At 47.0% G+C, this 53,398-nt stretch carries 43 protein-coding genes (1 of these 43 running past the window's edge); 19 read left to right on the forward strand and 24 right to left on the reverse strand.

Annotation, left to right across the window (positions count from 1 at the left end):
- The 15 genes from AC1RR2_RS16590 to queA all read right to left on the reverse strand — a co-directional run.
- Window positions 1–212, reverse strand: the start of a protein-coding gene (locus tag AC1RR2_RS16590) for a hypothetical protein (protein ID WP_493223384.1). It extends 268 nt beyond the left edge of the window; the window shows 212 of its 480 coding nt (coding positions 1–212); its start codon is at window positions 210–212; its stop codon lies off the left edge, out of view.
- 28 nt (window positions 213–240) lie between these two features.
- Window positions 241–801 (reverse strand): P-loop nucleotide/nucleoside kinase family protein, encoded by a 561-nt coding sequence (locus AC1RR2_RS16595; protein ID WP_493223385.1) that lies wholly within the window; start codon window positions 799–801, stop codon window positions 241–243.
- A gap of 198 nt (window positions 802–999) precedes the next feature.
- Complete coding sequence (locus AC1RR2_RS16600) at window positions 1,000–2,553, reverse strand: transposase (RefSeq protein ID WP_493223386.1); 1,554 nt, start codon at window positions 2,551–2,553, stop codon at window positions 1,000–1,002.
- Window positions 2,554–2,710: 157 nt separating this feature from the next.
- On the reverse strand, window positions 2,711–3,643 hold the full coding sequence (locus AC1RR2_RS16605; RefSeq protein ID WP_493223387.1) for a DUF2971 domain-containing protein: 933 nt from the start codon (window positions 3,641–3,643) through the stop codon (window positions 2,711–2,713).
- Between the two features lie 141 nt (window positions 3,644–3,784).
- On the reverse strand, window positions 3,785–4,039 hold the full coding sequence (locus tag AC1RR2_RS16610; RefSeq protein ID WP_493223388.1) for a hypothetical protein: 255 nt from the start codon (window positions 4,037–4,039) through the stop codon (window positions 3,785–3,787).
- A 149-nt stretch (window positions 4,040–4,188) separates the two neighbouring features.
- Window positions 4,189–4,497 (reverse strand): hypothetical protein, encoded by a 309-nt coding sequence (locus AC1RR2_RS16615; protein WP_493223389.1) that lies wholly within the window; start codon window positions 4,495–4,497, stop codon window positions 4,189–4,191.
- Between the two features lie 504 nt (window positions 4,498–5,001).
- Entirely contained in the window at window positions 5,002–5,427 is a 426-nt protein-coding gene (locus tag AC1RR2_RS16620) for a hypothetical protein (RefSeq protein ID WP_493223390.1), read from the reverse strand.
- Window positions 5,428–5,512: 85 nt separating this feature from the next.
- Complete coding sequence (locus tag AC1RR2_RS16625) at window positions 5,513–8,599, reverse strand: efflux RND transporter permease subunit (protein WP_493223391.1); 3,087 nt, start codon at window positions 8,597–8,599, stop codon at window positions 5,513–5,515.
- Complete coding sequence (locus AC1RR2_RS16630; protein ID WP_493223392.1) at window positions 8,596–9,924, reverse strand: efflux RND transporter periplasmic adaptor subunit; 1,329 nt, start codon at window positions 9,922–9,924, stop codon at window positions 8,596–8,598. Before AC1RR2_RS16630 ends, AC1RR2_RS16625 begins: the two co-directional genes overlap by 4 nt.
- A 258-nt stretch (window positions 9,925–10,182) precedes the next feature.
- A complete protein-coding gene (locus tag AC1RR2_RS16635; RefSeq protein ID WP_493223393.1) occupies window positions 10,183–10,734 on the reverse strand; it encodes an NUDIX hydrolase in 552 nt (183 codons plus the stop codon).
- Window positions 10,735–11,019: 285 nt separating this feature from the next.
- A complete protein-coding gene (gene secF / locus AC1RR2_RS16640) occupies window positions 11,020–11,997 on the reverse strand; it encodes a protein translocase subunit SecF (RefSeq protein WP_493223394.1) in 978 nt (325 codons plus the stop codon).
- A 65-nt stretch (window positions 11,998–12,062) separates the two neighbouring features.
- Window positions 12,063–13,931 (reverse strand): protein translocase subunit SecD, encoded by a 1,869-nt coding sequence (gene secD / locus AC1RR2_RS16645; protein WP_493223395.1) that lies wholly within the window; start codon window positions 13,929–13,931, stop codon window positions 12,063–12,065.
- A gap of 97 nt (window positions 13,932–14,028) precedes the next feature.
- Entirely contained in the window at window positions 14,029–14,352 is a 324-nt protein-coding gene (gene yajC / locus AC1RR2_RS16650) for a preprotein translocase subunit YajC (protein WP_493223425.1), read from the reverse strand.
- A gap of 372 nt (window positions 14,353–14,724) precedes the next feature.
- Entirely contained in the window at window positions 14,725–15,858 is a 1,134-nt protein-coding gene (tgt, locus tag AC1RR2_RS16655; protein WP_493223396.1) for a tRNA guanosine(34) transglycosylase Tgt, read from the reverse strand.
- Window positions 15,859–16,012: 154 nt separating this feature from the next.
- On the reverse strand, window positions 16,013–17,047 hold the full coding sequence (gene queA, locus AC1RR2_RS16660; protein WP_493223397.1) for a tRNA preQ1(34) S-adenosylmethionine ribosyltransferase-isomerase QueA: 1,035 nt from the start codon (window positions 17,045–17,047) through the stop codon (window positions 16,013–16,015).
- 388 nt (window positions 17,048–17,435) lie between these two features.
- On the opposite strand from queA, the gene recG reads away from it, so the two are divergent.
- Window positions 17,436–19,514 (forward strand): ATP-dependent DNA helicase RecG, encoded by a 2,079-nt coding sequence (gene recG / locus AC1RR2_RS16665; RefSeq protein WP_493223398.1) that lies wholly within the window; start codon window positions 17,436–17,438, stop codon window positions 19,512–19,514.
- A gap of 19 nt (window positions 19,515–19,533) precedes the next feature.
- Here the strand turns inward: recG and AC1RR2_RS16670 are convergent, their stop codons facing one another.
- Together AC1RR2_RS16670 and AC1RR2_RS16675 are read right to left on the reverse strand one after the other, a co-directional pair.
- Complete coding sequence (locus tag AC1RR2_RS16670; RefSeq protein WP_493223399.1) at window positions 19,534–21,546, reverse strand: EAL domain-containing protein; 2,013 nt, start codon at window positions 21,544–21,546, stop codon at window positions 19,534–19,536.
- Window positions 21,533–25,249, reverse strand: a complete 3,717-nt coding sequence (locus tag AC1RR2_RS16675) for a PAS domain S-box protein (RefSeq protein ID WP_493223400.1) — start codon at window positions 25,247–25,249, stop codon at window positions 21,533–21,535. The genes AC1RR2_RS16670 and AC1RR2_RS16675 overlap by 14 nt, the downstream gene beginning before the upstream one ends.
- Before the next feature lie 535 nt (window positions 25,250–25,784).
- Here AC1RR2_RS16675 and AC1RR2_RS16680 point away from each other — a divergent pair.
- Window positions 25,785–26,693: an SDR family NAD(P)-dependent oxidoreductase gene (locus tag AC1RR2_RS16680; protein WP_493223401.1), complete on the forward strand. Its 909-nt coding sequence runs from the start codon at window positions 25,785–25,787 to the stop codon at window positions 26,691–26,693.
- 268 nt (window positions 26,694–26,961) lie between these two features.
- Here the strand turns inward: AC1RR2_RS16680 and AC1RR2_RS16685 are convergent, their stop codons facing one another.
- Window positions 26,962–28,527: a flavin monoamine oxidase family protein gene (locus AC1RR2_RS16685; RefSeq protein WP_493223402.1), complete on the reverse strand. Its 1,566-nt coding sequence runs from the start codon at window positions 28,525–28,527 to the stop codon at window positions 26,962–26,964.
- Between the two features lie 249 nt (window positions 28,528–28,776).
- Between AC1RR2_RS16685 and AC1RR2_RS16690 the strand changes: the two genes are divergently transcribed.
- The 6 genes from AC1RR2_RS16690 to AC1RR2_RS16715 all read left to right on the forward strand — a co-directional run bounded on the left by AC1RR2_RS16690 (window position 28,777) and on the right by AC1RR2_RS16715 (window position 36,103).
- Window positions 28,777–29,502, forward strand: a complete 726-nt coding sequence (locus AC1RR2_RS16690) for an ABC transporter ATP-binding protein (protein ID WP_493223403.1) — start codon at window positions 28,777–28,779, stop codon at window positions 29,500–29,502.
- The gene (locus AC1RR2_RS16695; RefSeq protein WP_493223404.1) at window positions 29,474–31,963 is read left to right on the forward strand and encodes an ABC transporter permease; all 2,490 of its coding nucleotides are present in this window, start codon (window positions 29,474–29,476) and stop codon (window positions 31,961–31,963) included. The genes AC1RR2_RS16690 and AC1RR2_RS16695 overlap by 29 nt, the downstream gene beginning before the upstream one ends.
- Window positions 31,960–32,625, forward strand: a complete 666-nt coding sequence (locus AC1RR2_RS16700; RefSeq protein ID WP_493223405.1) for an arylesterase — start codon at window positions 31,960–31,962, stop codon at window positions 32,623–32,625. Before AC1RR2_RS16695 ends, AC1RR2_RS16700 begins: the two co-directional genes overlap by 4 nt.
- A 227-nt stretch (window positions 32,626–32,852) precedes the next feature.
- Complete coding sequence (locus tag AC1RR2_RS16705) at window positions 32,853–33,641, forward strand: hypothetical protein (RefSeq protein ID WP_493223406.1); 789 nt, start codon at window positions 32,853–32,855, stop codon at window positions 33,639–33,641.
- A gap of 391 nt (window positions 33,642–34,032) precedes the next feature.
- Complete coding sequence (locus AC1RR2_RS16710) at window positions 34,033–34,785, forward strand: response regulator (RefSeq protein ID WP_493223407.1); 753 nt, start codon at window positions 34,033–34,035, stop codon at window positions 34,783–34,785.
- A complete protein-coding gene (locus AC1RR2_RS16715) occupies window positions 34,778–36,103 on the forward strand; it encodes a sensor histidine kinase (RefSeq protein ID WP_493223408.1) in 1,326 nt (441 codons plus the stop codon). The genes AC1RR2_RS16710 and AC1RR2_RS16715 overlap by 8 nt, the downstream gene beginning before the upstream one ends.
- 134 nt (window positions 36,104–36,237) lie before the next feature.
- Here the strand turns inward: AC1RR2_RS16715 and AC1RR2_RS16720 are convergent, their stop codons facing one another.
- Together AC1RR2_RS16720 and AC1RR2_RS16725 are read right to left on the reverse strand one after the other, a co-directional pair.
- On the reverse strand, window positions 36,238–39,828 hold the full coding sequence (locus AC1RR2_RS16720; RefSeq protein WP_493223409.1) for an ABC transporter permease/M1 family aminopeptidase: 3,591 nt from the start codon (window positions 39,826–39,828) through the stop codon (window positions 36,238–36,240).
- A gap of 10 nt (window positions 39,829–39,838) precedes the next feature.
- A complete protein-coding gene (locus AC1RR2_RS16725; RefSeq protein WP_493223410.1) occupies window positions 39,839–40,732 on the reverse strand; it encodes an ABC transporter ATP-binding protein in 894 nt (297 codons plus the stop codon).
- A gap of 443 nt (window positions 40,733–41,175) precedes the next feature.
- Between AC1RR2_RS16725 and AC1RR2_RS16730 the strand changes: the two genes are divergently transcribed.
- The 7 genes from AC1RR2_RS16730 (at window position 41,176) to AC1RR2_RS16760 (ending at window position 46,743) form a co-directional block, all read left to right on the forward strand.
- The gene (locus AC1RR2_RS16730) at window positions 41,176–42,504 is read left to right on the forward strand and encodes a sensor histidine kinase (RefSeq protein WP_493223411.1); all 1,329 of its coding nucleotides are present in this window, start codon (window positions 41,176–41,178) and stop codon (window positions 42,502–42,504) included.
- Between the two features lie 2 nt (window positions 42,505–42,506).
- On the forward strand, window positions 42,507–43,277 hold the full coding sequence (locus AC1RR2_RS16735) for a LytR/AlgR family response regulator transcription factor (RefSeq protein WP_493223412.1): 771 nt from the start codon (window positions 42,507–42,509) through the stop codon (window positions 43,275–43,277).
- 275 nt (window positions 43,278–43,552) lie between these two features.
- On the forward strand, window positions 43,553–44,497 hold the full coding sequence (locus AC1RR2_RS16740; protein ID WP_493223413.1) for a hydrogen peroxide-inducible genes activator: 945 nt from the start codon (window positions 43,553–43,555) through the stop codon (window positions 44,495–44,497).
- Between the two features lie 77 nt (window positions 44,498–44,574).
- The gene (gene ubiA, locus AC1RR2_RS16745; RefSeq protein ID WP_493223414.1) at window positions 44,575–45,465 is read left to right on the forward strand and encodes a 4-hydroxybenzoate octaprenyltransferase; all 891 of its coding nucleotides are present in this window, start codon (window positions 44,575–44,577) and stop codon (window positions 45,463–45,465) included.
- Window positions 45,466–45,595: 130 nt separating this feature from the next.
- Window positions 45,596–45,907 (forward strand): ElaB/YgaM/YqjD family protein, encoded by a 312-nt coding sequence (locus tag AC1RR2_RS16750; RefSeq protein WP_493223415.1) that lies wholly within the window; start codon window positions 45,596–45,598, stop codon window positions 45,905–45,907.
- 5 nt (window positions 45,908–45,912) lie between these two features.
- Window positions 45,913–46,362 carry a phage holin family protein gene (locus tag AC1RR2_RS16755; protein ID WP_493223416.1) on the forward strand — a complete coding sequence of 150 codons (450 nt, stop codon included), beginning with the start codon at window positions 45,913–45,915 and terminating at the stop codon, window positions 46,360–46,362.
- The gene (locus AC1RR2_RS16760) at window positions 46,363–46,743 is read left to right on the forward strand and encodes a YqjK family protein (RefSeq protein WP_493223417.1); all 381 of its coding nucleotides are present in this window, start codon (window positions 46,363–46,365) and stop codon (window positions 46,741–46,743) included. It begins immediately after the preceding gene.
- A gap of 13 nt (window positions 46,744–46,756) precedes the next feature.
- Here the strand turns inward: AC1RR2_RS16760 and AC1RR2_RS16765 are convergent, their stop codons facing one another.
- From AC1RR2_RS16765 to AC1RR2_RS16780, 4 genes are all read right to left on the reverse strand, one after another.
- Window positions 46,757–47,380, reverse strand: coding sequence for a TMEM175 family protein (locus AC1RR2_RS16765; protein WP_493223418.1), 624 nt, complete (start codon window positions 47,378–47,380; stop codon window positions 46,757–46,759).
- Window positions 47,381–47,487: 107 nt separating this feature from the next.
- A complete protein-coding gene (locus tag AC1RR2_RS16770) occupies window positions 47,488–48,342 on the reverse strand; it encodes a PA4780 family RIO1-like protein kinase (RefSeq protein WP_493223419.1) in 855 nt (284 codons plus the stop codon).
- Between the two features lie 51 nt (window positions 48,343–48,393).
- Window positions 48,394–49,218 (reverse strand): pyrroline-5-carboxylate reductase, encoded by an 825-nt coding sequence (proC, locus tag AC1RR2_RS16775; RefSeq protein WP_493223420.1) that lies wholly within the window; start codon window positions 49,216–49,218, stop codon window positions 48,394–48,396.
- A complete protein-coding gene (locus AC1RR2_RS16780) occupies window positions 49,208–49,924 on the reverse strand; it encodes a YggS family pyridoxal phosphate-dependent enzyme (RefSeq protein ID WP_493223421.1) in 717 nt (238 codons plus the stop codon). Before AC1RR2_RS16780 ends, proC begins: the two co-directional genes overlap by 11 nt.
- A gap of 71 nt (window positions 49,925–49,995) precedes the next feature.
- On the opposite strand from AC1RR2_RS16780, the gene AC1RR2_RS16785 reads away from it, so the two are divergent.
- From AC1RR2_RS16785 to AC1RR2_RS16800, 4 genes are all read left to right on the forward strand, one after another.
- Complete coding sequence (locus tag AC1RR2_RS16785; RefSeq protein ID WP_422995641.1) at window positions 49,996–51,039, forward strand: type IV pilus twitching motility protein PilT; 1,044 nt, start codon at window positions 49,996–49,998, stop codon at window positions 51,037–51,039.
- 41 nt (window positions 51,040–51,080) lie between these two features.
- Window positions 51,081–52,217 (forward strand): PilT/PilU family type 4a pilus ATPase, encoded by a 1,137-nt coding sequence (locus AC1RR2_RS16790; RefSeq protein ID WP_493223422.1) that lies wholly within the window; start codon window positions 51,081–51,083, stop codon window positions 52,215–52,217.
- Window positions 52,214–52,696 (forward strand): glutathione peroxidase, encoded by a 483-nt coding sequence (locus tag AC1RR2_RS16795; protein WP_493223423.1) that lies wholly within the window; start codon window positions 52,214–52,216, stop codon window positions 52,694–52,696. Before AC1RR2_RS16790 ends, AC1RR2_RS16795 begins: the two co-directional genes overlap by 4 nt.
- Before the next feature lie 129 nt (window positions 52,697–52,825).
- Window positions 52,826–53,326 (forward strand): DUF4124 domain-containing protein, encoded by a 501-nt coding sequence (locus tag AC1RR2_RS16800; RefSeq protein WP_493223424.1) that lies wholly within the window; start codon window positions 52,826–52,828, stop codon window positions 53,324–53,326.
- Window positions 53,327–53,398 lie beyond the last annotated feature (72 nt).

The following is a 53,398-nucleotide window of genomic DNA, read 5'->3' on the forward strand; positions in this document are numbered from 1 at the left end:
TAGTAGTCACAATTTGAATCCATGCCACCTTCAATTATTGCCTTAAAACCCTCACTGAAATTAATTTCAAGTTCCAAGTACTGTTTATATGGAATGGATTCATGTGACCAGATAACACTTGAGGTTTCATCAGGCGAAACAAAAGCCAGTTCAGCACCAATACCGTTATAAATCGTTTTACCTACTAATTGCTCTGGGCTTGTGATAAACATCTTTACATGCTCAAATTTAACGTTTGAATTAACGGGCGCCGCTAGGCGTCCCGTTGAATGAATGGCTAGCCATCGGTTCATCGCTGAAAGTAGACGGTACGTATTCAATCTTGTACTCATCGCGTTCAAGTTCGTCCGATGGCTCCCACATATTGCTAGCTATCTCAAAGATGTGATCTGGGACGATCATGGAAAACGTAGGCCCGCGATTTGAATTACGATGGTGGACACGGGCACGTCGTATTTCTCTTGGTGCATCAAGTTCATACATTACTAGGCTATAGCCTTCGTCAATGACCTTACGACAGAAGTCAATTCGCGGCTGCCGCTGTATGAGACCAAGCTCGAGAATTACGTCTGATCCAGAAGCTAGAACGATTTTGCTGTGGGCCCAGATGAGCCCCAAAAGGCGCTCTTTTCGACCGATGTACCAAGGGATGAAGTCACTCTCCGGTCGATCTGGACTAAACAGTTTTGCGAACCATTCATCAAGAGCAATATGCACGCCGCCAGTGCGGGCGGCGAGCGAACCGGAAAACGTCGACTTTCCCGCTCCCACGGGGCCTTCAACTATTCGAACTATGGGCATGTTGGAAATCTCGGGTGATGGCTAACGAAGCTGTATAAAAACCCCATTCGCCAGCAACAAAGCCAGCAAGCAATGGGAGTTTTCAGCAAATAAATTGGAGTGAAATTTCATTCAGCGAGTGTGCCGCACAATTGGTTTAAATGGCAAGCTTTTTATGCTTCTCTTCGCGGTTTAAAGCATCTTCAAGACTAGTTATACTTATCGCCTCACCCCGTAACCACAATGCGCCAGTTTTTCGATGTTATGTACCAAGCAGAATAGATTCCACTGCGTGTCAACTTTGATTTGGCTACGTAAAGTGAATCGGTCTAGCCCTTTGTTGTATCGCAGATTGCCAAACACCGGCTCGACAGTACCCATCCGTTCGCTATACTTTCGTCGGCCTTCGGGGCTATCGATCTCACGTTTCATCTTCTCGATCAAGGTCACCGGAAGCGCTTGTTCTTTGATCAGAAACGAGACTTGTCTCACCTCGGTTTTATCAGGTGTACGTAGACATCTTTCGCGTTGTGTGCAGCTCGTGCAGTTGGCTTTGTTACCTGTGAATCTGTGATATATCCTGCCGCCGATAGTGCATCGACTACCGTTGCTGTATAGCGCTTTTCCGGCAGGACAAATGCACCTGTTATGGTTCGCATCAAGGATAAAATCTTTAGGTAGATAGCGATGTTTTGCTGGCGCAGCTTTGAGTTGTTCTGCAGCCTTGGTCTTATCGGCAATGGGATCGGGCAATGATTTGTATTTGTGTTGTCCTTTAAATTTCTCATCACGTTTGCGCATCAATCCATCGGCAATTAATGCGGGTATGTTGGCTTCGTGCAGCGCGCGCACATTGTCTTCGCTGTGGTACCCAGCGTCGGCAGTGATCAGTGTTTCGCTGTTCCGAATGGCATCGGTGGCGCGGACCATCGGCAATAAGGTGCTTTGTTCACTACCCGATCCATGCGCTTTGGCGGCGACAATAATTTGATGTTGACTATCAACCGCTGCTACTGCGGTATAGCCTTGGATCACTCCTTTGGCAGTGGCCATTTTAGCGCTGTCATTGTCCGTGACATTGCTTTTGAGTTCTTTGCCTTTCGCGTTCTTGCGCTCTGCGTTGGCGGCAATAAAATCGCGAATTCGTTTGGCTTCTTTTTGATATTTGTCGATGCGGCGTTGATCTGCTTGACGTTCTTGCTGCGCATTCACGGTATTACTTTGCAGGTCACGAGCTTGGTGAGCTTTGAGCAAAGTCGAGACTGCTTTCTCCATCCGCGCGGCATCATGGGCTAGTTCAGCGTGGGTGCCACTGCGATGTTTGGAAGCGTTGCTCGGCAACTTCACACCGTCAATGGCGAACATCTGACGGCCTATCAAACCCTGTGCATCACAGGTAAGTAAGACTTGGGTAAATACATCGTGAATCTCTGCGGCGAGCTCACGCACAAATTTGGCGATGGTTGTAAATTGCGGTGCGCTGTCGCCCGATATCGCCATGAATAACACATTCTCACGGCAAGCTCTTTCGATGGCGCGACTGGAAACCATGCCGCGACTGTAGGCGAGCAAGGCGATCTTGATTAGAAGCGACGATGCATACGCAGGTGCGCCAGTGTCATCATTTTTGTATTGGACATCAAAGCGGGTGAGATCAAGTTCATGATCAATCAGATAGTCAAGTGCATATTCAAAACTACCTGCCATCAATTGTGCGTCGAGCACGACGGGAATGAACTTAGGATTACGATCAATGTGTTTGTAACGTGCCATCTGCATCTCCGAATTGGGTGACTAGAGATGGAACGTTTACCTGCTTAATTCGTTTACCTGTTTTTGGATTTGTTTGGACTTTTTATACAGCCTCAACGTTGGAAATCAGACGTCCGCTTTAGCGGGTCGGCTGCATTGACTTGTTAGATGGTGGCGGCTATCTATATGGCGCATCTGACGATGTGATAGTAAGGTTAGAGTAGCCCAATCCACCCAAATACAGCATCAGATTACCGGGGTTGCTATGATTCTTTGGTCCCATCACGATTTCTGCTATTGGATTATCATTGTCCTTTCTTCGAAATGGCATATCCAAGTAGGCGCACAAGTGATTGTCTCGTACTTGGAAACCAACAGGCTCGCCTTCAACGTTGTCTCCATGCTCAGTTACACCGCCAGAATCAATAAAGCGCATGCCCGCTTCACTGGTCTCAATGTTTACAGCGTGAATGCATCGAACCTCCTTCTCTTTATGAAAGGCTTGATGCTTTAGTGCGACCATGTAATTTCCAAGAAGAACGCAATCATCAAAGAACGTGCCTTTGTCGTTTTCTGGATTTCCATCGCAGTGCATAAATATTACAACTAAAGCGGCCATCATTTCCTTTATTTGCTTCTCTCTTTCATATTCCACAAGGAGAAGGCTTACGGGCATTCCTTTAAGCTTCTTTGCTTTAAAGCCGATCGCAAAGCCACGACCATCATCTGCGTACGCTCTCCACTGGCTAAGGCTATCTCTGTCAAGGGAAAAGCAGGAAATGAATGGGTGAGTAATTAGCTGAACCCTTGAGAGAATTTCATCAACGCTATCAAAAAATGACCTCCCCATTAATGGGATTTCTTCTGGCAAGTTTTTTCTGTTAATAAGGCGGGTCGCTGCCTCTTCGAATGCAGAATAACCCCATCTTGCTTCTTGTGAGTCATTCATCATATTAATGTCTGAAAATCTAATTGTTTTGGACTCCAATATTGCTCGGAGTGTTCCTGCAGAGCAGTAGTGATACAGGATTTGATCTTCATTTGGGTCTATGATTCGACTCAATAGCATTTTTTCAAACTCCTTTGCAATGTCATGTAGATATTTAGCCATCTAACGCAGAGGTAAACGGAATTGCGCAATAAGCACACAACTCGAAGCGAAAATGTTTAACAAAATGTTGACCATCGAGACGGCTATATGCGCAAATTCCGACTTGATCGCCATGTTAAATAAACGCCATAAGTAAGTTATTCAATCTAAGAAGTATGGCAACCAAAAACCAAAATGAGCAACAGTTTTATCTTCCATCGAAAGACCGCACCAAATTTTTATCACCCCACTAATTGATACTACTGCGGCAAGAAAAACTTGATCATTTTGCTTTTCATACAAAAACCAACCGCCCACTCCAAGCATTATGAGCCCAACAAAGAGAAACATAAAGCGTCCACACCTTACCGCTAACGGACTTGGTTTTTCAGCGTCAGTAATTTTGATCTCGCTCATTTATGTACCCAACATTATTTGGTACTCCATCGCTTTCAATTGCGCACGAAATTTGCACTGAAAATATTTAACGCTGAGCTGACAAGATCGCCGCCAGGGGATTAAATAAGAAAGCTATCGTCATTTGCGATTCGCAGTCGAGCGTCGAGTTAAATTGGATTGTGCTCATTGAACCAACCTCGTTTATGTAGAAGAGAAATCGCAGTGCGCATCGCCGCTTCAGTGATCTCGGGAACCACGATCATGAACGGTTCCGCGACAAATGGCAAACCTTGTGCTACTTCCGCCTCTAGATCCTGCGCCAACCGAATTGGATCGTAAAAGAAAAGCGCGTATTTCCGTCCATCTTCTAATTCAATAGTCACACCGTTGTACCACCCCTTACACGGCACTTCAAACGCAACGAGATCCTCGAAAGGTTCGCGAAAGTGGAGCTTAGGAAATATCTTCGAGGTCATTTTTAAATTTAACTAGATATAGAAGGTGAAATGACGGGCGAAAAAGTAGTTTGTCGCATAACACTTCTCATAAAACCTCTCCAAAGCCTGATGAATACTTACTTCATACGAAACACCAACAATTTCAGTAATACTAAAATTCTGCGAAATGCGTCACGAATCAAAGCGACGATTCTATCAAGCTTACTCTACGAGTCAAGAAAACAATATACTTGGAAATGATGACAGCGACGCAGCTCCAAACAAGAACCAGGTGCATAGAAGAGTTGGAGACTAGGAAAAAAAAGCTTGTAGGAGCGATTAGTGCGACGTAGTCGCAGGTGTTTTTGAAGTCTTTATTTATCAGCGGAATCCTCAGAAACATCCGTGTTCGGCGATCGACAAAGTGCAACAATCATCATGCATTTTTCGTTTCGTTTTTAAAGACTCATGCGTGCGAGTACTTTGCACTAATCGCGCCTACGGCCGTGTACTCTGGATCGAATTATTTGGCATCATCGCCCCCTACCTAAAGAGACTTAAAAATAGATCATGGTCAAGAGGCGAACCAAAAGGCCCTTCTTTCTGCAGGTTTACACTGAAGCCTCGACGATTATTACTTGCGATGAATCCAATTAATTCCTGTTCGATATAGATGGCGACTGCCTCGCCATCCTCCGACCATTGAAACCTTACCGCTTCAGCCGCTGGTAATGCACGTTGAGCGGTTTCAGTCACAAAAAACCGAGTAGCTGGCGGAGCGGATTTTTCTTGCGCAAACGCATCCAGATTATCTGGTGCTTCAATCGTATTCAGAAGCCAGCAATCAGCCATCGGACGACTTCCGCCAGACTCCGTAAGGTAACACCAAACGGACGTGCCTTCATCAACCAGCACAACCGCTTTCTTTGAGCTGGCATGGCGCTCGGACAAAAACAGTGACTCAGTCATCGTGATGATTTGAAGTTAGCGAAAAAGACAAAAATCAACACACAGCGAATAAAACTCCACCATGTGTTGACCCAAAAAATAAGCCCTAAATCGCATTCCCAACGATAGGACCTTTACCGCTGTATTTATCCAGTGCCAAATAAATGACAGGCGTGATAAACAAGGTAATCGCTTGTGAGAAAATCAGGCCACCGACCACTGCTAAGCCCAGAGGTTGGCGCAGTTCTGCACCGGCGCCTAAGCCTAAAGCAATCGGCAAAGCACCGACCAACGCCGCTAAGGTCGTCATCATAATCGGGCGGAAACGCTCGATACAGGCTTCGCGTATCGCTTCTGGTGGTGACATGCCACGGTGCCGTTGGGCGTCGAGTGCGAAGTCGATCATCATGATCGCGTTTTTCTTCACGATACCGATCAACAGCAAAATACCGATAGTCGCAATCAGGGTTAAGTCTTTGCCGAATAGCTCTAACATCAACAAGGCGCCGACTGCGGCTGAGGGTAAGCCTGCCAAGATGGTAATCGGGTGGATGAAGCTCTCGTACAAAACGCCTAGCAAAACATAAATCACCAGCAGTGCCGAGATAATCAAGATTAATTGACCGGACTGGGAATCTTTAAACACCGCTGCATCGCCACCGTAGGATGTGATCACTGTGGAAGGCAACTTGATCTCGTCCTTGAATTTATCGATCTTATTGGTCGCGTCACCCAAAGGCATATCAGCTGCCAAATTGAATGACACCGTGACCGCTTGTAATTGACCTACGTGATTAATCGCAGTAGGGCCGACGGTGCGTTTGACGGTCGCAAAGCTGGACATAGGCACCAAGCTACCAGTATTGCTACGCACATAAATTGCACCTATCGCCGCTTCATCCTTTTTGTCCTTGGGGCCGACTTCTAACACCACCGCATAACTATCGACGCTGGTAAATAAAGTCGCGATCTGACGCTCACCAAATGCGCTGTACAACGCAGCACGAATCGCATCTATGCCCACGCCTAATGAATTTGCGCGATCTCTATCGATCTCTATCGAGGCTTGCAAACCTTTAAGTTGTGAATCGGTCGTCACATCTTTAAAGCCAGGATCAGCGCGCATCTTGTCTTGCATCTTAAACGCCCAGCTACTCAACTCGCTGGCGTCGACACTTTGCATAATGAATTGGTATTGGCTCTTACTTGGGCGTCCGCCTAATTGCAAGTTTTGCGTGGGACGTAAGAACACCGTAATACCTGGCACCGCTTTCAATTTATTGCGCAAACCCTCGACTACTTCTTTCATCGGCTTACGCTGGTTACGTGGTTTTAAATTGATAAAGCCGCGCCCCGTATTTTGCGAGCCACCGCCACCATGGAAAGACGATACCGTTAAGACATTGGGATCTTCACGCAATATCTTGGCGACTTTTTCCTGCAAGATGACCATCGCAGGGAAGGACGTATCTTCCGCCGCTTCGGTGGACACATTCAATTGACCAATATCTTCTTCAGGGAAAAAACCTTTAGGAATCGCATTGAACATATAGGCCGTTGCAATAAAAGTCAGCAGAGCCACAAACAAAACGAACTTGCGATGCGCCAGCGCCATATCCAAACCACGGGTATAAGCATTTAAAGAAGCATTAAAGCCGCGCTCAAAACTATTCGTTAGCGCCCCCACCCATTTGGATGGCGGTATATGTTCGCTCTCAGCTTTCAAGAAACGACTTGCCAACATTGGCACTAAAGTCAGAGACACAAAAGCGGACACAATAATCGCTAAACTAACGACCACAGCAAATTCGTGGAACAACTGACCGATCACGCCCGGCATAAAGAAGATAGGAATGAACACCGCGATCAGCGAGGTCGAGATAGAAATAATCGTAAACCCAACTTCACGTGAACCTTTGAGTGCGGCTTCAAACGGGGTCTCCCCCATCTCGACGTGACGGATAATATTCTCCAACATCACGATCGCATCGTCGACCACCAGCCCCACCGCTAAGGTTATACCCAACAAAGAAATATTATCGAGGGTATAGCCAAAGCACCACAGCAAGAACACCGCGCCGACCAAAGAGACTGGCAAGGACAAAGCGGGAATAATCGTTGCCACCATGTGGCGCAGGAATAAGAAGATGACGACAATGACGAGGAAAATCGTCAATAGCAAAGTCAAGTTGACGTCATGCAAAGCGTCCCGTACTGATACCGATCTGTCGTTGGCCAAAGTGATATTCACTGAGGCCGGCAATTGCGCCTTAAAGCCAGGAATCGCCGCTTTGATCGCATCCACCACTTTCACAGTATTGGCGTCGGTCTGGCGTTGTATCGCCAACATGATCGCTGGTTCGCCGTTGAAATTACCGACCGATTTGACGCTCTCATAACTGTCTTCAACGCTGGCAACATCGCGCAAACGCACGACTTGGCCGCCCTTATTACTGATGATAATACTGGCGAACTCGGCCGCGTTTTGCAATTGCTTATTCGCGACGATGGTGAGAGTTTGTTTATCACCATCAAGGGTACCGACTGGGGCAATCGAATTGGCGGCACGGATGCTGGTGGTGATTTCATCGAAGCCAATATTGCGACTGGCTAATGCACCCGGATCGACACGGATACGCACGGCATAACGACGGATACCAAAAATATTCACCTGCGCCACACCGGCTAAGGTTGAAAGATTGGGCGAAATTAAATGCTCAGCATAATTAGTCAGCTCGGCCAAACTTAAAGAAGGCGAAGTCAGTGCCAACACCAACACGGCAGAATCAGCCGGATTCACCTTACGATAAGATGGTAGCGATGTCATCTCTATCGGCAAGGAACGCTGAGCGCGTAGCAAGGCGGCCTGCACATCTACCGCTGCGTCATCGACATTGCGACTGGCGTCAAATTCCAGGGTCAATGAAGTTGAACCCAAAGTGCTGCTAGAACTGATCGTGGCTAAACCGGGAATCGTCGAGAACTGCTTCTCTAAAGGTAAAGCAACCGAAGTCGCCATGGTCTCAGGACTAGCGCCAGGCAAACCGGCACCGACGCTAATCACTGGGGTGTTATAACTTGGCAGCGCCGCAATCGGGATCATGCGATACGCCAAAATACCGGCCACCACCACAGAAATATTCAGCAGTATCGTCATCACAGGACGACGGATAAATAACTCCGATAAATTCATGATGCGCTCGCTGCGGAAGCCGTTGCTTTTGGAGCCGACGCTGCAGGTGAACTAGCGGCGGATGAGGCAGGAGCGGCAGGTAAACTAGCGCTTGCCTCGGGAGATTTCTTCTCGTCGCCCTCGCCTTTGAGTTTAGGGCCGCCTTTTTCATCGCCTTTGCCATTACCCTTATTATCACCTTCAGCGCGCTCCTTCACCGGCACGCCAGGACGTAAGTTTTGCTTACCTTCCAGTATGACTTTCATACCTGATTCCAAACCCGTCACAATCGCATCATTTTCAAAACTATACTGAACCTGAACTTTCTTTTGTTCCGCTTTGCCTTCGCCATCCACCACGAAGACCGTGACTGCATTCACGCCCATCACCAGCGCATCACGCGGGATCACGATGGCATCTTTCAAAGTGAGTACGCTCAACTCTACATTGGCATATGCGCCCGGCCACAATTTCATTTCTTTGTTATCGAATACCGCTTTAACTTTGACCGTGCCAGAAATGGCATCCACCACGTTATCAACGAATTGTAATTTGCCTTTAAAACTTGTTTTGTTATCGGGCAAGCTGGCAAAAGCCAGGCTGTCGCCACGCTTCATACTATCCAAAGCGTCCGATAAATTGCGTTGCGGCAGCGGGAAAGTAATGGCAATCGGATCCATTTGGGTGATCGTGACCAAAGCTGCACCTGAAGTGCTAGGCTGCACCAGTGAACCTGGAAATACATTGATGAGACCCGTGCGACCACTGACGGGTGCGGTGATTTTACTGTAGGCCAAATTAACTTTGACCGCGGCCACCGCCGCTTTAGCACCGTCCACCACGGATTGCTGTGCTTGCACGGTGGTTTGTGCTGCATCAACTACGCTCTGCGATTGAAATTTTTTCTCAAATAATTCTTTACTACGGGCTAATTGACGTTGATTCTCGGCCAAGCTGGCCAGTTCTTTGTCGAGTTGCGCCTGGGCTTTCGCTAAATTCACTGTATCGGCACGATTATCTAAGCTGAACAGCAAATCACCGGCGCGTACAAATTGACCTTCTTTAATATGAACTTTTTGAATCACACTGCTGACCTGCGGGCGCACGTCCACGATGTTCAGCGAGGAAACCACACCATTCGCCTTCAACTTCACTTCGTAATCGCGTTTCTGTGCAACTACGGTATTCACCGTGACCGGTCGGTTTTTGTCTGCTTTAGAACCTATGGTCTGGCCTGCCTGCAATTCGGTGCTGTCTGATGCGCTCTTTTTCCACATCCAATAAGCGCCGCCGGCAACGGCAATGGATAAAGCGATTATCGTGATTTTTGCATTTTTCATATTCATTTGATTTTTAGGTCGAAGTACTTTAGACAGTTAACACTGGGAAAGTTCTGTAACGCAATGTAAATCCGTGCCTGTTTCACGGTTCAAATCAGCACAACCCAGGGAAAATAGTGTCGTCAAGCGGCTACCATCGAAAAACAGGGGTTTTATTGGTGTATGGCATCTTAACAAAGAAAAAAGCCAGCACTCAGGCTGGCCTGGTTCTTTTATACTTTTTGTTACGAATCATTCACCTACATTCAGAAACTTATGCAAGTTTCAAAGCTTATTGAGGCTAATAGGGTAAAAATCCTCTATGAACTTCACACCAAAAATACCATTTTCTTGAGTCATTATTTGCGTACCACCCCATACCTCACCCGAGTGCAACATAATCTGCCTTATTTGCGTACTTATATGCGGAAATGTAATGATCTCGCTGACCTGTTGTAGATTAACCCAGCGAATCTCATCAATAGAATCTGGTGACTTCAATTTCCCGCCTTTTATTTTGACGACATATATTAACCTTGTGGAAAGTTCATTCTCTTTTGGACCTTTCAGGGTAAATACTCCGCGTAAAACCGGGCTTGTTATGCTAACGCCATAAGCACCTGCCAAGGCTTCAAGCCCTGTTTTAATCGACGAATGATCGTCCTGATACCAGCCCGGCGTTACCCAGCGATCTGAATTTTTAATTTTGACTACCATCAACTCCTTATTTTCATTAACAATGAGCAAACGGTGAAATGTTGATATTTTCTGGGTCTCTTGAGCAAAAAGCGATGCAGGCCATGACAGGGCAAGTAATAGCAATAATAAAATTCTCATTTTTTTTCCAATTTAAGATCGGTAAGTGTTCGTGCGTGTTGACCTGATTAAGCGCCAAAAAATCACGTTGAATGCGAAGATTTCTTCAGATGTAATGAAAAATCGCAGCATAGATTTAGTTTTTACAAAACAGCCTTTCAATAGTTAAAGATCACACTTTATCGATACCACCTGTCACTTTCGTTAAGTAATGATAATTCCGCTCTCCTAAATTATAAATTTGGAGTCAAAAAAAGAAAAAGCCAGCAACGAGGCTGGCTTTAGTATTTCCTTTTCAGTGCTAGATCAAACAACCGCTCCGTCGGTCTCGTCTTTTTCTTTCACTGGTTTGAGCAAGTCTTCACGTTTCACGCCCAACCACATGGCAATCGCTGCCGCAACAAACACTGATGAGTAGATACCGAACAAAATACCTATCGTCAATGCCTTAGCAAAACCTTCCAGAGTTGGGCCACCCAACAACAACATAGACAACACCATCATCTGAGTACAACCGTGAGTAATCACGGTACGAGAAATCGTGCTGGTGATCGCGTTATCGATGACTTCAGTGACCGTGGCTTTACGCAGTTTCAAAAAGTTTTCGCGGATACGGTCGAAGATAACCACAGATTCATTGACCGAGTAACCCAAGACCGCCAACACCGCGGCTAACACCGCTAAGTCAAATTCCCATTGGAAGAAGGCGAAGAAACCCAGAATAATCACGACGTCATGCAAGTTAGCGATAATCGCCGATACCGCATATTTCCATTCAAAGCGTATCGCCAGGTAGGCCATCACACCCACCACCACAAACAATAAAGCCATCAAACCATCGTGTGCCAACTCATCACCAACCTGCGCGCCAACCAAGGCTGTTCTTTGCAAAACCACGTCAGGATGATCGGCCTTTAATGCACTCATCACGCGCTCATTTTGCGCGGTAATCATGGCATTGAGTTCTTTCTCACTTGGCTTAGCGACTCCTGCAGCGACCTTAGGCAAAGGCATACGAATGACCACATCTTGTGCCTTACCAAAAGTTTGCACGACCACTTCATTGATACCAAGCGCTTTAATCCTGTCGCGTATCTTATTGTTATCAGCGGCTTGGCTGTAACTGACTTCCATCGAAGTACCGCCCGTGAACTCCACCGACAAATGCAAGCTCTTGGTCACAAGAAAATACACAGCAGCGACGAAAGTTAAAGCGGAGATGACATTAAAAATCAGCGCATTGCGCATGAAAGGTATGTCGCGTTTAATTCGGAATAATTCCATGATAAATCCCTAAATCTGTTCTGTAATTGACTAAGTAGCTGATAAAAAAATGCTATTAAGCAGAATTACTCAGCAGGTTTCCAAATCTGACCAATTGAAATGCTAGCCAATTTTTTCTTACGTCCGTACCAAAGATTAACCACACCACGCGACACGAATACCGCAGAGAAAATCGAAGTCAAAATACCGAGGCAATGCACAATCGCAAACGCTTTAATTGGACCGGAGCCAAATACCAACAAGGCCAGGCCAACAATTAAGGTGGTCACGTTGGAATCGAGAATCGTTGCCCAAGCGCGGTCGAAACCTTGCAAGATTGCGTTCTGAGGTGAATTTCCGCCACGCAGCTCTTCCCGGATACGTTCATTAATCAAGACGTTGGCGTCAATCGCCATACCCAGTGCCAAGGCAATCGCAGCCATACCCGGCAAGGTCAAAGTCGCTTGCATTACGGACAGAATACCGACCAGCAACAACAAGTTAACCGCCAAAGCAAACACGCTAAAGAAACCAAACATCATGTAATAGACAATCATGAATACAGCAATCGCCGCAAAACCGTACATGGTGGAATGAATACCTTTAGTAATATTTTCTGCACCGAGTTGCGCACCAATGGTACGTTCTTCGATGATTTCCATAGGTGCAGCCAATGCACCGGCGCGCAACAGCAAAGCCAATTCATTCGCATCGTTGGTCGAGCGCATACCGGTAGTTTGGAAAGTCTTGCCCAATACATCTTGTATCGTTGCCACTTGCAACAATTCGCCTTTGCCTTTTTCAAACAATACAAAGGCCATGCGCTTGCCAACGTTAGGACGAGTCGCCTCTGTCATGCGACGGCCGCCTTCACTATTTAAGTCCAGACTGACGGCTGGTTGTTGATTTTTATCGAAACTCGCTTGTGCGCCAGTGATCGAATCACCGGTAACGATAGGTTCTTTGTACAAAATCGCTGGGCCACCACGACCGACTTTAAACATCTCAGATCCAAAAGGTACTGGCGTGTTTTCATCCACAGGGCCAATCACACTTTCATCCACCAAACGTACTTCTAAAGTAGCGGTACGACCGATAATCTTTTTAGCACCTGCCACATCCTGCACACCCGGTAATTGCACCACGATGCGATCCGCACCTTGTTGCTGAATAATAGGTTCGGCCACGCCAATTTCGTTCACACGTTTGGACAGCGCTGCGATATTTTGCTTCACGCCTTCATTCATCAAATTCGTCAAAGCGTCCGGCTTTATCGTCACTTTAATCGACAGATCACTGTTTTCAGGTGTGGCGACACTATCTAACAAGGTAACGTCATTCATTTGGCGAGCAAGGATGTCGCGCGCTTTCGCACGTGTCTCTGCATCACGGAATTTGATCGTGACCGACGACGCATCGCGTGAGATGCCAGCATGGCGAACCTCTTTATCTTTTAAGTTACTACGAATACTGGTTTGCAAGGCATTCAAACGATTATTCAAAACAGCCGACGTATCGACTTTCATCAAGAAATGCACACCACCGCGCAAATCCAAGCCCAAATACATAGGGAAAGCACGCAGCTTTTGCATCCAATCCGGTGTCTTAGGCAGCAAATTCAAAGCAACGGTATAGACGGGATCGCTGGGATCAACATTCAAACCTTTTTCGAGAGCCGCTTTGGCTTTGAACTGTATGTCACTACTGGTAAATCTTGCGCGTATCGAGCCTTGCACGCCATTGTAATCATACGAGAATCCAGCGGAACTAATCCCGGCGTCCTTCAAAACCTGTTCTACCCGCGCAATCATAGTTTCATCCACTTTCACAGTGGCCTTGGCACTATTGATTTGCACAGCTTCCCAATCACCAAAGAAATTCGGCGCAGTATACAAAGCACCAAACACCAGTGAGATCACAATGATGATGTACTTCCAGAGAGGATAACGATTCATAGCGGGAGTCTAATTAAAAAATACATAAAACCAATAAACTGAAAATAACGAAGGGGCAAAGCTTGACGTTTTGCCCCTCGTGCCATGTCTGGCTTGCTTATTTCAGTGTGCCTTTTGGTAACAGAGTTGTCACGGCGCTTTTTTGGATTTGGATATCCACACCATTGCTCACTTCAACGGAAACAAAAGTATCGGATACCTTAGTCACTTTACCGGCGATACCACCTGCAGTGATCACTTCATCGCCTTTCGCTAATGCGTCGAGCATTGCTTTTTGTTCTTTTTGGCGTTTCATTTGTGGACGTATCATGACGAAATACAAAACCACAAACATCAAAATGATAGGCAAAAAGCTCATCAAGGAAGATTCAGTACTCGCTGCACCAGCAGCTTGCGCGTAAGCATTAGAAATAAACACGATAAAACTCCATTTAATAATTTTTTCAAAACAAATCAGACACTTGCACGCATCTTGGGGCGATGTTGAAGAATTAAAGCCCTACAACACATTTGCCAAAATGATCAGTATTTCCACGCCAAGCAACAAAGCGCAACATTCTAGCATTAGGCAGCTAAGTTTCTGATAAATCTGCCCAGAGTCGCAAAAACTTGTTGTGCAAACGATTCTTGCGGGCAAATTGCATGTCAATAATATGTAAATTCAAACCCCTCAACGCCGAGGCGCAGAGACGCTGAGAAGCGCCGAGAAAACCATTCCTACGCTTTGCTTGCTCTCTTTACGCTTTCCTCCGCGTCTCTGCGCCTCGGCGTTGAGAGGTTTTATTGTAGTCCACTACACCCCTCGCGCCCGATCTGCCTTAAATTGCACAACAAACTCAGGGAAGCGGTCTTCGTCCAAAGACAAACGAATTTGACGGAACAGATCAAGGTAGTAATGCAAATTGTGTATAGTATTCAATCGCGCCCCAAGAATTTCACCGGTGCGGTGTAAATGGTGCAAGTAAGCGCGCGAGAAGTTTTTGCAGGCATAGCAGCTGCAAGTTTCATCGAGTGGCGCTTTGTCTTCTTTGTAGCGAGCGTTCTTGATTTTGACGTCACCAAAGCGAGTAAAAATCCAACCGTTGCGCGCATTGCGAGTTGGCATTACGCAGTCGAACATGTCGATACCGTTGGCTACACCTGCAACTAAATCCTCTGGTGTGCCCACACCCATCAAATAGTGTGGTTTGTTTTCTGGCAGTTTTGGTCCGACATGCGACAGGATGCGTAGCATGTCTTCTTTAGGTTCACCGACTGACAAGCCGCCGATCGCCATGCCATCGAAACCCATTTCATTCAAGGCTGCTAGAGATTCGTCGCGTAGGTTTTCAAACATGCCGCCTTGTACGATGCCGAATAAGGCATTGGGATTTTCGCCGCCTTTAAATTCATTCATAGAACGTTGTGCCCAGCGCAAAGACATGCGCATGGATTTGCCGGCTTCTTCGCTCGTGGCTGGACGGCCATCGATTTCGTATGGTGTGCATTCATCGAATTGCATGACGATGTCAGAATTCAATGCACGTTGAATTTGCATGGAAATTTCTGGCGATAAGAACAAACGTTCGCCACTAATCGGTGACGCAAACTTCACGCCTTCCTCAGTAATCTTGCGCATCGCGCCTAGCGAAAAAACCTGGAAGCCACCAGAATCGGTCAGGATAGGCTTATCCCAACCCATGAAATCATGCAGGCCGCCAAACTTATTGATGACATCGAGACCTGGGCGCAACCACAAGTGAAAGGTGTTACCCAAAATGATGTGCGCATCGATTTCTTTGAGTTCTAACGGCGACATCGCCTTCACCGAACCGTAAGTGCCGACAGGCATAAAAATAGGGGTTTCTATCACGCCATGATTGACGGTAATACGACCACGACGCGCGGCTGTGGTTTTGTCTTTTTTGAGTAATTGAAATTGCAGCATAGGATTTACCGACCTAAATAAAAATTGAAATTTGGGGAAACTTTTTTAAACCTCTCAACACAGAGACACAGAGAAAATCAAGAGGGAAATTGTTTTTCTGCATTTGTTTTTCCTCTGTGCCTCCGTGTCTCTGTGTTGAGGGGTTTTAATGAATTTATCCTGAATGGTTCGTCAACAACATCGCATCACCATAACTAAAAAAACGATATTTCTGCCTAATCGCATGGGCATACGCCTCACGTATCGCATCGTAACCTGCAAATGCTGAGACTAGCATCATTAATGTTGATTTTGGCAGATGGAAATTCGTCACTAAGCGATCCACTGTTTTAAAGCGATAGCCCGGCGTGATGAATAAGCGCGTGTCACCGCTGCCTGCCAGCAATTCTCCAGTTTGTGAAGCAGACTCGATCGCTCGCATGCTCGTGGTACCGACGCAAATCACCTTGTTAGCTGTGGATTTGGTGGCACGAACTGCTGCTACGGTTTCTTCAGGTACGGTGTACCATTCACTGTGCATGTCGTGTTTGCTTAAATCTTCCGTGCGCACTGGCTGGAATGTGCCCGCACCCACATGCAAAGTCACGAAGGCGAGTTGTATGCCTTTGGCTTTACATTTTTCTAAAAGCGCTTCATCAAAATGCAAGCCCGCCGTCGGAGCGGCAACGGCGCCTGGCACGCGTGAATACACGGTTTGGTAACGCTGTTCATCAAAATCATCAGCTTCATGATTGATATACGGTGGCAATGGCAGGCGACCGTATTTTTCTATGAGTTCAAACACATCGCCTGGGAAATGCAGGGTAAAAAATTCCCCTGCACGCTCACCCACTGTCACATCAAAAGCATCTGCTAAGCGAATTTTGCTACCGGCTAAAGGCGATTTGGACGCACGCAATTGGACGTGTACGATGTGTTCATCATTCGTGTTTTTGATGACACGCTCGACCAGCATCTCCACTTTACCGCCAGTTTCTTTCGCACCAAAAAAACGTGCTTTCAAGACGCGGGTATCGTTAAATACCAATAGATCGCCTGCGTTGAGTTGTTCTACGATGTCGGCAAATTGACGATCGACGATGCCTGTATCGCTTACGTGCAACAGGCGGGAGGCGGTACGATCTGGCAAAGCCGTTTGCGCGATCAGCTCGGGGGGGAGTTCAAAATCAAAATCACTGAGTGAGTACATAATTACACCAAAATAAAATCTTCATTGCCACAGAGGCGCTAAGGACGCAGAGAATATTCTTTCATTGTGATTGGCATCTACTTAAGTCGGAGCGCCGCTGAAAGTTCCCTCCCCTTCAAGGGGAGGGCTAGGGTGGGGATGGGTTTTCGTGACGCAATCAGTCCCTATCGCTCTACAAAACCCATCCCCATCCCAACCTTCCCCTTGAAGGGGAAGGAGTAAAATTCCCACCGATCTGAACTGTAGGGCGGGTGAAACCCGCGCCGCCAGCCGATTGAATCCCTGAGCCGCGCGGGTTTCACTCGCCCTACGAAAAATTCCCATCACTGTATAAAAAACCAGTAGAATCACCCGCATTACTTTTAAGACCAACCCGCCATTTTACCCTATGTCAGCAAGTGCACCTATTCAGCCTGCCAGCAAAAAGAAAGCTGCTCCTGCCAAGCCAGTGCGCTTGGAGGAGAAATTTGCCAAGCTAGGTTTGCGTTCTGATATGGATTTTGTCTTGCACTTACCAATGCGTTATGAGGATGAAACAGAAATTGTCTCTATGCGCGATGCGGGTTTTCGCGGTGGTAGTTCGGTGCAGGTTGAAGGCGTAGTCACCGAATGCGATATTCAGTATCGTCCACGCCGACAATTAGTGGTTACGATTAGCGACCATACTGGGCAAGTGGTTTTACGTTTTTTGAATTTTTACGGTAGCCAGATTAAACAAATGGCGGTCGGCATGCGGGTCAGGGCTCGTGGCGAACTTCGGCATGGTTTCTTTGGCGCTGAGATGGTGCATCCGACCTACAAAATGGTAAATGAAGGTGCAGCCCTACCGACCGCGCTAACACCGGTCTATCACGCTGGCGATGGTGTCTCGCAAACCATGTTGCGCAAAGCAATTACTAGCGCTCTTAATAGGGTGCAGTGGTACGACACGCTTTCCCCTAGCCTACTACAACAGCTTGGTTTGCAAGACTTTGCGTCGTCAGTAAAGCTACTACACAACCCGCCACCAGATGTCGATCAATATGCCTTGTTGGAACACGAACATCCGGCATGGGAACGCATGAAGTTTGATGAACTGTTGGCGCAACAACTTTCCCTCAAACGTGCTCAAGCTTCGCGTCGTTCTCAAGGTGCGACCGCACTACCAATTGTAGGTGCGCTAACTCAAGCGTTTTTAGCGACCTTACCGTTCAAACTGACAGGGGCGCAAGTACGCGTTTTGGAAGAAATTCGGGCCGATCTCAAACAAGTATTCCCTATGCAGAGGTTATTGCAAGGCGATGTCGGTAGTGGCAAAACCATCGTAGCCGCACTGGCCGCAACGCAAGCCATCGATAGCGGCTATCAAGCGGCTCTTATGGCACCAACGGAGATCTTAGCGGAACAACATTTTCGTAAAGTTGCGGGTTGGTTAGAACCGCTTGGTGTGAAAACAGCATGGCTGACTGGAAGTTTGAAGAAGAAAGCAAAGGAACAAGCACAAGCCCTGATTGCCTCAGGTGAAGCGCAACTCGTGATCGGTACACACGCTTTAATTCAAGAATCCGTGCAGTTTTCCAAACTCGGTTTAGTCATCGTCGATGAACAACATCGCTTTGGTGTCGCACAAAGACTCACGCTGCGCAACAAAGCCGAAGCGGGCAAGATTCCACATCAACTGATGATGTCGGCGACACCAATACCACGCACCTTGGCGATGACCTACTACGCCGATCTAGAAGTGTCTGTGATTGATGAATTACCACCGGGACGCACGCCTATCGTCACGCGCGTGGTCGATCAAAATCGCCGCGAAGAAGTGATAGAACGGGTACACGCCGCCGCGCAAGAAGGCAAGCAAGTGTATTGGGTTTGTCCGCTGATCGAAGAATCCGAAGCCCTGCAATTGCAAACCGCGACCGATACACACGCGATGCTCAGTGCCGCCTTACCCGAATGCCGTGTCGGTTTAGTCCACGGCAAACTTAAGCCTGCAGAAAAGCAACTCGTGATGGACGCCTTCACGCGCAATGAGGTACAAGTCTTAGTAGCGACCACCGTGATCGAGGTCGGCGTCGATGTGCCGAATGCGAGCTTGATGGTGATTGAACATGCGGAACGTTTTGGTCTATCACAACTCCACCAATTACGCGGACGGGTAGGACGCGGTGCGGCAGCGAGCGTTTGCCTCTTGCTGTACCAAGCGCCTCTAGGCCATACCGCCAAACAACGCTTATTAACGATGCGCGAAAGCACCGATGGTTTTGAAATTGCACGTAAAGATTTGGAACTACGTGGCCCCGGCGAATTTCTCGGCGCACGACAATCGGGCGAAGCCTTGCTGCGTTTTGCTAATCTGGAGAAAGACCAGTATTTAGTTGAGAAAGCCCGCAATTTGGCAGTGCAATTGTTGGCGCATGATATGCCTACTGTCGAGGCGCACTTGCAACGCTGGATGGGGCAGCGGGAGGAATTTTTGCGAGTGTAGTTGAGAAGTCCCACTCAACTTAGCGTTCCTTCAAATCGATCTTCGGTGCACCTTGCACTGAAATGTTTTCGCCTGTCAGTACATCCTGTAAATCATACAAGCGATTTATAGACAACTCGGTAAGTGTCTGACCTGCGGACAGAAGCTGGGTGCCATCCATCAAAAAAATATCTTCCTGCAAGATCATTCCTGGACGTAGCTCCGACAAAGGAAGATCATGCGCTCTCCAAATCGGTCTGGTATCCAGATTTTTTACATCTTGTGAATGCGATGCTAAATTTAAAACTGCATTGCTTGCTAAATTGGCGGCCAAACTTGCTAACGGGCCAGTGGCATTCGCTAAGTCCGCCGTTGAATTTGCCTGAGCAGACAAAACCTTAAACTCCGTCCCTACCGCTTCATAGGCAAAGGGGTGGTGCAAGTGCAATTTTTCTGACATGGCCTTTTCAATTTTCTTTTGCATTTGCGCGGAGGTAAACGGTTTAGTCAAGAAACCATTAATATCTAAAGCCAGTGCTGCGCCTAAAATTTCTGTTTGTGAAAAGCCAGTAATCACAATCACCCGTGTTTCACGTTTGGCGAGTGTACGACCTGCTCTGAGCATCTTAATGAATTTCAAACCATTCATCTCAGGCATATTGACATCACTAATAATCAAATCGAAGCTATGCAATTCAAATAAGTGCATCGCGGCAGCAGCGCAATCTGCTTCCATCACATTATTAAAACCCAAGTCTTGAAGTACTGACACAATCAGCTCGCGCATGTATTCGTCATCGTCAATAACCAAAATGTGATTATGACCATCGTCTTGGACAGGCGTATGATTCACTTCGGTTTGACATACGTAATTTTTGATGAATTCAAGAAAATCACTTTGCGCCATAGGCTTGGCAATGAAATAGCCTTGCACCGTATCAGCCCCCATCATCTTCAGCGTATCCCAATCTTGTTGAGTTTCAGCGCCCTCTGCCACACTTTTGATGCCTAGTTTATGCGCCAGATCGATGCTTGATTTCACCACGATACGCATTTCAGGATTATCGGTACAGTCCTTCACAAAACACTGATCAATCTTTAATTCGCTAAAGGGAATTCTCGTGAGCTGCTGCAAACTCGAATAGCCAGTCCCATAATCATCAATCGAGAGTGCGAAACCATTCATAGAAAGACGTGCCAGATTTTCTAACGCGATAGCGACTTCTGTCATCACCGCCGATTCTGTAATTTCCAGTACGATGCAATCGTTGTCCAGTCCTGCGCCGCTGACGATCTCAACAATTTTTTCTGCTAAGCCAGCTTTGTCCAGAGAACATAAAGAGAGATTGACCGAAATTGTCATCGAATAGCCATTTTCTATCAATGACTTGCAGGCATACGCCGATTTTTCCAGGATCAAAAAAGTCAGCGCATCAATATCACCACTTTGCTCCAATAAGGGAATAAATGCATAAGGACTGATTACGCCAAACTCAGGATGCATCCAGCGAGCCAAGGCTTCTGCACCAAGCAAACGACCGGTTCGGACATCGATTTTGGGTTGAAAAAAGGGTTCGAACTGACCAGCATCTATTCCATTACGAATTTCCTGGATACTGAAAGATTGGGCATTTTGCGGCTGTTGCCACTTACTGACTAATAAATCATGTCGATTTAGGAGCTCTTTCAGGCGCTCTAAAGTGATAGGTTTTTCTATCGTACCCAAGAGTTTGATGCCGTGCATACGCGTCATCCTGGCAACCGAAGTCAACAGCTTACTATCTAAGGCACTGGCAATAATAATCGCGACGTCATAACCTTCCTGTCCCAAATGCCGTAAGAACTCCATACCGTCCATCTCTGGCATTTGCAAATCACAAATGGTGACATTGACAGGTTTGGTAACAGACTGCCGGATGATCTCGAGTGCAGCCCTGCCATTGGCTGCCTCAGAGATGTTGCTAGCTCCGAGCGAACGCAACATGCCTAGTAGAGTTCGCCGTTGAAAATTATCGTCTTCTACCACTAAAATATGTAAATCACCGATGTCCATCGTGTGTCTCACTTTCTGTCATTGCGCGGCTATTCAAAGCGTCGAGATAAAGCATAAATTGTGTGTATGCCTGATCTAAATCCCGACAAGCTTGCTGCACTATATCTGCTTGGGTATTTTTTGCGGCTTGCTCCAAGGCCAGGCAAGCCGTCGCTAAGGGTTCCGCACCTACCATACGACTAGAGCCTTTCATACGATGCGCACTAGTTTGAATTGCCGCGAAGTCAGCTCGTTCCAACAATTGAAGCAACTGCGCACAATCGGATCGCATATATTCACGAAAATCTTGCAGTACCTGCAGATGTTCAGAGCTATCGGGAACCACTTGCGCAAATTTTACAAAATCAATCAGAGGTACTGCATCAACGTCAGCATCGGTGCTATTATTTTCTATCACTGGGCTTGTCGCAAGTGCAGGTTTTAGGTATTTTGCGAGTACATTTTTTAGCTGTAAAAGATTATTCGGTTTAACCAATAAGTCATCCATTCCTGCGTCCATACAGATCTTGTATTCTTCTCCTAGTGCATTTGCAGTCCATGCAATGATCGGTGTCCTCACCCGCGGCTCGCGCATCTCGAGCTCACGTATCGCTTTACTCAAACCATAGCCATCCATCTCGGGCATGTGACAATCCGTAATCAAGATCGCGAAATGACCGCTCTGCCACATCGTCAAAGCCCTGCGCCCGTCCTCAGCGGTCTCAACTCGCAGTCCTAACAAGACCAACTGACGGGCTAATAAATTGCGATTAACCGGATGATCATCGACCGCCAAGACCAGCGGCGCTTGCCCACTATTGTCATACAATGGGGTGACCGTTCTTTGCTCTAACTCATGATGCATACTTGGCATAATCACTTCGGGCAATTCGGTCACTGGCAGCTCGAGGATAAAGCTAAATTTCGAACCTTTCCCTGGTTCGCTTTCCAAAATAATTTCGCCTCCCATCAACTGCGCCAGGGTTCGACAAATGGCTAGTCCCAGACCGGTTCCACCATAGAGCCGGGCGGTACCTGAACCGCCTTGTTGATAGCGCTGAAATAGTTGCTGTTGAATTTCGGGAGAAATTCCGATACCTGTATCGGTCACAGAAAAACAAATTCGCTGCTTCTGCCCTTGCTGCACCAGCAGTTCCGCATCAACCACGACCTCGCCATGCTTAGTAAACTTGATCGCGTTACTGACAAAATTATTCAATACTTGTGACAAACGCAGCGAATCGACCAGATGTGCCGATGCAATGCGCGGATCCGCATATTGACGTAATACCAGCGTTTTTAGACTGGCGACACGTGAATAAGTATTGACCACATCTTTTAATAAACCCGGAATCGAAATGGCGTTTTCGGTCAATTGCAATTTACCTTCTTGAATTTTGGACCAATCTAATATGTCATTGACGATACGCAATAAAGCACGTGCCGAGCTCCAGGCTGAATTAAGCGTGGCCAGTTGTTCAGCCTCCAGTCGAGTCATCGATAGCAGTTCCAACATCCCTAACATGCCAGTCAAAGGTGTACGTATTTCATGACTCATGGTAGCCAAGAAAGAATCTTTAGTTCGACTTGCTAGTTCTGCCTTTTCTTTGGCAGCTAACAAATCTTCTTCATGTCGACGTCTTTCGGTAATATCTTTAAATAGTACACCAACCCTATGACTTCCTTCGCCATCCATCTTAGAGGCGAAAATATCAAAATAGCGTTGTATCGCATTGACAGGGTTTTGCAAGCGTATCGATTCACCTGTTTTAACCACTTTTTCAAAAATATCAAACCAGATGACATCATGATCTGGAATTAATTCCAATATGGTTTTATTCAACGCATTTTGCAAACCTGTTTGCTTTTCAAATTCTTTGTTAATTTCAATAAAACGGTAATCGACGACTTTTTGCTGCTCGTTATAAATCATTTCAAGCACGCAGAAACCTTCGTCCATGGTGTCGAACAACATACGATAGCGTTCTTCGCTGGCACGCAACTCCAGTTCTGCCTTTTTACTTTCACTAATGTCACGTACGATGCCAGTAAAATAGGGCTCACCGTTGAGTATCATTTCACTGACACCCAAATCGAGAGCGATGGCGCTGCCATCTTTACGGCGTCCCGTCACTTCAAGATGTTTACCTAAAATTCGCTGCTGGCGAGAATTGCGATAGCGCAGCAAATAAGCGTCATGTTCACTATGATCAGGTTCCGGCATCAGCATATTCAAATTGCGTCCTATTACTTCTGCAGCAACATAGCCAAATAATCGTTCAGCAGCCGGATTAAAACTTTCTACAACACCATATTGATTGATGGTGATGACACCATCGACCACGGAGCTCAGTAAGGTTTGCATACGCACAGAGTTGTCGCGCAATTGCGCTTCCATTGCGGTGCGACTATGTATCTCTTTACGGATTCCAAAAAACAAAATCGCGAATATAGAAATTAAGAGCAGTAAGGTGAAGAGCAAAGCAATTAAAGTTAACAAGCGGCTTTCTGACAAACGTGCTTCATCTTGCAATAAATGTTTTGTCGCCATTTCTGAAGCGCTATTAATCATGGCACGTATCTGCGACATTGCTTGCATGCCATCATCAACAAGCTCGTTTGAATTGACTTTCGAATTTTGCAAAGAGACTTTTTCCAACTGCGCACTCAAAGCATCCATGCGGTGAAAAATCAGGCTCCTCAGCGTAATAAAGGATTGACGATAGACGGGATCCTCATTTGTATTCGGGGAGCGTTGTTGTAGCTGCGCCGAAAGCTGCTTAAACAAGCGCTCAAACTCAAGCTTATACAAGGGATTGCCACTAATTAGGTAGTGTTTTTGCGACGACTCCAGGTCGGCCATCATGCCGTACATTTGTCCTAGCTCTATACGTATGTGCTGTATGTGGCTCAACTGTTGGATAGAGTCGGCTAACTTCACCGAAGTACGGTAAGCAAAGCCGCCCACCAGCACCAGCAAGACAAAAGCACTGATAAAAGCAAACAATATCTTTTTTTCGACATAGCGATTCTGTGGCTCACTATGATCAACCCGCAAACCGCTATGCAAAATACTGGCACCTAGCATCACAAATGCGAGCGCAGTGTTAATCGCCAAGGGTGGCAAGATGCGATCACTCACCAGTTCGCTGGCATTCCATACATACCCTAGCAAAGAGATCGCGCCAATAAATACCAATAATAGTGACAGCCCTACCATCAACCACCGCGCTCGGTGCAGGGACAATAGCAATAACGCCACTCCCATACATACGAAGCCAAGTGCGGTTAGTGGCGCCATGCGCCCATGTGTTCCCAGTAAAGTATTAACCTGGTCGCGAAACAAAAATTCATCAATACCCAAATCCCAGCCCAATAGGTATTGGGACAAAGTCGCTGCGCCTATCAATAAAGTAAAGCCAGCCAACGCCTGCGCCACTCGGATTTGAGTGCGCTGAGTTTGATGTCGACTGTATAAAAGGAACAAGGAAGCGGCGCTTAGAATCAAGCCCAATGCGGTATTTGCTTTCATCTCGATCGCACCCGGCAGCAAACTTTTCAACAAGGGGATAGAAAAGATCCAGCCTAAGAGCGCCAAGATACCTACCAAAGCAGAAATCGCAATAGCAAGCTGGTTTAAACCCGCCCAAGAATGCCTAGGCAAACTCGCCTTGACTTCGCTATCCGAGCCGATTTCGTATTTAAGTTTCCCGCTTGTAGACATGGTAAATCCCATAGAAATTTACTGACCAGCGATAAGACTTGTGCAGACTTAGCATTTATTCGAGCCTGACACAAAAAAAATTTTCGATTCGAGCTACGCCACGCATGAAAAAGAGACCCATGACAGGCTAAAACCAAACAGCATTAATAAGACATTTTTATACAGTCGCTATTCATGCACTATCAAACAAGTCGTCATTAACATCTTAGAAAGCTAAGTTCTTTTTATTAATTTCAATATCCACGACGTCTCCAACTTTGACCATTGCACTTATCATTGCATTTATCACTGCGCTTTTTTACATGTAAATACGCAGCATCATCTGGTCTGCTTACACGTATTTTTTACAATAGAGTTAGCAAACTAAAACAAGATTACGGTATTTGAGCTCGAATCCTATAAAATAATCTAATTCAAGAAAGAAACGTGCCAGGCAACGCAGTGCTTAGTGAAGCATGTCAATTGCGACTAAGACGCCCTCGTCCCAGTAATCCATACAATTAAGTAAATAAGTAGGTAAATAAGAGGAGTATTCATGAGCTTAGATTTTTCAGGTCGCGTTGCTATCGTCACCGGTGCTGGCGGCGGTCTTGGGCGCGAACATGCGTTGGCACTTGCCAAACGTGGTGCCAAAGTGGTGGTCAATGACTTGGGTGGTGCGCGTGATGGCTCGGGTGGTTCAGCAACAGCAGCGCAAGCCGTGGTCGATGAGATTGTCGCCGCTGGTGGCGAAGCGATAGCAAATAGTGCGTCGGTCACTGATTTCGCCTCTGTGCAAGCGATGGTGCAAGCGACTTTAGATCAATGGGGCCGCATCGACATCTTGATCAATAATGCTGGCATATTGCGCGACAAATCCTTCGGCAAAATGGAGCTCGACGATTTCAAATTAGTCATCGACGTTCATCTGATGGGTTGCGTGAATTGCTGTAAGGCGGTATGGCCCGTGATGGTGGCGCAAAATTATGGTCGCATCATGATGACGACCTCTTCTTCCGGTTTATACGGCAATTTCGGCCAATCCAATTATGGCGCAGCCAAAATGGCCTTAGTCGGTCTGATGCAAACCCTGTCGATTGAAGGCGTAAAACACGATATCCGTGTCAATGCATTAGCACCCACCGCGGCTACCCGCATGACCAATGGCCTGTATCCAGAAGCTATGCTCAATGCGATACAAGCGAGCGATGTGGTACCAGCCATGTTGGTGCTAGCGGCACAAGATGCACCCAATCGTACGATTTTGTGCGCGGGTGGTGGCAGTTTTGAAGCGGCGCATATCAGCTTAACCAAGGGCGTTTATTTAGGCCGCGGTGATGATGTTGACGAACAGCTCTTGGCGCATTTACAAGATGTAAAAAATGTTGAAGGTCAAATCATTCCTGAAAACGGCATGGCGCAAGGACATCATGAGATTATGGCGGCGATGAATCAGGCCGAGTAGCCTACTGTTCAGCCTTAGAGGAATTGCACATTTGTAGAACTGTGCAAGGAATCAACAGACAAAACCCCTCAACGCTGAGACGCAGAGACGCTGAAGAAATGAAGGCAGAGAAAACAAGAAGCGCTTCAAGCTTTTCTCTGCGCTCCTCTGCGCCTCAGCGTCTCGGCGTTGAGGGGTTTTAAGGTTTCAAGCCTTAAGGTTTTAGCCTTGAGTACTAGCGTAAACTACAAACATAGAAACTAAAAAACTAAATCAAGACCTAAGCAAATCAGCTTTGCTCATCAATAGATAAATCAGGCACAAGCACCGGTGCAATCCCCGCCAGAGCCAGTTCACAGCTATTCAAAGCCCCTTCAATAAAGCCCTGATAATCGGAATACGCTTCGCCCACGATATGCACATTCTTGGCACCCGAACCGAAATCGAAGGCCTTAAACGCTTCCATCACACGCCATGAGCGTACGCCCGGTTGCCAGCCGTGGTTGGCAGCGCCGTAAGGTGCACGTGCCCAATCGCGAATACCGTAAGTTAATATAGAATTTTTGATGTACGCAGTTGATTCATCGACCGATTGATGACTGAATAAGTCTTTGGATTGTGCGGTCAAATGCAAACCGGCAGCGGGATTATCGGGGGTGTTCACGACTCTGTGCACATCACGGGCAATGAACAAAGAAAAGGCATCGACGATATTCACATTTTGGTCAATTTCTGCGCGATCGTGTTTGTACGGCTCGGTCAGATAATGTTTCCAAAATTCTGTCGTTGGTCTATCCATATACAACAAGATCATGCCGTGACCATCGTGATCCGCATCGGGCGCGCGACGGAAATAATGAATCTCACGAGTCGGCATACAGTTCGCATATTGTTGCGGACGCTGATCATAATCCCACCACGGTTTATCGGTGACGAAGAAGACTTTCAACATCGGAAAACCATTCACGCTATCGAGTTGTTCGCTGATATGCAGCGGTAAAGAGTTTGCCAGCTTCAACAAAGGTAGTCGCGGCAAAGCCAAAATCAATCGATCGGTTTGCAATTGTATGGTGCCGTTTTCAGTAGCGACATCAACTTCAATACGTTTTTGACCTAAACCTACCGGACGGAAGGCTAACAAACGATGCGCACCCGCTGAAGTCACGTTCGGATGACTGCGCAAACGTTCGAGCAAGCGCTCAGTAAGTCGGGCTGAACCACCAGCGATACTGGCCAGCTGTTGACCCACTGTTTTTAAAGCGCGCAACCACCAGATAATCCATTCAATCGCGTTTAGATTTTCTGGAATCATGTGATAAAAGGTACCCGTATCGCGTAGCTTCACTAAGGCTCTGTGGCTCAGTACACCCTGACTCGACAAGGCATTCCAAAAACCCATATTCCATAAAGGCTGACCACGCAATTGCGCGTGCTTACGCATTTGATTGAAATCTTGTTCTGTCAAACTATCTATCCAAGCCTGATCATTAGGGTCACGTCCCATCACTAGCATGATGCCGCGCTTTAATAATTGCAGTGAATTGAGTCCTTGCTCTTCCGGTGACAAATCTTGATCAGGCATCACCATTTCTTCCGCGCTAGGTCCGGAAAAATCGACTAAATCAACACCAAGACTGGCGCACAGCTGGGCGAAACGTGGCTGCAAAGTCGGCTCAAAACGCATAGGTCCGTATTCCGCGATGAAGCCATCCATCTCCTCCGTTTCTATGCGCCCACCCCAACGATCTGCCGAGCCTTCTAAGATCAAAACCTGATGCCCGGCATCGGCCAATTGCAAGGCGCAGTACAAACCGGAAACACCGCCGCCGGCGATGATGATGGGAGTAGTTGTCATGAGTATTTCCTTAACGAGTACGCATCTTTTGCGTGATACCCACATTATAAAGACAAAGCGCGCCAGAACTGATGATGTTTTTTGAAGACTCACTAGCTCAACATCGATGCACAACACTGCTTTACAAAACTTTACAAAAGCAACATGAGTGATTCACTTGAGCTCGATAAAGTGACGCTATTGGCAATGCAAAACAAATCGCATTGCGTTTTTTTTGCGACTACTCGGCCTCTTTTCGATGGAGACATCATGTCCATGAACACGATAATACAAGTGAAACAAGTCACTAAATCGGTAACAACGACTGAGGGCGATTTGCAGATTCTGCATCCCATTTCGCTCAATATTATGACGGGTGAATCAGTCGCCATCACTGGCGCTTCCGGTTCGGGGAAGTCTACCTTGCTAGGCATATTAGCTGGCTTGGATACCCCAAGTAGTGGCGATGTCTTCCTCGCCAATCAATGTATTAGCGACATGGATGAAGAAGGTCGTGCTCAGGTACGTGCCGACAATGTGGGATTCATTTTTCAATCTTTTCAATTGCTCCCTGGATTGAGCGCATTAGAAAATGTCATGCTGCCCTTAGAGCTGCGCGGTAACAAATTCGCGAAATCTTTGGCAATGAATTTCTTGAGGCGTGTCGGCTTAGCAGAACGAATAAAACATTATCCGCAACAACTCTCGGGGGGTGAACAACAGCGGGTCGCCATCGCCCGTGCCTTCGCTAGTCAACCTAAGGTTTTATTTGCCGACGAACCGACTGGCAATCTGGACAGCAACACAGGGCAAAAGATTATCGATCTTCTATTTGAACTGAATCGTGATCATGGCACTACGCTAGTATTCGTGACGCACGAAGAACGTCTCGCCAACCACTGTCAACGCCGCTTCAGCTTGGAAGCGGGAAGAATCATTCACAGTACAAGTTCGAGAGGAGAGAATCATGCTGGCCTTCAAGTTATTGCTGCGTAACTGGCGCAGTGGCGAGTTGAAACTGCTCAGCCTTTCTTTGGTACTGGCGGTTGCTGTGCTTAGCGGCATTTCTATTTTCACCAATCGTTTGGACACCAGTCTGCGCTTGCAGAGCAATGCAATTTTGGGGGCGGACTCCACCATAGAATCACCCACTGTGATTCCAAAAATTTGGGCGGATCAGGCGACTGCTGCACGGGTCAAAAGCAGTAATGTGACGAGCTTTGAATCGATGTTGTATGCTGGTGATGACATGATATTGGCGTCGGTCAAAGCTGTCGGTGCAGGATTTCCTTTGCGTGGGGAAGTTGAAATTAGCGATACACCGTTTGCCACGAATACGAAAGACATTAGCTTAGCAAACGGCATTCCAGCAAGAGGTGAAGTCTGGTTAGATTCGCGCCTTTTCGCCAGCTTGCATCTGCAACTAGGTGATAGGGTTCAAGTCGGAGAACGCCCAATGCGCGTCAGTAAAGTTTTGATCCGTGAACCTGAGCAGTTCAGTTTCAATCCTCGTCTATTGATGAACGAAGCCGACCTGGTGTCGACTAAAGTGCTGCAACCTGGTGGGCGTGTTAGCTACCGTTTTCTGATTGCGAGTGACGATATTAAGGTCTTGAATGCCCACATCGTCCAATTAAAAACGCAGCTCACGCCAGGACAAGAAATCATCGATCCAGCGCAAATGATGGAGCGTATGAGCCGTGTTTCAAAGAATGGTAAGCAGTTCCTGCTACTCTCGACAATTATTGCGGTGTTGTTGGCAGGTGTGGCGATTGCGATTGCTGCGCGTCAGTTTTCTGAGCGTCACACAAATCAAGTGGCCATGATGAAGAGTCTGGGTGTCAGTGCAGCACGCATACGTCAGCTCTACTTCTTGCAGCTGTTTCTTTTGTCGGCAATCGCCTCAGTGGTCGGTTTAGGATTTGGTCAGGTAATACAAGAAATCGTGGCGCAAAGTTTGCAGCAAGTTTATCACTTCAAACTCAGCGCTCCCACCTTCGAACCCTACGCACTCAGCTTTTTGAGTGGGATCTTGTGCATCGCTTTTTTTGCCTTACCGGCACTTTGGTTTTTGCCTGCTGTATCACCTCTAAAAATTTTACGTCGTGAGCTAACAGTCAAAGTCACTCAAATTTGGATACAAGCCCTATTGGCTGTGACTGCCATCGTGTCTTTGATTGCGGTATTTAGCCAGGATCTTTTGTTGACCTCCATTATCAGTGCTGGCTTGCTTACTATGATCTTGGTATCGATGTTGATCGCCTGGGTATTGCTCGCTGTTAGTCGCTTGTTGGCGGCACGTATGCAGGGTTACTGGCGTCTCGCATTTGCGAATATTTATCGTCGCAAGGCGCAAAACATGATGCAAATTATTGTGTTTGGCGTGGCGATCATGTCCTTGTTAATACTCACCATCATTCGCTCCTCGATTATGGATGAGTGGAGTGCATCGATTCCTGCCAACGCCGACAATCACTTTCTGATCAATATGAGTCCCGACGAAGTGGCGGATATTAAGGCTATGCTAGACGAAAAAAAACTGCGCTATCAGCCAATCTATCCATCGCTGAGAGCACGCATAGCGCAAATCAATGGTAAGGCGCCTGACGCGAGGTTTCGTAAAAAATCCCGTACCTTAGAGATGGAAAACGAGGTGTCGTGGACAGACAAAATGATAGAAGGCGATAGCATCACAGAAGGCTTGTGGTGGGACAAATGGCAGCGCAGTGCGGCTGATTTGCCAGGTGTTTCTGTGGCAGCCGAAAGTGCCAAAAACATGGGTCTAAAAATCGGTGATCGTCTGCATTTTTCAGCCGCCGGTCTAGAATTCGAAGCAGAGGTGGCGAGCTTTAGGAAGATGACGCAGACTGCTACCCAAAATTCATATTCGTTCTTGTTCGAACCGCAAGCGATGCGAGATTTTGTGCCTAGTTATTCGACAGGTTTTTACCTACCACCCACTCAAAAATCCTTTGTCATGCAATTATTAGGCAAGCATCCAAACGTGGCGGTGTTAGAGCTGGATCGCATGATTGCGCAGATGAAGAGCATCATCAAGCAAGTGACCGATGCCGTCATGTTAGTTTTATTATTGAGCGTGGCCGCCGGTGCTTTGGTCATGTTGTCGGCGGTGTCTAGTAGCATCGATAGTCGCAAGCAAGAGAACGGTTTATTGCGCGCCTTCGGTAGTTCGAAGTCACTCATTTTAGGTAGCGTCTTAGTCGAGTTTGCGGCGATCGGTGCCTTGGCTGGTAGTGTCGCTATCATCGCCAGCGAACTAATACTGCTGGCCTTGCAAACATTCGTGCTGAACGCGCCTGTTCAAGCCCATTATCTGTATTGGTTCTTGTCTCCAGTACTAAGCGCCGTTTTGCTAGCAGCACTAGGATGCTTCGCCTGTCGCCATGTGATTACTACACCGCCCTCCAGCGTATTACGTGGAGCCTATGCATCATGAAAACGGCATATCTATTCTTAAAGAGCGCGATGGTCGCTGCATGTTTATTGCTTGCGTCACTAGCGCACTCACAAACTGCTGCTCAAGCTATCGCTTCCGCCACCAATGGAAAAATTCTGGTGCTGGGCGACAGCATTAGTGCCGGTTTGGGCGTCACACCCGACCTGGCTTGGGTCAATCTATTTGGCAAAGTCATGCAGAACAAGTATCACTTACAGGTAGTGAATGCCAGTGTCAGCGGCGAAACCAGTGGAGGTGGAAAAAATCGTCTGGCGAGTTTACTAAAAGCCCATCGACCGCGCTTTGTCATTATCGAATTAGGTGGAAACGATGGTTTGCGTGGATTGTCGACGAAAACTCTCGCTGCTAATTTACAAGCAATGATAGTCCAAAGTCGTGCTGCTGGCGCCAAGCTACTATTGCTCGGCATGCGCATACCTACTAGTTATGGTGCCCGCTATGGCGATGAGTTTGCGGCGGTTTATCCTAAGCTTGCTAGTAGCAACGGCATTCCCTTGGTGCCCTTTTTGCTCGATAAAGTCGCGCTTGATCCCAGCATGATGCAAGCAGACAAAATTCATCCCAACGACAAAGGGCAGCCGCAATTGCTGCGCAACGTGATGGCGGTGTTTGAACCCTATTTAGAACAAAACAATAGGTGACTAATATGCAATCATGAAGAAAACTAAAAACCCCTCAACACCGAGACGCGGAGACGCCGAGCAGCGCCGAGAAATGCAACATCTTTCACGCCTTTGTCTTTCCTCTTTCTTCGTTTTTCTCAGCGTCGCGGCATCTCAGCGTCTCGGCATTGAGTGGTTTTAATTTTATATCTTAAGAGAGAACAGTCATCGAAATCGTCAACATCAGAACAAAGGAAATTTAAATCATGAAGAATTTTTTCAAAAATCACACAGCCTCAAGCACAATCGGCACAATCGGCACAATGATTTTGCTCTGCTTATCGGGCTTTGCACATGCCGACGGCATCACCGATCTCAAAAGCGCGCTGAATCGTTTGCAAGCACAAAGCAATGTGAAAGCCATCATGGAAGTCAAGAGCTCACGCAAACAAGGTGAGGACAAAGAGGCGATCGAAACAAATGGACAAATTAACGTCAATCTCGAAGATGGCTCGCGTGGCATGCAGATTTCCTTTCCCAAGGAAGTGTTAAATAAGTTAGAACTGGAAGCGCGGGCACGCATCAAAGACAAGGACAGCAAGTCACCAACCAGGCAAGCCAGCTTTGACGTCAGTCCGGAAGAATCACAAATGATGCTATCGGCGGTCAATGTTTTGCAAAGGCAAATTGAGGAAGCTAGTTTTAAGGGTGAAAAAAACGAGTCTTACAACGGAAAACCTGCTCGCTTGTTAACTTTTGAATTTGGCATGGAGCGTTTGCCTGTGAGCGCAAAAAAATATATCAAAAACTTCGAGAGCCGTTTAGAGATTTGGATCAATTCCGATGGCACACCTCTGGCAAGTCGATTGGTAGAACAAGGCAGCGGTCGCGCCTTCATCGTGGTGAGCTTTCAACAAACAAGCGAAGAACATAATGTCTATCAGATCCTTGGGGATCGCTTACTAATTACGCGCCGCGAAAGTAAAAATAAGAGCAGTGGTGCTGGGGAACGCGCCGATACTAAGGTGATTAAGACTTTGCAAGTGCAGAGTTAGTGTTGGTCAAACTCATTTAAAGACCATGTCTGCGATTGTCATCCCTTCCTCCGTAGGTCATAGATGTCAACACAAGACCAGTAAATAGAAAAATCAATTCAACGTCACTCCTGCGAAGGCAGGAGTCTAGCGTCTTTCCTTGCTCAAAAAACGTCGCTGGATTCCTGCCTTCGCAGGAATGACAGAAATTACTGTTTCATTGTTTCTCTTTGCTCCTTCACGCTGCCGGAAAACTTGCAAATTGCCTATATTTAGGTATTGACGTATATGCTTAAAGTTTAACTTAGCGAGGGGCTTTGTGAGCTAAACCAGATTGTCTATGCTTGGCGTAAGCCCCATGCTCGGTTAAGCTATGCCAGAGCGAACTCAAAACAAGTTTTTTAAAGAACCTATGTTGCCACGCATTTTAATGATAGAAGACGACCAACGGCTAGCCACTATGGTCAGTACCTATCTTCAACAAAACGGCTATCAGGTAGTACATGCTGGAACTGCGCACGAGGGAATAGCACTTCTCCAGCAACAGGCTGAGCAAGACCGTTTTTCGGTTTTACTTCTCGACCTGATGTTGCCCGATGCCTTTGGCCTCGATATCTGCAAACAGATACGCGCACAAAATGATTTCAATGCCATCATTCCTATCATTATGCTGACTGCCAAAGGTGATCCTATGGATAGAGTGGTGGGATTGGAAATCGGTGCCGATGATTATCTCGCCAAGCCATTCGAACCACGTGAATTATTAGCGCGGCTGCGTTCCACATTACGCCGCCAGGAAATCATCTCCAAACAATTGCCGCAACAAAGTACATCTGCATCTACTTCATCGACCGCGCCAATAAATTTTGGCAATATTAACATCGACCTCGATGCCCGCACACTAAAAGTCAACGGGGAAGAATGCTCGATAACTGGCTATCAGTTTGATCTTTTGGTAGTCATGGCACAACATGCAGGGCGTGTCTTATCCCGCGATTTTTTACTCGATGCCGTCAAGGGTGAAACCTTACATGCCTTCGATCGTTCTATCGATGTGCATATAGGAAAACTGCGCGCTGCCATAGAAATCGATCCTAAACAACCAAAGCGCATCATTACCGTACGCGGTGCTGGGTACGTTTTTTCTAAGGCACAAGATGTCTAACTTCCTCAGCTCGCGGCTGCGAAAATGGCGTAACGCTTGGTCACTCAAATTCTATTTGCGTGTGTATCTGGCAGTCCTGGCTAGCCTCGTTGTAACGACCATCATATTGTACGTACTGATACAAGTGGCGATGAACAACACGACTAATTTCAAGCGCAATATGGAAAATTTTTCCTATATCGCTTCTAGTGTGATACCACCAGAAAGCAGCGGTAAAGCGGCTGAAGTTGAAGCGATCAAACATTGGGGATTTTGGCTAGACATGGATATCACTGTCTTCAAACTTGATGGAAGGCTGAGCAGTTCAACCAAGCAACAGCCTTTGACCCATTTGCCATCAAACATACGCACAGGCTGGTACACCAGCCTACCTAATGAAGTAGCAATCCAACTTAAAGATCAACGATGGATCATTGTTGATATGAGTCATCGCATCTTTGTTCCTTCAGGTATGCAAGTCATCGGTGCCATCTTAGTGGTAATTGGCATTGCACTTGGCTCTTATCCCTTAGTGCGACGTTTAACCAAACGACTGGAACACCTGCAAACCAGTGTCGAAGCTTTGGGCGAGGGCAAGTTAGGCACCCGGGTCGCAGTGGAAGGCAAGGATGAAGTCGCACGCTTAGCGGTCAGCTTTAATCAAGCTAGTGCCCGCATCGAGGCTTTAATGAATGCGCAAAAATCGCTGCTTGCCAATGCCTCGCACGAATTGCGTTCACCGCTAGCACGCATCAGTATGGCAGTCGAATTAGTGACGGAAAATGCGCCCGACAATTTACGCCAAGAACTCAAGCAAAACATTCATGAACTCGATCAACTCGTCGATGAAATATTACTGAGCAGTCGTTTAGAAGCCAGCAAAGAAACTCAACCAGAATGGGAAACCATAGACCTCAGCGGCCTACTGGCAGAAGAATGCGCGCGCATGAATGCCGAACTGCACATCAGCTTAACACCTGAACAAATGCAAGTCGCGGCCGAACTGAAAGCAGAAGGCAAATACCTGCGTCGACTTTTCAGAAATCTATTAGAGAATGCCGAACGCTATGGTAAGGGGAATGCCATCGAGGTTTTTCTAAAGATGCAGGAAGAGCGCCTCACGGTCGAGGTCTGTGATCGTGGCGCTGGTATCCCTGCGGATCAACGTGAACATGTATTCGAACCCTTTTATCGCCTGGCCGGCAGCAGCGAGACCAATGGCGGTGTCGGCTTAGGATTAAGCTTGGTGAAACAAATCGCAGAACGTCATGCCGCAAGTATTGTTTGCTTGCCACGGGAAGGTGGTGGTAGCTGTTTTCGGCTTAGTTTTACTGCTTAATTCTTCCTGATCAGCATTACTGCACAAGCGGCAACAACAAGACAAATTAACGATAAAAAAGCCTCTACACCCAAAGATGTAAAGGCTTTTATGGCTTATCGTAGCTAGACTAGCTCAGTCTTAGCAGCAATGACTTACTCCACACTCACCTCCTTACGATTATCCTTCGATACACGATCTATCATTTTATTGTAAGGATCGACCCCGACTTCAAATGGTTTATCTTTCACCGTGATCGTGACACTAGGGGCATTACCCTGCAACACACGTTTTTCTAGGAAAAGCACTTTCTCGTCTTTTTCTTTAGCACCCGCCGCGCGAGAAAAAATCGCGATCTCCACGGCTTCATCATAAGTACGCGGCGTTTCTTTACCTTTGCCATCGACTTCGATTTTAGCCAAATGCAATTTCATCGTCACATCCCACTGCCCGTCCGCACGCTTCACCGCTTTCGCTTCGGTCACACGATTGTCGTAGAACACGATCTTTTCAAACATGTCCGTAATCAAAGCGTGCTTGTCTTGTGGCGCTTCTTCGCGGATGTAGGTCAACAACTCTTTGGTCGTGGTGTACGGTGCCTGTTGATAAGCCTTATCTTGCAAGAAGCGTTTTAGAGCACGATTTAAATTTTCTTCGCCTATCTCATCGCGCAAACGATAGAAAATCAAACTGCCTTTTTGATAGTGTATATATTGCTGAGCTTCGACCCGTGCTAATGGCAATTCTTCAATCAACTCACCGCCACGACCGCGTAAATAGCCATCCAATTCATACTTCAAGAATTGACGCATCTTTTCGCGACCATACTCTTTTTCCATTACCATCAGAGCGAAATATTGCGCGAGAGATTCCATCAACACAGTCGAACCTTGCATATTCGCGCCGATCACCTGATGTCCCCACCATTGATGCGCCATCTCATGCGCTGTCACATAGAACACGTAATCAATGTCGTCTTTGTCGCGCAGGTCGGCGATGAAACCAATCGCTTCTGAATACGGTATCGTGTTAGCGAAAGACTGGGCAAAACGTGCATAGTTAGGGAACTCTAAAATCCGCACTTGTTGATGCTGATAGGGCGTGAAATTACTTGTGAAGTAATCCAGTGACTTCTTAGTACCTTCTATCATGCGATCAATATTGTAAGCATGCTTTTTGTCATAATAGATCTCAATCGGTAATCCTTTCCAATCCCCTTTCTTCACTTCCCAACGAGCCGATAGAAAGGCGAAGAATGGCATCATAGGTCTATCCATTTTGTAATGAAAATAGCGACGACCACCCTCTTCCCAAGATTTCTGCAAATAGCCTGGTGCCATCGCGATTTGATCGGCACTAGTTGAAATCGTGGTATCGAAATTAATCCAATCTGCTTCGCTACCCAAAGCGTGATAAGCGCGCGCCGACTCATCTTCTAATTTTGCCATACGTTGAGGTTCGCCCAAACCACGTTTTCTGCGTTCATTACGATCACGCATTTCTGCATCGGAGGCATAACCAAACTGCGGGAAAAATTCACGATTATTAAAGAAAGTCCCGTTCAGGTTCACGGTATTAGCTGCACCACTATTGGTAAAGCCAGGATTCTCAACTGTGGTGACAAAATCCAAAGCCAGGCTATCACCGGCGGCGAGTGCTTGTTTAAGTTTAACTATGCTAAAACCGAGTTTTTTATCATCCAATACGAGCTCATGTGGAGGTAAGTTTTTCCATTCGGTCTTTACCCGTGTATTGAGCTGAATGCGCAAAGTATCTTGCGGCAAGGCAGATTTATTTTGCAAAACATAGTGCCCATTGATAACGAGCTTGCGTTGTTCCGGATAGATGTCAACATTCGCTTTAACCTCGGTCAGGCGCGGATGTGGCAGCCCCTTGTATTGCTTGTATTTTTTCTCATACTCAGCATTTTCATCCAAAGAGGCAGTCTTAGTTTGATACTGATTTAATACATTGGTGTTGTAGAAAATCCAAGCACCCGTGCAAACAAAGGCGGTCAAACTGAGTGCCAATGCCAAGCCTGCTTTGCTATTAAGTTTCGCCATCGCCAAGCGGGCGCGAACATGCCACTCCTGCGACAAACCACGCACCCAAAATGCCTGAGCTAGTATCAGCAAAGCAAGGGTGAATAAGCTCCAATACAGCGTGAACCAAGACCATCCGTAGAGGAAATGGCCATAGCCATTCATATCAGAATAAGGTGTCGCCGAACTGCCCGCGAAGTTGTAGAGATTATGATCGAGATCCAAAGTACCAAAAACGATTTGTGAAATCAGCACCAGTATCATCATCAGATAACCAATGAATTTATTATTCGTCAATACTTGTAAAACTAAAGCAAGTAAGCCCAATAAAACAAAACCACTGGCCCCGAGCAAAACGCCCTTCACATACAAAGACAATTCTATAGGAGCACCACCCTTAATCAATTGCATGAGTATGCCAGTGATGGCACCTGCACTCAGGAAGCTCAAAATCACGGCGGTCAAGGCGGCAGATTTGGCCAGCAAAGGCACCCAATTCGGTACCGGCATAGCATCGACTACATCAGCTATTTTGACCTGGCGTTCTTTAAAAATCAGTTCACCGGCATAAAAAGTAACGATGATAATCAGCATAAAATTAAAACTACCCGCCAGTATCGACAACATATTCGTCGTGACCGGATACACCGTCGTGCCAAACATCACCCCAGATTGACTAGCACTGCCAATAAAATTCACCAAACCAAACAGCAGCATGACGAGAAAAGGCACACTCTTGAATACCGCTTTGGTATCAAACTTTAAGATATCCCAAAATTGACTCCATGCGGTTGCAGTCCCACTATGTTGGGTCACATTTGGCAGACTCACTTTGGCCAATTGCGGTGTCGCTGCAGGGCTCGCATTCTCAACTTTGGCTTTACCAAACCAAGGACGTCCGGTACCGGCGCGTTGCGGTTTGAACAGTCCTAAGGTCAGTGCAAATAAGGCTAAACCAATAAGCGACCATAGCAGGCGATTCACCATCAGATAGCTATTCAGTGCTGGCAAAATGGCATTCGACTCCGCGGTGGAAAAATACCGTGTCATACGGCCAAAGGCACGCAAACCAAAGGGATCAAGAAGTACCGCAATCCACTCGTTATTGATGTCGCGGGTGAAGGAGCCAGCGACCACCCACAACACAAAGAAGCCAATTACACCAACATACACCATCATCATGGAACGGGTAGTCGCCGCCAACAGCATCAATAAAGCGCCAATAAACAAGAGATTAGGAATAACGAAAACAAGCAGTCCCCAAACAAAAGGCTGAAACGACAAAGCACCAACCCTAGTGGTATCGACCCAAGGCATATAGGGCCCGACTAACAGGCCTAAAACCACGAACAGAAAAATCACCAAACAAGCGACCAAGCCCGCCAAAAAACGGCCGATCAGATAGTCATGTTTGCGCATAGGTGTGGCGAACAACATATCCGAGATGCCAATTTCCGCATCACGCAAAACCGCACCGGCGATAAAAATGGTGACCACAAACATAGACAAGACGCTGAACACACCGAGGAACTGCGCGATCACAGTCGGTGCATTGCGATTCACATTGCCCACTGCACCACCGACTGTAATCGCATCACTACTGGCCGCGCCAAAAGCGAGTGCACCAAAAATCAAAGCAATCACCCACAACAAAGGCTGTTTGAGTTGAAAACGCAAATCAAATTTAAAGAATTCTAACCACATGGCGAACTCCTTAAACTGACAGCGCAGGAGCGCTATTTTGTGATTTGCGCAATTGCAGGAAGTACACGTCTTCTAAATTGGCTTCGACTTGACGGAAACCATCGTCAGGTTGAGTTTCTGAGTACACATTGATTTGTGGCTTACCTGCAACCAAGCGGGTTGTCAGTACCGTAAATTTTTCTTGATAACTTGGTAGCGCCTCTTTACTGACGCTGCATCGCCAGACTTTGTTTTGCAGCATATCAATTGCCGCTTGTGGCTCGCCTTGCACCAGGACCTGGCCTTTTGCAATCATCGCCATACGTGGGCACAAATCGGTCACATCTTCAACGATGTGAGTCGACAGTATCACCACCACTTGTTCACCAATTTCAGACAATAGATTCAAGAAACGATTACGCTCATCGGGATCAAGGCCCGCGGTTGGCTCATCAACGATCACCAATTTCGGCGAGCCCAACAGAGCTTGTGCGATACCAAATCGTTGGCGCATACCACCAGAATAAGTACCTAATGCGCGTTTGCGAGCTTCCCAGAGATTCGTCTGACGCAATAGTCCTTCCACCGCTTGTTTGCGATCTGCTTTATTGGTGATGCCTTTTAATACGGCAAAATGGTTCAGTAAATCTTCAGCCGACACTTTGGGATAAACGCCAAAGTCTTGCGGCAAATAACCTAATTGGCGGCGCAGCGCTTCCTTATTATTTAACACATCCAAGCCATTAAAATGAATCGAACCACTATCTGGTTCTTGCAGGGTCGCAATCGTGCGCATCAAGGAAGACTTGCCTGCGCCATTCGGGCCAAGTAAGCCAAACAAGCCGTTCGGTATCTCCAGGCTGACGTTGTTGGTTGCGTGCACGCCATTGGCATAGGTTTTATTCAAATTTTTAATCGACAACATGAGGTAAGCTCCTTTATCTAATATTTCTATCTTAGGACTCAAGCAAAACAGACGCTGAGGTCTTATCTTCGCTTCGCCGTACAAAGCACTGTCTTTGGCTGCGCGCCTTGATTCAAGTATTCAAGGGCGGGCTCTGGTCAGCGCAAGTTTGCATAAGTTCTGAATCATTCAATCATTGCGCATCATACAAAAGATACATGACATTGCAATACAAAAGTGCAAGATGCGATCAAGCAGGGAATTTTTGTCACCAAAGCCAGAAATCTGACATGAAAAAAATTCACGCTGCTCACGCTTTCGTGACGCTAAACTGTAAACTGATGTCCTGTTTTATCGGCTCTATCGCAAATCACCCGTAACGCTAAGCAAACTGGCATAGTCCCAACTCCGCTTTAGCCTTTACAGGCATTGACCTTGTCAACGCCTATTGACGAACTACTTTTATGTCGAATCCAGAGAAAACGCCTGTCGCATCTGATCAGCCCTTGCCTGAGAAATTAATTAGCAAGCTAGGAAGCTGGTCGGTAAAAGCCCAGCACTATCCCGTCTTCAGTCAAACCTGGTTTCGCTATAAAGCGCTTAGTTTCGCGCCACCTTTGGGTGTTCTGGCCTTAATGATGTTGGCCATTTCCATCATAGTCGGGAACGAAAAATCGGCGGCAGCCAACGAGGTCAAGCCCTATCTCATGTTTTTTGTTCTGTTTGTGGGAATCACTTTAAATTTGTTGGCAGGGCGCTGGCTCGCTACCCAAGTGAAGAAAAGACAGTGGCGAAAAAAAAGAGAAATGCTCGGTATCGCCAGCGCGCTGATATTTGGCCTCTTACTGTCGTTGTTCATTGTCGAGTCGGCAGATCGCTTTGTCGATAAAAAGATTCAGAAAACCAGCCCAGAAACCAGAGAAAAGATTCAACAACTGACCAGTAGCGATGAAGTCAAGGTCGGCTTAATTATCACGGATGAAGAAGAACACAAGGCCAATATCGCTAATATTTTTTTCTGGGTGCTCTTGTTGAGCTGGTGGGGAGGCGCGCTAGATTTTCGTGCCTACCTCAAACAAGGACGAGAAATCGAGAAAGCCATGATGCAAGACAAACTCGATCAATACAAAAACGAACGCAATCAGGCGCAGATGCGCTTATCGGTTCTTGCCAGTCAGGTCGAACCACATTTTTTGTTCAATACTTTATCGGGAGTACGGGCCGCTATGCTCAGCGATCCGGCACGCGGTGTTGCCATCATTGATCACCTGGTCGATTATTTGCGTTCGACTATTCCGCAAATGCGTAGCGATGGTAACTTGATGCTTAGCAGCGTCGACCATCAATTCAATTCTGTACGGGCGTATTTGGGTGTGATTCATATGCGGATTCCACGCCTGAGCTTTAGCGTGGAATGTCCACCCGACTTATTGGATTGCGCGGTGCCGCCCTTGATGCTGATCAGCCTGGTAGAGAATGCTGTGAAACACGGAATAGAACCGAAAAAGGGCGCGGTACATATTAGCGTCAGGGCTAGCAAAATCCTAATGAATGATCAGGCCGGTGGCGAGCAACTATGCTTAAGTGTGGAAGACAATGGCGTCGGCTTTGGTCATAGCATTTCTGGCTCTGGTATAGGATTAAGTAATATCCGCGAGCGTCTAAAACATTTGTATGCAGGTGACGCCAGTCTAGAATTAAGTATGCGTGAAGAAGGCGGCATTGCAGCGCGCATACTATTGCCCATCAGCCGCTACGACGAACATACGTCGGAACTTAACAATGGATCATAATCATGCCAACCGCCATCATTGCCGACGACGAAGATTTACAGCGCTCAGATCTGCAGCGCATGTTGCAGCTAGTCTGGCCAGAACTTGAGATCGTCGCCACTTGTGAAGATGGTGGCGATGCCTTAGACGCCATCACGCAGCATCAAGCCGATATCGCTTTCTTAGATATCCGTATGCCAGAATTAAGTGGACTCGATGTTGCCCGTGCCAGCGATGGCAAATGTCGTGTGGTGTTTACCACGGCTTACGATAATCATGCGATTGAAGCGTTTAAACTGGGCGCGATTGATTATCTACTCAAACCGATTACCGAGGAAAGATTGCAACACACGGTTTCGCGCATCAAGGAACAACTCAGTGCCGGCGCCACGCCGAAAGATTTGATCCAAGTGATGGCGGCACTCGATCAACGTCTGCGTGGTTCACAAGCTGGGCCACAAGAAGCAGAAAGAATACGCTGGATTAGCGCCAGCTCTGGCAATACCATCAAACTATTTCCAATTGAAGAAGTTCTCTTCTTCGAATCTGATTTGCGCTATACGCGCGTGGTCAGCGCCGATGATGAAGGCCATATCCGCACCTCCATCAAAGAATTGCAAAAAGGCTTGGCACCGGATCAATTCTGGCAAATCCATCGCAGCATCATGGTCAATCCGCATGCCATCGCCCGCGCCCGACGAGATGAAATGGGCAATATTCTGGTTGAACTGAAAAACCATAGCGAGCAACTCAAAGTCAGCCAGACCTATGCCTGGCGCTTTAAAGGTATGTAAGATCAAGCGCATAGCAGCAATTCAAAATACACATCTAATTTTAATAATAGGACTTACGCAAAATTGCGCTGGCCAGGCGTGGAGCCGAAGGCAGTGCAATTGCACGGCGAGGCGAACACAACAACGCCAGCGTCTGTTTTGCGTAAGTCCTAAATAATTTCCAAAATAAGCTAACGAAGCTAAGCCTAAAAAATTATTTTGGATTTTTGATTTTTTCTGTAAAAAATGCAAAAGCACCTACTGACTTCAGCCGCAGTCTGTGCCACACTGAAAGCATGACTCTCACAGAATTAAAATACATTGTTGCTGTTGCCCGCGAAAAGCATTTTGGACACGCGGCAGAGGCTTGCTTTGTCGCGCAACCTACGCTGTCCGTTGCCATAAAAAAATTAGAAGATGAATTGGGCGTCACCATATTTGAACGTGGCGGTACCGAAGTATCTACCACGCCGCTAGGCGCACAAATTGTGGCTCAGGCAGAACGTGTCTTAGAACAAACTGCGGTGATCAAAGAAATCGCCAAGCAAAATAAAGATCCTTTAAACGGCCCTTTCCGTCTCGGCATCATTTACACCATAGGCCCTTATTTACTGCCGCATCTGGTCAAAACCATGATCGCCAAAGTACCGCAAATGCCGCTGATCTTGCAGGAAAACTTTACTGTCAAATTGATGGAATTGTTGCGCCAAGGTGAACTTGATGCAGCCATCATGGCGCTCCCCTTACCCGATCAAAGTTTGATGGTACAGCCGCTCTATGATGAGCCTTTTGTCGTTGCCATGCCTAAGGATCATCCTTGGGCGGGACGCGCATCGGTCTCTGCCGAAGAACTAAAATCAGAAACCATGCTGCTACTTGGCAATGGTCATTGCTTCCGTGATCAAGTCTTAGAAGTCTGTCCAGAAATGGCGCGATTCTCTACCGGCAGCGATGGGATTGCACGCACCTTTGAAGGCTCCTCCCTCGAAACTATCCGCCACATGGTTGCCTCAGGTATAGGCATTACCGTACTGCCTATGGCATCCGTTTCCGACGCGCACAACAAAGAGAGTATGTTGCGCTATGTCCCTTTTAGTAATCGCGCACCAGATCGTCGTGTCGTGATTGCCTGGCGTAAGAGTTTTACACGTCACGCCGCCATAGACGCGATACGACAAGCGGTATTGGATTGCGATTTGAATGGTGTCACGATGTTGGACGAAGTAGCTCAACCGCAATAAGCCGGCTATTGACACCAGAAGGGCTGATAGTTTCCTCGTATAATGCGACTTTACGTTTGCTAGCGCATTGTGCTTCTATGGAACTCTTGTCAACTCGCTTCTTTACTGGATTTGCTACCCGCCTTTCTTTGTATTTCAAACTGATACGGCTAGACAAACCCATAGGTATTCTGCTGTTGCTCTGGCCGACCCTCGCCGCATTATGGATCGCCAGCGATGGCCGACCTGACTGGCACTACTTGTTCATTTTTAGCTTGGGTACCATCTTGATGCGTTCCGCCGGCTGCGCCATCAATGATTTCGCTGATCGCGATTTCGACAAACATGTGAAACGCACAGCAGAACGCCCACTGACCAGCGGTAAGATCAAATCATGGGAAGCCGTGGCAGTAGCCGCCGTGCTGGCCGTGGTATCGTTTTTGCTGATTTTGCCTTTAAATACCCTGACTAAACAATTGTCAGTTGTGGCATTGCTTGTGGCAGGTTCTTACCCTTACTTCAAACGTTTTTTTGCCATTCCTCAGGCCTACCTCGGCATTGCATTTGGCTTCGGTATTCCTATGGCATTTGCGGCAGTGAACAATAGCATTCCGAGCGAAGCCTGGTTAATGTTAGTAGCCAATGTATTTTGGGCAATCGCCTACGATACTGAATACGCGATGGTAGATCGCGACGACGATCTGAAGATCGGTATCAAAACCTCCGCAATTACCTTTGGGCGCTGGGATGTCGCCGCCGTGATGCTGTGTTATGCACTGGCTTTACTATTGAATTCATATTGCGGCTGGCGCTTGGGATTAAGCTGGTGGGCACTAAGCGGTGTCGCGGTCGCGGCAGCGATCGCCGTCTACCATTACAGCCTCATCAAAGAACGCGACCGCATGCAATGTTTTGCGGCATTCCGCCACAATAATTGGCTGGGCGCGGCTCTGTTCTTTGGCGTTTTGCTGGACTACCTGCTACGTTGAGCGCAGTTTAAAACAGGACTTCTTGGTTTAAGTGTCTCAATTTTGCGCTAACTCAAAACAAAATCAAATTTTCGTTCTAGACTGTTTTCAGAAGTTCTATGTTCGTTGTTAGCTAATTAAAGGAAAAACCATGAATTCTGTAGACCAACACAAGGCCAATCTGATGCGTGAACTTACACAAGTTTTGAAAGATGCCGAAGAACTGATTAAAAACTCAGAACAACAAGCGGGCGATGGCTTTCAAAGTGCTAAAGACAAGCTGGAAGCGACGCTGAAAAACGCTAAGCAAGAAATCCATCGCATTGAAGAAGTCGTGGTGCAAAAAACCAAAGACGCGGCACACGCCACTGATGCTTATGTACATGATAATCCATGGAAAACCGCGGGTATCGCAGCCGGCGTAGGATTATTGGTAGGCTTACTCATCGCCAGAAATAAATAAGCCCGATGGCCATCACGGACTCCATTATTCGACTGGGCACCAGTCTGATCGAGACCTTGCATACGCGACTAGACTTAGCTTCTGTAGAAATCGAAGAAGAATTTAATCGCTATGCGGGTTATTTTGTACTGTCTGTGCTGGGGCTATTTTGCGGCATCGTCACCCTCTTACTGGTCATTTTATTGGTGCTGATTGTGTTTTGGGATAGCCACCGCGAAATGGCTTTATTTGGCTTAATTGCCTTGTTTAGCATCGCCACCTTGGTGATCGCACGCTATCTCAAAATCGCGATCAAGAATAAACCTCGCTTGCTAGCGACCAGTTTGAACGAATTGCAAAACGATCTGCAAACCCTGCGTCGCGCTACCGATAGGCCGGTTGATAAAGCAGCCGATAGTTCAACACCCACCTCCGCAAGAGCCCAAGGCCCTGATCAAGATAGTGAGGGCTTTTAAGTGATCTCAGAAGCTACTCCAACAAGTCGCCAACAAAAACTGCAAGCCAGACGCCTGGCTTTGGTCGCCCGTTGCCAGCAACAGAGGCAGGAACTGATTTGGCAAAGCGCACAATTGCATCATGAATTGCGCTTTATTGAACTCGGTCTGAGGGTCGCAAGCGTTTTACGAGCATCGCCTATCTTAATCGCAACGCTAGCCGCGGGACTGACTATCATCAAACCGAGACGAGTGATGTGGCTATTAAAAACGGGGCTGTCAAGCTGGCGCATGTACTTGAAATTTGCACCGATACTAATGCCTTTACTACCCCTGCTTCGTCAGTGGAAGGCAAATACGAATAACAAGCCAACCAACAATGCGCCTTCCCAAACACAGTAAGCCGGTCTTTGTTTTAGGCAGCTGATTGTTTTTTAGATTGTTTAAAACGCCACAACAAAAAGCCACCCGCTAATACGCAAGCGAGTGCCGCATAAATACTGATGCGCAAACCTGTCGCGCTCAGAGAAATACAATAAATCGCCAAACTGAGTAGATTCACTCTATGCGTAATCATTGCATCTTTAGGTGTAATGAACTCGGCAATTTTCTTACGACTGATCGCCATCCAAAAGAATAAGCTTTGGGATGCCAGTATCAAACCGAGCAACACCACATACACAATGTTGGCGGTTAGATTTTGGGGATAGCGTCCAAACAATGCAGCGACGAAGGGAAAGAAACAAATCAAGGACAAAAAAGCCAGGCTACAAATCAGCATAGGCAAATCAATCTCGGTCACTTTCTCAGTCAACTTATGATGCCAAACCCAAAACACGCCTAGAGCCGAAAAGCTCACAAAGTAAGCTAAGATCACGACCCCATCATGCGCCAGTGCATGCAGTAAATCGAGTGCGGAAAGCTTATCCGCGATGGTAGGCACCTTGACTTCCAACACGAGTATGGTCATTGCGATAGCAAAAACACCATCAACCAGAGTCTCTAAACGTGCCTTATGCAGGTGAAATTTTTTTGTCATGATAGAAAATTTTTTAAGAGGTTTTAAAATTCCTGATGTCATTCATGCGAAGCATTTGCAATTCTATTCGCTCTAAGGCTAAAAAAGTATGTAATTTGTTTATCAAGTTACATCGCGGAATTTGCCAGACGACGCTGCGCTTCTTCTTCCGCTTCCATACGAGCCAATTCAATTTCTTCTATCACCGCACCCACATCAACTGGACGTTTGTCCTCTGCCACGATGCCGGTCAATACCGTATCAGGACGCAATAAACCGGCGACATATAATTTCCAGATTTCTTTACCATACTGCGTCTTAGCCAACTCAGGGGCAAACTGGCTGAAGTAATTTCTCAAGTTATCAACGTCGCGATATAACATCGCTGCCGCGCCCATATTCCCTGCGGCATTAATCGCTTGGGGCAAGTCGATGATGACCGGCCCTTGTTCATTCAAAAGAATATTAAATTCGGATAAATCGCCGTGAATAATACCGGCACACAGCATCAACACCACTTGCTGGATCAACTCTTCGTGGTACACCAAAGCTTGTGCGTGACTGAGACTGACATCATTAAGGCGCGGTGCGACTTGGCCATCGGCGGTGCTCACCAGATCCATCAGTAAAACGCCCTCAAAACAGACATACGGGGTCGGCACCCGCACCCCGGCATCGGCTAATTTGTAGAGCGCATCGACTTCAGCATTTTGCCAAACCTCTTCTTGCATCTTGCGACCATATTTAGAACCTTTTTGCATGGCTCGCGCTTGCCGGCTATTTTTTACTGTGCGTCCTTCTTGATAAGCAGCAGCTTGTTTAAAACTACGCTGCCCTGCTTCTTTATACATTTTGGCACAACGAATCTGATCGCCACAACGCACCACAAATACAGTCGCTTCTTTGCCACTCATCAATTGACGCAGGACTTCGTCTATCATGCCTTCATCAACCAAGGGCTGCAAGCGCTTCGGTGTTTTCATAGGTTAGCAATCCTCGTTATCGATAGGGAGCGAAACAACTTCGGGCGTTGATTAATTTTGTCCAAACTCATCACCCAATTCTTTGCCGCGCTGAGCGGCGGCTTGTATTGCACGATGTATCGCCGGCTTGACCGCACTCTCGTCCATGCTGCATAAGGCAGCATAAGTGGTGCCACCTTTTGAGGTTACACGTTGGCGTAATACTTCTACCGCTTCATCTGACTGTTTCGCCAATTGTGCTGCGCCGTTAAATGTCGCTAGGGACAATTGACGCGCCTGTGCCGCATCGAAACCTAATTGCATTGCTGCTTCTTGCATTGCTTCAATAAAATAAAATACATAGGCGGGACCACTACCGGAGATCGCTGTTACCGCATCGATCATACTTTCATTTTGCACCCACATGGTTTCACCCACAGCTTGCATGATCGCTTGCGCTGAGTCACGTTCTTGGGCACTGACCGCTTCCATGGCATACAAGCCACTCATACCTGAAGCAATCATCGCGGGCGTATTAGGCATCGCTCTGGCAATTTTTTGATAACCACCTAACCAACGCGACATATCATCCGTACGAATTCCGGCAGCAACGGATAACAATAATTGCGTCGCTAAAAATGGGGCAAAGCTGGCGATAACTTGCCGCATTTGTTGTGGCTTGACGGCAAAAATCAGAACGTCCAGCTCGCGCAATTTTTCGTCCATCGTCATCGAGCTACTTACACCATATTGCTGACTAAGGCGTGTCACACTGTCGAGATTCAAATCGACCACATGAATATGTTTGGCATCGGTTAATTTATTGGCTAAACCAGCAATTAAAGCGGTCGCCATATTGCCACCACCAATAAACCCTATCTTCAATTCAGACTGCATAATCCCGCTTTCCAAAAATGGCACTGCCTATGCGCAGCATGGTACTACCCTCAGCGATCGCCGCTTCCATGTCCCCACTCATACCCATGGACAGAGTGTCGATCGCTATATTATTTTGAATTAATGTTTGTCCTAATTGCGCAAGTCGAAAAAATGCTGCGCGCTGCACTTGTCTATCTTCACTGGCTTCCGGCACTGCCATCAAACCACGTAATTTTATTCGCGGCAATGCATGCACCTGTTGCGCCAATGCCAATAACTGATCCGGATGCACGCCACTCTTACTCGCTTCACCGCTGATATTGACTTGCAGACAAATCTGTAAATCGCCCAAAGCCTCAGGTCTTTGCTCGGACAAACGAGAGGCGATTTTTTCTCTATCCACCGAATGTACCCAAGAAAAATGTTCGGCAATTGGACGGGTTTTGTTGCTCTGTATCGGGCCGATAAAATGCCATTCTGGTCTGACGACACAAGCTAATTCACCACACAGCTTCTCAACCAGTTCCATCTTATCGAGCGCTTCCTGCAAATAGTTTTCACCAAAACTTTTTTGTCCGGCTTGCAAAGCTTGCACCACTTCGCTCGCCGGGAAAGTTTTGGACACTGCCAATAAAGCAATTTCAGTTGGATTCCTGTCATAGCGACGGGCGGCAAGTGCAATTGCATCATGTACGACTTGCAAGTTGTTAGGGATTGAGGACATAATCAGGGAACCTTAGCAGCACATCAAAACAAGCTGCCGCGTTAATTTTTTTACTCTGTATCGGATTATAAATGGATATCTCAGAACTTCTCGCATTCTCGGTCAAGAATAACGCATCCGATCTACATTTATCTTCCGGATTGCCACCTATGATCCGCGTGCATGGCGACGTACGTCGTATCAATTTGCCGCCATTAGAACACAAAGATGTGCATTCCCTGATTTACGACATCATGAACGATGGTCAGCGCAAACATTATGAAGAAAATCTGGAGTGCGATTTTTCATTTGCGATTCCGGGTCTGGCACGTTTCCGCGTCAATGCCTTTAATCAGGAACGCGGTGCAGCTGCCGTTATGCGTACCATTCCTTCCAAAATTTTGAGCTTGGAGCAATTGAACGCGCCGAAGTGCTTTGCTGAATTCTCACTTAAAGCACGCGGCCTGGTACTGGTCACGGGACCAACTGGTTCTGGCAAATCCACCACATTGGCAGGCATGGTGAATCACGTCAACGAAACCGAATATGGTCACATCCTGACGGTCGAAGACCCTATCGAATTTGTGCATGACTCTAAAAAATGTCTGATCAACCAACGTGAAGTCGGACCTCATACGCATTCCTTCTCCAACGCCTTGCGCTCCGCACTGCGTGAAGATCCTGACGTTATTCTGGTTGGTGAATTGCGTGATCTGGAAACCATACGCTTAGCCTTAACTGCGGCTGAAACCGGTCACTTAGTGTTCGGTACTCTGCATACCTCATCCGCCGCAAAAACCATCGATCGTATTATTGACGTCTTCCCTGCGGAAGAAAAAGAGATGGTGCGTTCTATGTTATCAGAATCGCTGCAAGCAGTTATCTCGCAAACCCTGCTCAAAACCAAGGATGGTTCAGGCCGGGTCGCCGCGCATGAAATCATGGTCGGCACGCCGGCGATCCGCAATTTGATACGCGAAGCGAAAATTGCACAGATGTATTCTGCAATTCAAACTGGTAGCAATGTCGGCATGCAGACGCTGGATCAAAACTTATCCGACCTGGTGCGTCGCAACGTGATTTCAACCAGCACAGCCCGCGCCGCCGCTAAGATTCCAGATAATTTCCCAGGCTAAAAAACAGCAGCTCCCCCATTACAGAATAAGAAGGAAATTTCATGGAACGCGATCAGGCCACCAAATTTATGAACGACTTGCTCAGGCTGATGCTGAGCAAAAATGGTTCCGATCTTTTTATCACGGCAGAATTTCCACCGGCATTTAAGATCGACGGCAAAGTCACCCCGGTGTCGAATCAGGTACTGACGCCCGCCCATACAGTCGATCTGGCTCGTGCCATTATGAACGACAGACAAGCGTCTGAATTCGAATCGACTAAAGAATGTAATTTTGCGATTAACCCACCGGGCTTGGGGCGTTTCCGCGTCTCTGCGTTTTTGCAGCAGGGCAAAGTCGGCATGGTATTGCGTACCATTACTTCCACCATTCCTACCTTTGAGGATTTACGTTTACCTAGCCAAATTAAAGAAGTTGCAATGACCAAACGCGGTCTGGTGATTATGGTGGGTGCGACTGGCTCTGGTAAATCCACTACCTTGGCCGCCATGGTAGGTCACCGCAATGCCAATAGTTACGGACACATTATTACGATTGAAGATCCTATCGAATATGTTCATCCACATGGCAATTGCATCATCACCCAGCGCGAAATTGGTATTGATACCGACGATTGGGAAGTCGCATTGAAGAATACTTTGCGTCAGGCACCTGATGTGATCCAAATCGGTGAGATACGCTCACGTGAAACCATGGATCTGGCGATTGCTTTTGCTGAGACCGGTCATTTATGTTTAGCCACTTTGCATGCAAATAGCGCGAATCAGGCACTGGACCGTATGATTAACTTCTTCCCCGAAGAACGTCGTGCGCAGTTACTGATGGATTTATCACTGAACTTAAAGGCCGTCATTTCGCAACGATTGGTACCATTGCGCGGACAAAAAGGTCGCGTCGCCGCGATCGAAATCATGCTCAATACGCCTTTGATCTCAGACTTGATTTTCAAAGGTGATGTACATGAAATCAAAGAGATCATGAAAAAATCCGAAGAGCTAGGCATGATGACTTTTGACAAAGCTCTCTTCGACTTACACGAAGCAGACTTAATTACTTACGAAGACGCATTACGCAATGCAGACTCGGTCAATGAATTACGTCTGGCGATCAAGTTGCGCGGCAAAGACGCCAGCAATCGCGATTTATCAGCAGGTACGCAACATCTCGGTATTTTATGAGCGTGTTAGATTTTCAGGCCAACGATATTGCAGGTCAACTAGTCGATTTAAAACAATATGCCGGTCAAGTATTGTTAATCGTGAATACCGCAAGCCAATGTGGCTACACCTCGCAATACCAAGGATTGCAGCAATTGCACCAGGAATTTCAAGCTCAGGGCTTTCAAGTTCTGGGTTTTCCTTGCAATCAATTTGGCGCTCAAGAACCCGGAACTGCCAGCGAGATCGCGACTTTCTGTGAAAAAAATTATGGCGTCAGCTTTCCTTTATTTGAAAAAGTGAACGTCAATGGCAGTGATGCGCATCCCCTATTTCAATACTTAAAAAGTCAGGCGACAGGCATTCTGGGCACTGAAGGCATCAAGTGGAATTTCACAAAATTCCTGATCACAAAAGAGGCTCAGGTGTTTAAACGCTATCCACCGACTACAACGCCACAAGAGCTACGTGCAGACATCTTGGATCTATTAAAAAAATGAGTATAGGGCCAGCGCAATTTTTTCACTCATCCGATGCCACATGGCAAGGAAGCGCAGATTCTGATGCATCTTTGCTGGTAACTCTTTTCGTCGCATGATTAGCGTCTTTCATCTATCGTCAGGAATACCATGTCTGCACTCACGCTGCGCTCCACAAAAACTCTGATTGCCATGATCTGCTCTTTAGCTGTTTGCGACGCAAGTCTTGCTCAGGTTTTCGAGTGTCGTGACGCACAAGGAAAAAAAATCTTTGCCAATAGCTGCCCCGCTGGATCAAGCAAAATCAAAGAGATTGCCTCGCCCAATAGCAATCCCACGGGGACCATCAATCCCGCAACGCCTAGTCCAAACCCAACGATATGGACGCCCAAAACACCGGCAGAATCAAGCAGAGAATTTGCCGAATGGAAAAAGCGGCAAGAGGAAGAAGAAGGCTTAGTACGCGACCAGAAACGTGCCGACAGCAACAAATGCTACGAAGATCAAAAACGCTTACGCGAATTATTAAATGGCCAGCCTCTAAAAGCGGGCGTTGATGCCAACGGCGAACCAGTTTATATGGACGATGAAAAGCGCCTGGAAGAAATCAAAGCGATCACTGAACGGATTAAGAAATGTAGGCCAGACTAGGGCGTGTTGACATAATATTTAGGCAATGCGTTCTTGACAAAACGCAGGATGGCAAGGCGCATCTCGCCGCTG

This window comes from Undibacterium sp. GW821-FHT11H02 (assembly GCF_058808015.1).

Excerpts from the sequence above, each read along its gene's own strand:
- AC1RR2_RS16595 (WP_493223385.1), bottom strand. The coding sequence starts at position 801 with ATGCCCATAGTTCGAATAGTTGAAGGCCCCGTGGGAGCGGGAAAGTCG.
- AC1RR2_RS16600 (WP_493223386.1), bottom strand. The coding sequence starts at position 2,553 with ATGGCACGTTACAAACACATTGATCGTAATCCTAAGTTCATTCCCGTC.
- AC1RR2_RS16605 (WP_493223387.1), bottom strand. The coding sequence starts at position 3,643 with ATGGCTAAATATCTACATGACATTGCAAAGGAGTTTGAAAAAATGCTA.
- AC1RR2_RS16610 (WP_493223388.1), bottom strand. The coding sequence starts at position 4,039 with ATGAGCGAGATCAAAATTACTGACGCTGAAAAACCAAGTCCGTTAGCG.
- AC1RR2_RS16615 (WP_493223389.1), bottom strand. The coding sequence starts at position 4,497 with ATGACCTCGAAGATATTTCCTAAGCTCCACTTTCGCGAACCTTTCGAG.
- AC1RR2_RS16620 (WP_493223390.1), bottom strand. The coding sequence starts at position 5,427 with ATGACTGAGTCACTGTTTTTGTCCGAGCGCCATGCCAGCTCAAAGAAA.
- AC1RR2_RS16625 (WP_493223391.1), bottom strand. The coding sequence starts at position 8,599 with ATGAATTTATCGGAGTTATTTATCCGTCGTCCTGTGATGACGATACTG.
- AC1RR2_RS16630 (WP_493223392.1), bottom strand. The coding sequence starts at position 9,924 with ATGAATATGAAAAATGCAAAAATCACGATAATCGCTTTATCCATTGCC.
- AC1RR2_RS16635 (WP_493223393.1), bottom strand. The coding sequence starts at position 10,734 with ATGAGAATTTTATTATTGCTATTACTTGCCCTGTCATGGCCTGCATCG.
- secF (WP_493223394.1), bottom strand. The coding sequence starts at position 11,997 with ATGGAATTATTCCGAATTAAACGCGACATACCTTTCATGCGCAATGCG.
- secD (WP_493223395.1), bottom strand. The coding sequence starts at position 13,931 with ATGAATCGTTATCCTCTCTGGAAGTACATCATCATTGTGATCTCACTG.
- tgt (WP_493223396.1), bottom strand. The coding sequence starts at position 15,858 with ATGCTGCAATTTCAATTACTCAAAAAAGACAAAACCACAGCCGCGCGT.
- queA (WP_493223397.1), bottom strand. The coding sequence starts at position 17,047 with ATGTACTCACTCAGTGATTTTGATTTTGAACTCCCCCCCGAGCTGATC.
- recG (WP_493223398.1), top strand. The coding sequence starts at position 17,436 with ATGTCAGCAAGTGCACCTATTCAGCCTGCCAGCAAAAAGAAAGCTGCT.
- AC1RR2_RS16670 (WP_493223399.1), bottom strand. The coding sequence starts at position 21,546 with ATGGACATCGGTGATTTACATATTTTAGTGGTAGAAGACGATAATTTT.
- AC1RR2_RS16675 (WP_493223400.1), bottom strand. The coding sequence starts at position 25,249 with ATGTCTACAAGCGGGAAACTTAAATACGAAATCGGCTCGGATAGCGAA.
- AC1RR2_RS16680 (WP_493223401.1), top strand. The coding sequence starts at position 25,785 with ATGAGCTTAGATTTTTCAGGTCGCGTTGCTATCGTCACCGGTGCTGGC.
- AC1RR2_RS16685 (WP_493223402.1), bottom strand. The coding sequence starts at position 28,527 with ATGACAACTACTCCCATCATCATCGCCGGCGGCGGTGTTTCCGGTTTG.
- AC1RR2_RS16690 (WP_493223403.1), top strand. The coding sequence starts at position 28,777 with ATGTCCATGAACACGATAATACAAGTGAAACAAGTCACTAAATCGGTA.
- AC1RR2_RS16695 (WP_493223404.1), top strand. The coding sequence starts at position 29,474 with ATGCTGGCCTTCAAGTTATTGCTGCGTAACTGGCGCAGTGGCGAGTTG.
- AC1RR2_RS16700 (WP_493223405.1), top strand. The coding sequence starts at position 31,960 with ATGAAAACGGCATATCTATTCTTAAAGAGCGCGATGGTCGCTGCATGT.
- AC1RR2_RS16705 (WP_493223406.1), top strand. The coding sequence starts at position 32,853 with ATGAAGAATTTTTTCAAAAATCACACAGCCTCAAGCACAATCGGCACA.
- AC1RR2_RS16710 (WP_493223407.1), top strand. The coding sequence starts at position 34,033 with ATGTTGCCACGCATTTTAATGATAGAAGACGACCAACGGCTAGCCACT.
- AC1RR2_RS16715 (WP_493223408.1), top strand. The coding sequence starts at position 34,778 with ATGTCTAACTTCCTCAGCTCGCGGCTGCGAAAATGGCGTAACGCTTGG.
- AC1RR2_RS16720 (WP_493223409.1), bottom strand. The coding sequence starts at position 39,828 with ATGTGGTTAGAATTCTTTAAATTTGATTTGCGTTTTCAACTCAAACAG.
- AC1RR2_RS16725 (WP_493223410.1), bottom strand. The coding sequence starts at position 40,732 with ATGTTGTCGATTAAAAATTTGAATAAAACCTATGCCAATGGCGTGCAC.
- AC1RR2_RS16730 (WP_493223411.1), top strand. The coding sequence starts at position 41,176 with ATGTCGAATCCAGAGAAAACGCCTGTCGCATCTGATCAGCCCTTGCCT.
- AC1RR2_RS16735 (WP_493223412.1), top strand. The coding sequence starts at position 42,507 with ATGCCAACCGCCATCATTGCCGACGACGAAGATTTACAGCGCTCAGAT.
- AC1RR2_RS16740 (WP_493223413.1), top strand. The coding sequence starts at position 43,553 with ATGACTCTCACAGAATTAAAATACATTGTTGCTGTTGCCCGCGAAAAG.
- ubiA (WP_493223414.1), top strand. The coding sequence starts at position 44,575 with ATGGAACTCTTGTCAACTCGCTTCTTTACTGGATTTGCTACCCGCCTT.
- AC1RR2_RS16750 (WP_493223415.1), top strand. The coding sequence starts at position 45,596 with ATGAATTCTGTAGACCAACACAAGGCCAATCTGATGCGTGAACTTACA.
- AC1RR2_RS16755 (WP_493223416.1), top strand. The coding sequence starts at position 45,913 with ATGGCCATCACGGACTCCATTATTCGACTGGGCACCAGTCTGATCGAG.
- AC1RR2_RS16765 (WP_493223418.1), bottom strand. The coding sequence starts at position 47,380 with ATGACAAAAAAATTTCACCTGCATAAGGCACGTTTAGAGACTCTGGTT.
- AC1RR2_RS16770 (WP_493223419.1), bottom strand. The coding sequence starts at position 48,342 with ATGAAAACACCGAAGCGCTTGCAGCCCTTGGTTGATGAAGGCATGATA.
- proC (WP_493223420.1), bottom strand. The coding sequence starts at position 49,218 with ATGCAGTCTGAATTGAAGATAGGGTTTATTGGTGGTGGCAATATGGCG.
- AC1RR2_RS16780 (WP_493223421.1), bottom strand. The coding sequence starts at position 49,924 with ATGTCCTCAATCCCTAACAACTTGCAAGTCGTACATGATGCAATTGCA.
- AC1RR2_RS16785 (WP_422995641.1), top strand. The coding sequence starts at position 49,996 with ATGGATATCTCAGAACTTCTCGCATTCTCGGTCAAGAATAACGCATCC.
- AC1RR2_RS16790 (WP_493223422.1), top strand. The coding sequence starts at position 51,081 with ATGGAACGCGATCAGGCCACCAAATTTATGAACGACTTGCTCAGGCTG.
- AC1RR2_RS16795 (WP_493223423.1), top strand. The coding sequence starts at position 52,214 with ATGAGCGTGTTAGATTTTCAGGCCAACGATATTGCAGGTCAACTAGTC.
- AC1RR2_RS16800 (WP_493223424.1), top strand. The coding sequence starts at position 52,826 with ATGTCTGCACTCACGCTGCGCTCCACAAAAACTCTGATTGCCATGATC.